This is a genomic window from Flavobacterium sp. TC780, from assembly GCF_056783245.1.
On record NZ_JBXBAV010000165.1, the window covers coordinates 1 to 43,398 of the forward strand.

Sequence of the window (43,398 nt, forward strand, 5' to 3'; positions counted from 1 at the left end):
TCAGGCTTTTGCCCAATTTATTTATAATTACCATGATAGTTTAGAAGGTAAAGTAGATTCTGCGGAAAGAAATGTATTGAGTTTGACAAATTATGTTTTTGATATTTTTGGATTGGAATATGCTCTTCCTTTAATTTTCGGAAGCAAGATCACATTATCTTCTATTCATGAAGTAAAAGAAGAAAATCTTTTAGATCATCAAATTATACAGCAAACGCCAAGTGCTTTACTTCATTTGGTTAATCAATATCCTGACAAGTTATCAAATAGTGTCTGCCTTGTAGGAGGGGAAGCATTGCCTTCGTCGATTGCTGAAAAACTAATTCATGCTTTTGGAAAAGTAATTAACGTTTATGGCCCTGCAGAAACTGTTATTTGGAGTTCATCGTTTGAAGTGAAAGATTCAAGCAAACCATATATCGGAACACCATTATTCAACGAACAATTGTATGTGCTTGATTCTGGAAATAATCCGGTTCCTATTGGTGTAATGGGAGAATTGTACATTGGAGGAGCTGGTTTATCCAGAGGATATCTGAACCGTTCGGAGTTAACAGCGGAGCGTTTCGTTGTAAATCCTTTTGCTACCGAAGCAGATAAAGCTAAGGGCTACACCAGATTATACAAAACAGGTGATTTAGTGAGATGGCGAGCAGATGGGAATATAGAATATCTTGGTAGAAACGACGACCAAGTCAAAATTCGAGGATATCGCATCGAGTTGGGAGAAATTGAACATGCTATTTCTCAAATTGAAGGAATCAATCAGGTGTGTGTGTTAGCTAAAGAAAGAAATACTGAAACAGCTGCCACTAAATACTTGGTCGGTTATTATGTCTCAGATTACGATATGACTTCGGTTGCTATTCAAAATAGATTATTAGAAGTCTTGCCGGATTATATGGTTCCTACGGCTTTGGTTGCCATGGAATCTTTTCCATTAACGATCAATGGTAAATTAGATAAACGCGCTTTACCTGATCCGGAATTTACTTCTTCTGAAGCAGATTATGTTGCACCAACTACTGAAATAGAAATAGCCGTTTGTGAGATTTGGAAGACTCTATTGGGATTAGATCAAGTGGGAATCACGGATGATTTTTTCAAAATAGGAGGTAATTCTATTTTGGCTTTACAAGCTTCACATCGTATGAGTCAGTTTTTGAAATGTAATGTAAAAGTCGCTGATATTTTTAAATATAAAGTGATTAAAACTTTATTAGAAAGTTTTGCTTTAGCAGAAGCAGGAATTGAAGGTGATGAGTGGGAATTTTAAAAATTTTACTACTTAAGCCTAAAATCAAATTATTTTATCAAGAAAAACAATATCTTTATTTTATTTAAAAGTCAGAAAAACTCTTAATAAATGAACAGGTTGATTTAGTTTTTCATAAGTTTTTTAATTATCAGTAATTAACCCAATTTAATTTAAAAATAATAATGTATAATATTAATTTATTTTTTAACAAACTAAAACTTAATTCCGGAGCTATTTGGCTAGAGAATGAAACGATAAAGATTTTTGTCACCGAAAAATTAAAAAACCAAGAAACAAAAGATTTTATTTTAAATAATAAAAGCCAATTGATATCGGTTCTGAAAGAGAATAAAATTTTTTCAAAGGAAAATTTTTCAAACGTATTTATATTCAGAAATAAAGAAACAATAAATTATCCGTTAAGTCCAGCTCAAGAGCGCTTGTGGTTTGTAGAGCAATATGAAGAAGGTAGTAATGCCTATCATTTGCCAAATGTTCTGGAACTTGATATTGACACTGACAAAGAGGGGATAAAATATGCTTTGCAGCAGATTGTTTCGAGACATGAAATATTAAGAAGTACTATTGAACAAAGAGAAAATCAAGAAAATGGTACTCAAAAAGTGCATTCAGCGCCTCTTTTTATAGAAGAAATAACATTAACCGATACAATAGATTATAAATCATTAATAAAAGAGGATATTAATCGTCCTTTTAATTTAAATGCAAATACCCGATTCGTATTAAGTTTTATACCATTGAATCATCTTCTTCTGACGCATTAAATAAAACGTTATTATTAATTAATATGCACCACATTGCCAGTGATGGCTGGTCGATGGGATTATTCCAAAAAGAATTGTATCAATTTTATGAAGGATACATTAATAATGATGAGAACTTTAGTTTACCTGAATTAGAAATTCAATATAAAGATTATGCTTTATGGCAAAAATCGTACTTAGTAGGAGAAATTCTAGACAACCAATTGAATTATTGGAAGAATAAATTATCAGGATTTCAGCTTTTGGAATTTCCAATTGATTATGCAAGACCTTCTGAAATCAATTATAAAGGTGCCAGTCAAAGGTTTAAAATAAACAATGAAGTTGGCAAAAAACTACGTCAGTTAGGGCAACAATATGGTGTATCGCTCAATAGTGTCATGTTAAGCAGTATAAATATTCTGTTAAATAAATATACAGGACAAGACGATATTGTTATTGGTACTGCAATAGCAAATGGCCATCATAAACAAACGGAAGAACTTATTGGTTTTTTTGTAAATGCACAGGCAAATAGAACGATATTAAACAATACTCAAACTTTTGAACAACTTATCCAACTGGTTCATCAAGATCAAATTGATGCACAATTGCATCAGGATTTGCCTTTCGAAAAGTTAGTGGATGAATTAGGTATTGAGCGTGATTCGTCAAGACATCCAATTTACCAGATAAAGTTTATCATGGAGAGTTTTGGTAGCCAAAATGAAAGTTCAAAGCTCCAAAAAGATTACTTTAAACCATATTTAGAAGAAGAAGTTTACGAAGTAGCAAAATTCGATTTATTAGTCACAATAAGTGATAATCAAGAAGAACTAATAGGAGAAATTAGTTATGCTACAAGTTTATTCCATAAAAATACGATTGCTAGATTAGTAAATCATTATATGCATCTTTTAGAGCAATTAACTCAAACTCCAACAGAAGCGTATAGTCAAATAAGCTTGCTTAATTCTGAAGAATATGAGCGAATAGTTTACAAGTTAAATGCTTTCGACAAAGAATATTCATTTGAGAGTACAATTCATGAACTGTTTCAAGATCAGGCAATAAAAATACCGAATAATATTGCGTTAGTATATGAAGGAAAGCAACTTACGTATAATGAATTAAACGAAAAGAGCAATCAGTTAGCACGCCACATCAGAGCACAATATGAAGAAAGGGTAAAACAACCACTTCCAGCAGAGACATTAATAGCGATATGTTTAGACAGAAGTTTAGAAATGGTTGTTGGAATACTCGCTATATTAAAAGCTGGTGGCGCTTATGTGCCTATTGATCCAAGTTATCCACAAGAAAGAATAGACTATATCTTAGAAGACACTGGAGCAGAATTAATCCTTACTCAAAAACATTTAAAAGAAAATAACCATATTCAATTCCCACAAAATAAGGTTGTTTGCATTGATCTAACTGAAGAATGCTACACAATAGAAGATAACAGTAATCTTCCATCATATAATAAAAGTAAGAACCTTGCTTATGTTATATACACTTCAGGGACAACAGGCAAACCCAAAGGAGTAATGGTGGAGCATGATTCAGTTATCTATTATTTGCTTAGCTTCAAGAAACTAATTCAAAAAGAACATATAAATATGTTTTCTGTATTGAATTATTGTTTTGATGCTGCTTTACCAACTTTATTGTCTGGAGCAATTGGAAACGTAACAACACATATATCAACTAAAGACATTTTCTTAAATCAGGGCATTGAGCATTATATTCAAGAAAATAAAATTGATACAATGAGATTAACACCTTCCATGCTTGAATCTCTTAACCTTAGCTATATTAATCAGGAATTAAATATTGTAATGGGAGGTGAGATGATTTCTTATAAGTGTGTTAATGATGTTATCTCAAACAAAAATATTACTCTTTTTAATCAATACGGTCCTACAGAGTCAACTGTTGGAACTACGGTATACAAGATAGATAACAAAATTGAGCAGCAAGTTATTGGGAAGCCATATGCAGGTAAAAGAATTTTTGTACTAGACAAAAACAACAAACCTCTTCCTGTAGGTGTGGTTGGTGAATTGTATATCGGTGGAGCGGCTTTATCAAGAGGATATTTAAATCGTCCTGAGTTAACAGCAGAGCGTTTTATTAATAATCCATTTGCAACAGAATCTGATAAAATCAAAGGCTATGACAGATTATACAAAACCGGTGATTTAGTCAAATGGTTATCGAATGGTAATTTGGAATATATTGGAAGAAACGATGATCAGATTAAGTTTAACGGTTACAGAATTGAGTTAGGAGAGATAGAACATGCTCTAAAACAAATTGAAGGGATTAAACAATCATGCGTTTTAATTAAAAATAGAGAAACCGAAACAGGTTCAGCTAAATATCTAGTTGGATACTACGTATTCGAAGATAATAATGTTACAGTTAGTCAAACGGTTATCTTAGAAAAGTTATCTCATATACTGCCAGAATATATGATTCCTAGTGCATTGGTAGCAATGGAGTTATTTCCGTTAACAATCAATGGTAAATTAGATAAACGTGCCTTACCAGATCCAGATTTCACTTCATCTGAAGATTTATACGCTGCTCCTAAAAATGAAATAGAAGCCCAATTATGTGAAATTTGGCAGCTGGCCTTTGGTATTGAAAGAGTAGGTGTTACTGATGATTTTTTTAAAATAGGAGGAAACTCGATTTTGGCTATTAAAGTATCACATCGTATGAGTAAGTTTTTGGGATATAGTGTAAAAGTGGCAGATGTATTTAAGCACAAAACTATAGCTCAAATACTAATTCATACTGCAGACCAAATGCAAATAAACATTCCTAAAATAAAATCTAATCAAGCCCCGCTTTCTTTTGCACAAGAGCGTTTATGGTTTATTGAACAGTATGAAGAAGGAACGAATGCGTATCATATGCCAGTGGTATTAGAACTTGATGCCGATACTGATAAGGAGGGTTTAAAATATGCCTTGCAACAAATAGTATTAAGACACGAAGTTTTACGAAGTACTATAAAACAAGAAGAGAATCAGGAATTTAGCACTCAAACGGTACATGATGATCCACTTTCAATAGAAGAGGTTTATTTAAAGGATACAGAAGATTATGATTTAGTAATAGAAAAAGACATTAATAAGCCTTTCAATTTTGCTGCAGAATATCCTATACGAGCAAAATTTTATGTTATCGAATCATCTGCCAATAAATCCTCTAGTAAAATATTACTACTTATCAATAGACATCACATTGCTTCTGATGGCTGGTCAATAGGTATATTTCAAAAAGAATTGCTTGCTTTTTATGAAGCCTATGTCAATAAGGATCTAACATTTAGTATTCCTGCATTAGAGATACAATATAAAGATTATTCGCAATGGCAAAGATCTTATTTAGTTGGAAATGTATTAGAAAAACAATTAAATCATTGGAAGAATAAATTATCGGGTTATCAAACGTTAGAATTTCCAACAGATTATCCTAGACCAATTAAAACAGATTATAGAGGGGCTGACCAATGGTTTAAAATTGACAAAGAAATTAGTCAAAAATTACACGTATTAACACAACGTTGTGGTGTTACATTAAATAGTGTACTACTTAGTGGAATCAATATTCTATTAAATAAATATACTGGACAAGATGATATTACAATAGGTAGTCCAATAGCAAATCGACATCATAAGCAAACAGAAGAACTAATAGGCTTCTTTGTAAATACACAAGTAAGCAGAGCGCAACTGAATTCAACTCAAAGTTTCGAAGAATTAATATTGGCGACTCACAAAGACCAAATAGAGGCTCAATTGCATCAGGATATTTCTTTTGAAAAGTTAGTTGCCGAATTAGGTATTGAACGTGATGCGTCAAGACATCCAATCTTTCAAATTATGTTTAGTGTTCGAAGTTTTGATGACCATGAAAAAAAATCAGGACTTCAAAAATTATTTTCAAACCTTATCAGATAAATGAAGCTTACCAAAATGCTAGATTTGATTTAAGCATTACAATAGATGATAGCGGTGAAGAACTTTTGGGATTAATAAACTATGCTACTAGTTTGTTTCATGAAGAGACTATTACAAAATTTAATCAACGCTACTTGCATCTTCTGGAACAATTAATAGAAAATCCGAGTAAACCATACAGTGAAATTAGTTTGCTTAGTTCTGATGAATATAATCAAGTTGTTTATGATTGGAACGCTACGAGTAAGGTATACTCTAAGAATAAAACGGTCATAGATATATTTGAAGAACAGGTTATTAATACTCCAAATAATATTGCAATCGTTTTTGGAGATAAAGAGCTAACCTACAAACAACTCGATGAGGAATCTAGTAAATTGGCGGGATACCTAATTGAAAACTATAAGGTACAGGAAAATGATTTTATAGGCATCATGCTTGATAGATCAGAAAAGATGATTATAGCTATTTTAGGTATAATGAAAGCAGGAGCTGCATACGTATGTATCGATTCAGAATACCCAATAGCAAGGAAAGAATATATTATACAAGATACTTCACTGAACATATTAATTACACAAACAGATTATATTTTTGACCTTGATTTTTATTCAGGAAATCTATTTGCAATAGATGTACAATTAGATTCTATTGAACCTTCAATGCAGTCAATTAAGAAGAATACTAATCCAAGTGATTTAGCTTATATAATTTATACTTCAGGAACGACAGGTCAGCCTAAAGGAGTAATGGTTGAACATTGTCAAATAGTATCATTTGTGCTTGATAATAATTTTATAAATTATGAAAAAACAAATGTTATTGCCGGAGTCTCAAATTATTCCTTTGATGGTAGTGTCTTTGATTTGTTTTTCTCATTACTGAATGGAAAAAAACTGGTCATTATTGATAAAGATACCCTATTGGATTTATCTAAATTAGACGATCACTTTATCAAATTTAAAATAGATACTGTCTTTATTACAACGGCATTGTTTAATTCTTTAGTGCAGAATAAGTCTAAATGTTTTGAAAGCTTGCAACAAGTATTATTTGGTGGAGAACGTTGTAATTTAGAGATTGTTAATAAATTTAAGAGTCAGTATAAAACGTCTTCTTTAATACACGTATATGGGCCTACAGAGAATATAGTTTATTCTACTTATTGTGAATTAAATGACTGTAATACGGATAAAATAGTACCAATAGGCAAACAGTTATCAGATAAAAAATTATACGTTTTAAGTTCTAACAATATGCCAGTTCCTATCGGGATTGTTGGCGAACTTTACATAGGAGGAGCAGGATTATCAAGAGGTTATTTAAATCGTCCTGAATTAACTGCAGAACGTTTTGTAGCTAATCCTTTTGCAACAGAATCAGATAAAGAAAATGGCTATACCCAATTGTATAAAACAGGAGATTTGGTTCGCTGGTTACCCGATGGTAATATTGAATACATTGGTAGAAATGATGATCAAGTCAAGATCCGAGGGTATCGTATTGAGTTGGGAGAAATAGAATATGCCATGTCTCAAATCGAAGGAATTAAACAAGTTTGTGTTTTTGCTAAAAAAGAGAAAATCAGAAATTGACGGTTCAGAATATTTAGCTGCATACTATGTTGTTGATAGTGGTGAAGAGATAATTAATCAAACCGTAATTTTAGAAAAACTAGCCCTGGTATTGCCTGATTATATGATTCCTGCAGCATTAGTTGCAATAGAATCTTTCCCATTAAACAGTAGTGGAAAAATCAATAAGAATGCTTTGCCAAATCCTGAGTTTACTTCATTATCAAACGATTATATAGAGCCTAAAACGCAAGTTGAAAAAGAAATATCTGAAATTTGGCAAGAAGTATTAGGATTAGAAAAAGTAAGTATTATAGATGATTTTTTTAGAATAGGAGGAGATTCTATATTAAGTATTCAGATAACAAACCGTATAAAACAAGCAGGATTTAGTTGCCAGGTAAAAGATATTTTTGAGTACAAAACAATTGGCAAACTTGCGGAATACTTAAGTACAAAAAAATCAGAAATTGATATTATTGCAGAGCAAGGACTCCTAACAGGAGAATTGAATTTTCTACCAGTTCAGCAATGGTTTGTAGATAAAGTTGAAAATGGAGAATTAGCTAAATCAAACCACTGGAATCAAAGTTTTTTAATTAGAGTACCTGAGTTAGAAGCTAAAAAATTAGAGGAGATAGTTGAGCAACTCATTTCTTATCATGATGTGTTACGTATTCGATATAATAAAGAACAAGATTCTAAAACAGGAAAGATTCACTGGAAACAGATATATCAATCAAATATCCCATTACACAAAATTAAGACTTTAGATGTAAGTCAACATTCAGAAACAGAAGTTCATGAAATTCTTACCAATTGGCAAAGTGGTTTTGATCTAGAGCAAGGTGTTTTATTTCAAATAGGATATTTACACGGATATACGGATAATAGTGCCAGAATTTATTTTGCATTGCATCATATGATTGTTGATGGGGTAAGCTGGCGTATTTTGGCTGAAGATGTTAAAGATTTGTTTCAAGGAAAAGCTTTACCATCAAAATCCAGCAGTTATCGTCAATGGATTACAAGCGTAGAAAATTACTCAGCTCAACATCCTTCAGAAGGAGCATATTGGGAAGAGCAATTGAGAGATATGCCTAATTATCAATTGGATTGTGAAATAAAAGAAATAAGTTCAAAAACGATTGAGTTAGATACTGTATTGACCAAATCATTTTTACAGGAAGCTTCAAAAGCATACCATACAGAAGTAAATGATTTATTATTAACAGCCTTAGCTTATGCACTTAAAGAGATTAATAATCACAATGTTCAAGGAATAACATTAGAAGGACATGGTAGAGTGGATATAGATCCAACAATTGATCATAGCCGAACAGTAGGTTGGTTTACAACAATGTTTCCAGTTAGGTTAGAAATACAAAATAACTACAAAGAAAGTATCCCTTTTATTAAGGAGAGCTTACGAAATATACCTAACAAAGGAATAGGATTTGGTGCATTTGCAGTAACCGAAGAGGCAAATTATTCACAAAAAGATTTAATTCCTATTGGTTTTAATTATTTAGGGCAATTCGAAACTCAGCACAAAGAGTGGCAATTTGCTTCAGAGAGCAGCGGTTATAGCATGCACCCAGATAATATTGGGCATAACCTTATAAACATCAACGGAATAGTTAGTGATAGTAAAATGCATTTTGATGTTGTCACAAAATTAGGAGAGGAAACTACAGCACTTTTAAGTGACAGCTTTAAAACGAACCTCACAAAGATTATTAACCATTGCATTGATAAGTTAGAAGAAGAAGGAGCAACTCATACTCCTACTGATTTTGCTGAATTTAATCCTTATGAAATTTTTAATGAACACTTAGAAGAAGATCCAATATTCATATTTCCTCCAGGAGGTAGTGGAGCCGAATCATATTATAACAGTTTAGTTCCAAGACTTAATAATAGAAAACTAGTCCTGTTTAATAATTTTTTCGCATTTATGAAGACGCAGGCAGATAATTATGCTTCAACAGTAAAAATGGAAGATTTGGCGGATTTTTATAGAATTTGGATTCAAAAATTGCAGACAAAAGGGAAATATACATTTGTAGGCTGGAGTTTTGGAGGAGTTTTGGCATTTGAAATTTTTAATAAATTATTAGGGAACAGAGTAGAAAAAAGTGACTTAATCTTACTTGATAGCTATTTTGATTTTAGAAGTATTGAAAATTATTTGCCACAAAGTTGTATCGAAGAGTTCAAAAAAATAATTCATTATAGATACAATCCTAGATATAATGCGCAAAATCTGAATATCGTTTTGTTTAAAGCTTCTAAGATGAACATGTCGGAAGAAGAAAATAACAGTGAGATTTTACCAACAATATTTCGCAATTCTCAAAAATTTTATGTTGAATCAATGTATAATGGTTTGGATAAAGTATTAGAAAGTGATGATTGTTTAGTAACAGAAAAAATTCAATTAATTGATCTTGATTGTCATCATGATAATATTTTGGAGACAAGTAGCGATGTTATTTGCGATTTTATTTTAACCCGATCAAACAAAGTTGACATAAAAATAAGCGAGTTAGAAAATCTTGAAAAGATATAAATACCCTTATAAGTTTAAAAATAAATACAAAGATTAAATACAAAATAATAATTAAGAAACAAACATTAACAAAAACTAACAAACACTATGAAAAAGAGAAAACGTTCTTCCTGAAGCCTAATGTAGTTATAGAACCTTTAATTGACCGCTGGTATGCTTGGTCACACCTTATATCACCCGCTACTGCTGCTATGAATATTGTAGGGAGACATTTAAAAATAATGAACTCTTATCTTCAAGCTCCTCAGATACATGCCGCTGCTGTCAAAAATCCAAAAATGCTGGGAGGCCCATTTATCGATTACAACGGAGGCAGAATTGAAGAAGTAAAAGAACTAAGACAAAATACAATAGAGCGTCGAGCTAAATCTATAGAGCTTCAGGCGGCTATAGTCGAATTGGATAAAATGTTAAAGAGTAATGCGAAAGGTTTTCTCTAGAACCTTTATATGAAAAAGTTCCAGATTTACTTAAAGGATATGTGGAGCTGGTTTATGATTTAAATAATAATCCTTCTTTCCGTCTTTTTGAATCACTATTATATAAAAGTGAATTCAATGATATTTCTGCTCAAAGTATAGCATTGTGGATTACTGACAATGATTCAAGACCTTTTTGTTTGAGTACTCCAAAACTTAATGATCCTAATGTTTTACATTTAGACATTCCCTTAAATCATAAAGGTATTGATGCCTTAAGTAAAATGAAGCGTAATCCGGGATGCATAGATGAAATAGCAGCTATTTTAGGGGTATCTCCTGATGATAGAGCTCTATTTGATACTTTTTTCACAGAAGAACAAAGCCCTAGATACAAGAAATATGATGGAGATAAAGCACGTATGCGTTATTTTGGACACGCTTGTATTTTGATTGAAACGAAAGAAGTAAGTGTTTTATTAGATCCGGTAATTAGTTATTATGGCTATGAATCAACCGTATCCCATTACTCAGATTATGATTTGCCAGATGAAATTGATTATGTAATAATAACACATAACCATCAAGATCATGTCTTATTGGAAACATTATTACCATTGAGACATAAAATTAAAAATATTGTTGTTCCTATAACTACAAGTGGTGCATTGCAAGATCCTAGTTTGAAACTAGCATTTAAAAGCATGGGCTTCCAAAATGTTATTGAAATGGATGAAATGGATGAAAACGTATTCGGTAATGTCTCTATCACAGCTATACCATTTACAGGAGAACATAGTGATTTAAATGTAAGAGCAAAAGCTTGTTTTCATGTAGCTATTAAACAGTTTTCTTCTTGTTTGTAGCTGATTCTAGAGTAATGGAACCATTATTATATAAACATGTTCAGCGAGCTGTAGGTGATGTTGACGTTGTATTTTTAGGAATGGAATGTGACGGTGCACCTTTGTCATGGTTGTATGGACCATTACTTACTGAAGAAGTTTAGCTAGAGATAAAGATCAATCAAGAAGACTTTCAGGATCTGATTATTCAAAAGGAATGCCTCTAGTTGAAATTTTTAACCCAAAAGAAGTATATGTATATGCAATGGGACAAGAACCTTGGTTAGAATTTATTAGCAGTATCAAATATACAGATGAATCTAATCCAATTGTTCAATCCAACCGTCTTATTGAAGAGTGTCAGAAAAGAAATATTGTAGCTGAAAGACTTTTTGGTGAAAAAGAACTGTTTTATGACTACGTAACTGAAGAAGTAGCGGGTTTTAATTAAAATAGTGAAGTTCTTTTAAGATAATTAATCAATCAAATATGCTATTTAAAAAAGATGAATTAAAGCATTTATGGCCCTTTTACTTGTATTTACTTGTATCAGGGCTATCAACAATGATAACACCATTTTACCTGCTTTATTTTTTGCATTTGGGGTACTCTTTTTTCGAAATTTCTGTTATTATGTCGTGTGCCGGGGTAACTGCATTTTTATTTGAAATTCCAACAGGAGCCTTTGCTGACGGATTTAGTAGAAAATATTCCGTGGTAGTAGGAGCTTTAATTATTGCAATTGCTGTAATGTTTATTCCAATTGTAAAAAACTATTATGTTATTCTGCTTTTATATATAATGACAGGTATTGGAGATACTTTTATGTCAGGCGCTCAGGAAGCTTTCGTTATTGATAATCTAAATAGTAAAAAAAGAAAAGACCTCCATCAGGAGTATTTTATTAAGAGTAGTAGTTTTTTGGCTTTGGGGGCCGTTTTTGCGCCATTATTAGGAGCTTTATTGGTTAAAGTATATTCAATAGAAATTCTTTGGTATATATATGGTTTCGGTTTCTTCTTTACTGCTATCATAATAACTTTTTTCACTAAAGAGAACTTTAAGCCGAAAAAATTAAAACTATTGGATCTTTTTAAAGAATCATTTCAAACCAGTAAAATTGGTATTGCTTTTTCAATACGTCAGAAAACATTGTTTTTCTCTATAGTGGCGGGTATATTTATGTGTATAATAAAAGCAGGAGCAATAGGAACGCAACCATTTTTAATAAGCTTAGGACTAAAAGAATACCAAATGGGGTATGTTTTTTCAATCATATCCGTTGTTTGTATCGCTTCTTCGTTCGCTTCACGTCTTTTTACAAGGTTTAAATCTAAAAATGTATTGTCGGTTGTCATTCTAATAGTTATAGGATTACTTTTTTCATTACTATTTATTTATCCACCGTTTTTTATTCTTGGTACAATAATTATTATTACGAAAAGTGGAATGTTAAATCTGGGTGGACCATTAATTCAATCGTATTTACATCAAGTCATTCCAGGAAGATTTAGAGCAACAATAATATCGACGATGAGTATGGCAAATCAATTGGCAAGTACATTAGCAGGATTATTGGCAGGTTTTTGTGTTGATTTGTTTGGGCCACAAAGAGTGATCGCATTTAGCGGTATGTTTGGGTTTGTAGCAATATTTTTTTACCAAAAAATGAAAGATTAATGATAAATGCGATTCAAATTATAATTTAAAATATTAAATCCTTTAAAGTAATAAACATGTCAAAACCACAATTATTTATGTTGCATTTTGCCGGAGGAAACAGTGACTCTTTTAATTTCATGAATCCTTATTTGGGAGATTTTAAATTAGAAACACTTGAGCTTCCAGGAAGAGGGGCAAGTTCGGATGAGATTTTGATCAAAGATTTTTCTACAGCAGCAAATTATATTTATACACAAATAAAAAAAAGATTAACCTCTAGGAATTTTCTAATATACGGACATAGTATGGGAGCTTCGCTTGCTTTCAAAGTGACAAGAATGCTTGAAGAAGATAGTATAACGCCTCTATGTTTAATCGTATCAGGAAATGCTGGGCCAAAAATAAAAGAGAATAAAAAAGATATTTACTTGAAGATAAAGAGTTTATCGCAGAAGTAACAAAATTAGGAGGATTGCCTTTAGAGTTTTTAGAAAGCCAGGAATTATTAGATTATTTTATACCTATTCTAAAAGCAGATTTTGAAATTTCTGAAGAAAACAATTTAGGCAGTGAGTCTATTATTAAAATTCCAATTTATGCTATAATGGGAGATGTTGAAAAACATGTTGAAGACATAACGAATTGGTCTAAATACACAACATCATCTTTTGATTATGAAATACTTACCGGAAACCACTTTTTTATATTCAATAACGCAGAAAGAGTATGCAGTGTAATAAAAGAATGTTATAAAAAGAATGTAGCTAAAAAAGCTTTAGACTTATTAACAGAAAAGATGCATTAGTATGGGTAAAGTAAATAGAGAATAATGATTTTAATAAATTACATAAATATTGATCTTATTGATGATTACAAAAAAATCATACCTAATGTTCCTGATTTTATTCAAAAACAAGTAAACAGTTATGTCCAAGAGATTGACCAAAAAAGATGTTTGTTTGGAAAATTGGTTTTAAGAAAATTATTAATAGAAAGTGGATTTTCAAAAAGAATATTAGAAGAAATTAAAATTGATGAAAATAACCGCCCTTACATAAATCAAGATGTTGATTTTAATATTTCGCATTCAGGTAATTATGTGATATGTGCGGTTTCAATCGAATCGAAAATAGGTATTGATATTGAAGAAATTAAAAATATTGATATAAATGAAATAAAAGAAATTGTTTTTAATGACGTGGATGATAAAAGATTTAAAAACACTCAAACGCCATTAGAGTTTTTTTATGATACATGGACATTAAAGGAAGCTGCTTTAAAAGCAGATGGGATAGGACTTATGATTCCATTGAAAGATATTGAAGTATACAATGAAAAGTTACTATGCTGTAATCATCAGTTATGGAGTTTTGAAAAATTAAATATAGATGAAAGGTATAGCGCTTATGTTGTATATAATGGCGAGCATATGGTTACAATGAATGAAATTAATATTTATTCAATGGTTTAAATATTAATTACCAACAAATAAATAAAACAAAATAAATTATGGAAAATGTTCTAGTAACTCCTCAAACGGAAACAAAACCTGAAGTAATTATTGACGATTTATTTTCAATGATTCCAGGAATAGAAAATGCGACTCAGGTACAAGTTGTTATGTCTAATGACCTAAGTGAAAAAAAGTTTAATAAAGATTGGGTTGCACCTAATAAGCCATGTCTAATTAAAGGTGCAGTGAAACATTGGCCAGCTATTCAGCATTTTAAAAGTGAAGAATATTGGTTAAAAGCTTGTGATGATTTTAAAATTACAATTTATCCACACATGAATCACGCTAGTTGGGATAGACATAAGGTTAATAGTGAAGAACTTACATTTCATAAAGCAATAAAAAGGTTATTCAACAATGAAGATCCTATTTTGAGCATGCCAGCTGAAAAAATTACCGATGATAATCGTTTCTCGAAATTAATAAACGAGATGCCTGGATTCACTTTTCATAACAGTTCGATAAAACCGAGACTTTATGAGCAAAAAAGGTTTTTTTTGTATCGTAGAGCATCCACAGCTTGGCATCATCACATTACAGATGAAACTTTAATGTGTCAGGTTAGTGGAGCGAAAAAAGTGGCTTTATTATCACCAGAAATACCTAATGCAAGAGAAATTGTAGAGTTTTTCCGAAATGATTCTTATTTAGATGGAAAAGTTTTAGACAGTTCTATTGATTTGAAACCAGTCATTGCCTATGTAGAAGAAGGAGATGCCTTATATATTCCACCATACTGGTTACATGCTGTTATGCCAGATGATGATGTGGTTGGATTTACTTACGCACATTGTTGGAAAACCCCAATCCATAAATTTGGAAATTTTTCAAATTATTTTGTTGGTCAATTTTACAAAGGTGGATTACAGCCTTTTAGAAAGATATCTCTTGTAATGCCTTTTTTAGCTGTCTTTTCAGGACTTTCGTACGGATTCAAGAAAATGATTGGACGTATTTAATAAATTAAAAAAGACAACTTAAATCAAAAAAATCATCAATAAATTAATCATTAAAAATATGGTACTGAATCTAAATGAAATCCAGACAATCTCTGGAAAAAAGATGTTATTAAATGTTGAAAATTATCAAGGAGAGGAACTATTAAATTGGGCTGAGGCTAATAAAAAAGAATTCGAAGATTTTATTTCCCAAGAAGGGGCACTTTTAATCCGTGGCTTAAACATTAATGGTGCAGATGACTTTGGATCAATATTAAAAATAGTATTTGGTGAAGACTTAGATAACTACGCATACAGATCGACTCCTCGAACTGAATTAAAAAATAAAATATACACAGCTACAGAATATCATGCTTCTGAAGTGATTCCTCAGCATAACGAAAATGCTTATTTTAACTCTTGGCCGATGAGAATTGGTTTTTTATGTGAAACACCAGCAAGTAAAATGGGGAATACACCAATTTCAGATAGCCGTATTGCTTATCAGGAAATCCCTAAAGAAATTAGAGAAGAGTTTGAGCGAAAAAAAATAATGTATGTAAGAAACTATTCTAATATTGATTTGCCTTGGCAAGAAGTTTTTCAAACAAGCAATAAAAATGAAGTAGAACAATTTTGTAAAGAAAATAAATTAGATTTTGAATGGACATCTGAAGGACTTAAAACTAGACAGGTAAATCAGGCTTCTATTATTCATCCAACAACTAAAGAAAAACTATGGTTTAATCAAGCTCATTTATTTCATGTTAGTAGCTTGGAAGAAGAATTGCAAGAAGCCTTAGTAGAACTTTTGGGAGAAGATAATCTACCTAGAAATACTTTTTTTGGTGATGGAACTCCAATCGATCCAGCAGCCCTTGATATTATTAGAGACGTTTACGAAAAAACAAAATTTTCTTTTCAATGGGAAAAAAATGATCTTTTACTATTAGATAACATGCTATTTACACATGGAAGAGAGCGTTATGAAGGGCCACGAAAAGTTTTGGTAGGCATGGCAAGAAACTTTAGAGTATAAATTCATAAGTTGAAGTTTTTTATTAAATCATTCTAAAATATTATTTACAGGAAAAGGAGCTATCTTAAAGTTAATTTTAAGGTAGCTTTTTCTTTATTTATAAATACAGTCTATTGTTATAAATCATATTAACTAAGATAGGTTTTGTCGTAACTATATAGATAACTTTCTACCTTTAGAGATTTGAAAAGCCATTAAATAAAATACCAAAGGCATTGTGTCCAAAGCTATTATTCTTCAAGTAATTTATTTCAAATTAAGATTTAGTTTTGTGTATTATTCTTACATGTTAAAAATATTTCATTATAATTGTTGATGAAAAATAGTACAAAATAATTTGTTTATTTCATTTGTAGTCATATATTCGTATAAAATTGATTACGAATACCCCTTCATCTTCCTATAAGAAGCAAATCAAAAAAGTACTTTAAGTACAAAAAGAGGTATTCTAAAATCAGTTAGAATACCTCTTTTTTGTTTATACTAGTCAGACAGAATGAGAGAGGATTCTAAAAAACAATTTTTAACAATTTAATTATTTTTATTATGGCATTTAAAGCAATTTTAGAATTCGAAGGAAACGAGTACCAAGTATTATTTTCAAAAGTAGATATGATAAGACATACTGATGGTAAAGGAGCCGTTTCATCTGAAATCAAAGGAGGTAGATTAAACGTAAGAGTAAAATCTACAGACAACACTACAGTTATTGAGCAGGCAGTAAACAGTCAGCACAAACCAGTAAGTGGAAAAGTGAAGTATTTTAAAGCTGATTCTGAGCAAGTAATGAAAGAACTTTCTTTTGAAAATGCTTTTATTGTTTTCTTCAGTGAGCAATTAGATGCTTTGGCTGAAACTCCAATGGTACTGAAATTACTTTCTCAGCAGAGAAAATTACATTAGGTAATGCAACATTAGATAACAATTGGGCTAAAATTTAATTTTTCTTATTGAACAAGAAGCGGTATAATGCATCGCTTCTTGTTTTTTTACTATACACTTTCTTCAAAAACATTGAATAAGTATCACTTCTATTTTCAGAACATGGTATTTTTAGCTTAAAATTGAATTCTCCATAGAGAACTTTAGAAACAAGAGCTTAAGACTATAGATCTATTTAAGTTAAAATTTTAAAAATCAAACTTATAACTATACATATTATGGTCATTTCTAAAATTATATTTGGTATTGATAGAAAAGAAATTTCACATTTCACTACTATCGAGCTACATCAAACCATCAATAACCACCACATTTTCAATCAGTGTCCCGCATTCGGTGATCGAAAAGCCAAGAGCATATACAATGGAAAGTGCTCAGAATTGGCTGGGCAAAGTGGTGCATATTGCTTAAGAGAGGCAAAACAACTTTCTAGGAATAGTAACAAATATTCAATAGCCACAAGAATTAGGACATGTGGGAAGCCAAATCATTATTTCAGGATATTCCAAAACCATTCTTCTTGAATCGGGAGCAAAATTAAATTCCTGGGAAGATACCAATTTACAAGATATCATTGAGGAAGTAATAAAAACAGCAACAGGCGAACAATTGCAAAACGATATAAAACCTGAGTTCAGCAGTAATATAGGCTATCAAACCCAATATCTCGAATCGGATTTTCAATTCATACAACGCTTAGCCAAACAATACAACGAATGGTTGTATTATGATGGAGAAAAAATATTTTTTGGCAAACCAAATGCAGTATGAATTTTACAAAATTAGTTTACAACAAAGATCTTTATAATCTAAATATTTCTGTTCAGGCAATTCCTAATCAATTTGAAGCATTTACATATAACGAAGATATCGACAAACTGTACCAAGCCAAGACCAGAGACCAAATAGAAGGATTTCCAAAGTTGGGTACTGATGCTATAACTGCTTCTCAGAAACTATATGCTACATCCTCATTAGAATATGGCAGAATAGCCACTGGTGACGATATGTATTTGCAAACCATACTGCAAAACCGTCAACAAAGTGCCGCAGCCGAATCTAATTTTATAACCGCCACTAGTCGAAACAGAAGCTTACGAATAGGCATGAGCATTAGCATAGATGCCATGCAGGTAAAAGACAAATTAACGGCATTTACCAGTGGACAAGATATTAATAAAATTAACTACGAAACTAATCGAAGTAGGGATCTATATTATAACCGAAATAACACATAAAGCCAGCGACATAGGCGAGTACGAAAACACCTTTAAAGCACTACCTGCCAAAATACGCAAATTACCAGAGCCAAACATCAGCTTTCCTATAGCTCAGATGCAACAAGCTGAAGTAGTAGCCAATAACGATCCAAAAGGGCAGGGCAGAATACGTGTAAAGATGCTATGGCAAGCCACCAAACAACAACGTACACCATGGTTACGGTAATGACACCCGATGCAGGAACCAGTGGTGAAGTCAGCACCAATCGAGGAATGGTTTTTATTCCCGAAGTAGGAGATCATGTGATGCTTGGTTTTCGCTACAACGACCCCAACAGACCATTTGTAATAGGAAGTTTGTTTAATGGAAAAATTGGTGCTGGTGGACAAGCAGACAATAATATTAAAAGTATTTATACCAGAACCGGAAGTACCATAACCTTTGATGAGGGTGCAAGTAGCATATTGGTAAAAGATCCCTCAGGCAATACTTGGTTTATGGATGGGAAAGGAAATATCAATGTTACTGCACCAAAGAATATTACAATGCAGGCAGGAGAAGATTTTATTGTCAACGCAGGTAAAAATGTAAAAATTGATGCAGGAGAAAATATGGATTGTGACGCAGGAGAAAATATTTCTCAAATAGCGGGTAACGATTTAACCCAAACAGCAAATGGTGATATTACTGAAAGTTCCGATAATAGAAAAGAAATGGTTGATAAAGATTTTATGCGTCAGGCGAATATCTCTAATGTAGTAGCTTCTGGTGTTACTATTTTTAGTAATAAAGATAATCTAACCCTGCAAAGCGGTAAGACAGTGGAGGTTAATAGTGTAGAAAAATCTAAAATGTTTTAAATTATGGCAATCTACAAAATTTCTAAAAACAGAAAAGTGATGGTTAAAAACAACTATAATTTAGTAGTTGGTGGTAAATTAACAAAAATCACAAATCAATTTAATATCGAAGCTACAACAGGGAACCTTACTTTAATTTCGAATAAAAAGATAATCTCCCAAAGCAAAAAGCAGTAGTTTTTTATAACATAGATTATCAAAATTTAAAATTTTTTCTGATGGCAAATAAAATTTAGACCAATAATGATAAAAAAGACAATGCTTTTATTGCTTTTAGCAATAACAATAAATTGATGTATGGAAAAAAAGTATGAGTGGTCAGCAAGTATTTCTGCACCAAGAGAATATCCTGTAGAAGTTTATACAGGAGCAGCAGGAGGTTACTTTTTTAGCCAAATGGGAGGATTTAGCAACACTGGTTGGGGAGGTGGAGGCAGTGTAGATTTTATAAAAGCGCCCTTGCCAGTAGGCTTGATATGACATGGTTGTCGTATGTCGATGATAAATTTTATACAGGCGAATGGGAACTCCCTACCGAAAAAATACAACAGCTATTTGATGAGGGTTTTTATGCTAAAAGAGGAGAAGAAGCAGTAACAGTGCCTTATAAATATATAAAAATTGGCTTTGCTCCAAAAGGAATGGTAGTAGTTTGGGTTGCCGGAAATGGAAGGCAAGTAGAAGTAGCTCGATTTCAGGCTCATGAAACTATTATAGACCCGAAACTTATTAGCAAAGACGAGAAGTATATGTTTGAAAAGGACTATACTAAAGATATGTTGACTTACGACAGTACTATATCTAAAGATGTTCGAGAACAGATTAAGGAATATGGTTATCCTGCGCCAGAGGTTTATGAGGACTATCGAGAAAAATACAACTGGAAACCCAGAGTAATTTTACCTGAAGGCAGTAAAATAACTTCAATGTATATTAAAATGTGTAACGGAGAAATTGAAAATCCGTATGATAGACCAATAGAGCTAAAAAATAGAGCAATTCCTTTTTCTTTTGAAATATTCTGGTCTGTAGGCAGTGGCAAACAAGAACAAGAGTTTGTTTCTAGAATAGCTTTTACCCACGATAAAGAATATTGGGCAAAGTATCTTGAAGGTGGAGAGGATGAAATTCCAGTAGATTTTGATAAAAATCAAATCAGAAAATTATTTAAAGAAGATCTTGATAAGAATAAGGCTGTCGAGTTGGTTATAAAAATTGATCCGAATGTTGAAATAAAATCAGAGCGAGTTACTGATTTATATTTAGAACAAGATGGAAAACGATATGAGATAAAAGAAAAGGTAACAAGAACAGGAAAATACGAATAATTATGAGTGTTATATTCGGGCATTAAACGCCACCTAAAAAGAAGATGAAGTTACAGAACTAACCATCGGTCTGTTTTTTTTGCCAATAAAATATAGAACAATAATGATAAAAAAAACAATGCTTTTATTGCTTTTAGCAATAACAATAAATTCATGTATGGAAAAAAAGTATGAGTGGTCAGCAGATATTTCTGCACCAAGAGAATATCCTGTAGAAGTTTACACAGGAGCAGTAGGAGGTTATTTTTTTAGCCAAATGGGAGGATTTAGCAACTCTGGCTGGGGTGGTGGAGTAGGCGACAACAACATAAAGGCTGCTTTACCCGAGAATCTCGATATGACATGGTTGTCGTATGTAGATAATAAATTTTATACTGGCGAGTGGAAACTACCTACAGAAAAAATAAAAAAACTCTTTGACGAGGGTTTTAATTCTAAGAAGGGATCTGAGTCAGAAATAGATAATTATAGTATCATAAAAATAGGCCTTGCCCCAAAAGGAATGGTGGTAGTATGGGTTATGGGAGCAGGACATCAGTTGAAGTAGCTCGATTTCAGGCTCATGAAACAATTATTGACCCCAAACTTATTAGCAAAGATGAAAAGTATATGTTTAAAGAAGATTATGCGAAAAGAGCTTTAACATACGACGGTACTATATCTAAAGACGTTCGAGAACAGATTAAGGAATATGGTTACCCACCACCAGAGGTTTATGAGGACTATCGTGAAAAATACAACTGGAAACGAAAAGTTATTTTACCCAAAGGCAGTAAAATAACTTCAATGTATATTAAAATGTGTAATGGAGAAATGGAAGATCCTTATGATTTGCCCATAGATCAAAAAAACAGGGCAATTCCTTTTTCTTTTCAAATTTTCTGGTCAATAGGAAGCGGGAAAGAAGAACAGCGATTTGTATCAAGAATAGCCTTCACAGAAGATAGTGAATATTGGGCAAAATATCTTGAAGGTGGAGAAAATGAAATTCCAGTAGATTTTGATAAAAATCAAATTAGAAAATTGTTTAAAGAAGTTATTGAGAAAAACAAGACTGTAGAATTGGTGATAAAAATTGATCCTAATGCTGAGATAAAATCAGAGCGAGTTACTGATTTATATTTAGAACAAGATGGAAAACGATATGAAATAAAAGAAAAGGTAACACGAACAGGTAAACGAAATTAAAATGAGTGTGATATTTGGAAACTACACGCCACCTAAAAAAAAAGACGAAGATACGAAACTAGCTATCGGTATTTTTTTTGATGGCACCAATAATAATAAAAATAACACCAATGCCAAAGAATATTATGATAAAAGGTCTAGGGGTGAAAAATTAACACCTGAAGAAACCATTTCTGCAGAGGCGTATAGAAAAAACAGCAAAAACTCCCCAAGCAGCAGTTATCATAATGCTTGGTATAATGTAGCACGACTCCATGATGCTTATCCTTCAAAATTTGCTGTATATATTGATGGTATTGATACGGAGGCTGAAAAAGGAGATTCAATGTTAGGAGCTGGTTTTGGAACAGGATTTATTATTGCAGGTACAGGTATATTAGGAAAAGTACAAGAAGGATGTAAAAATCTAGCTGTAAATTTAAAAACGAATGGTATAATCGAAATAAAAACACTTAATTTAGATGTTTTTGGTTTCAGTCGAGGTGCAGCAGCAGCCCGAGTTTTTCGGATGAAATTGAGAAAAAATCAGATCTATGGGCTGTTAAATTTAAAAATAAAAGAGGTTATTTTGGGTATTATTTAGCCAAAAATAATATCACGGTTGATGTGGTAAGAGTTCGTTTTTTAGGTCTCTTTGATACTGTGTCTTCTTACTCGCCAGGAATAAGTGTTAATCCAGACTTTAATAATGATGAAACCGAAATAGAACTAAACAATTTATCTCGGGTAAAAACAGTCATGCACTTTACCGCTACTGATGAGCGTCAAGAGCCAATTTTTCGCTTACAAAACAAGAGTTGGAAAAGAAAGAGAATTTCAAGGTGTGCATTCTGATGTTCGGCGGAAGTTACAATGATGGCGTTGAACTAGTAAAGGTTATTAGAAAAAATTTTAAGGACGAACTAAAAGAATTTTCAAAGAAACTGATAGCAGAGTCTTGGGTATTTAAACAACCAATTAGAGGTTTCTTTTTCTGGACCAAAACATGAACTAAAGGCGCACGAGAGTTAAGCAAAAACTACAGTTACATCCCTTTGCATTTTATGGCAGAATCAGCCATGACAACACAAAAAGTTCCGTTTTTTAAATAGAAAAAATAGAAATTGATAAATATAGCATTACTAACAATGCCTTGCTTATATGCGGGTAAAGAACGTTTGCGAATTATGTTTTAGCTGATGGTGAGCCATATGCATTTAAATGGTTTGGAGCAATTCATGAAAAGTATAAAAGGGATTAAAGCTTGGTGATAAAACAGTTTGTAGCTTACCAGCAGGAGTTACAACAAAAAGATTTGCGAAAACTCCGTAATGAATATTTACACTGGTCTGCAGACAATGGTTCTCTGGGTATGGAAGCAGCAAAAGATAGGAAACGTAGTAAGTTTTAAATTATAGCAACAAATATTAGTTATCTCAATCAAAAGCTTTTATCTCTCATAGAGCCATTTAATTTATAATGTTTAATACTATTTAAAATATATCATGCAAACCAAAGTAAGCTAATAATCCTGAAAGATATAAATACTATAACAAAAAAATGAAACTAATCTATCTTACAAAATATCCTATACGAGAAGGAGACACCTTAGAGAGTGTTGCCGAAAAATTAAAAATTCAGACAGAATACTTAAAAGAGGTACACAATGCTAAGGCTGGATTCTGGGATAAAATAAGAAGAAATAGGTTTCCTAAACACTTAACTGAAATTTATGTTTATTCAGATGTATTAGAAGAACAATCGTCAGAAAAATTGGTGCAAAGAGAAACAGGACGCAATCTGTTTCCTGTTAGGTTTTATACCCCAAAAACCTATGGTTATACTCTTGAAAATTATGAGGGAGACCATCTAAAAAATAAAATTCATTATGAAGTAGATGCCGTTTATAAAAAAAATGATTTCAATTTTAAAATAATAGAAATAAATCGCAGACAAGTTTATGTAAATCATAAAATGCCTGACGTTGCAGTAGAACAACTCTTAGATAAAATTGCACAAGAATATTTTTTCCTATCGCGTTGCGAGTTAGCGATACTGGAGAAATAAAAGCAATTGCAAACCATAGCGATATCAAAAAACGCTGGGACTGCTAATAAAGAGGAACTTATACATTATTATAAAAAAGAACAGTCGGATACTATTATAAAAAAAGCGGATCAGTACTTTAATAACGAAAAAGTATTACTGAAAATGCTGTCAAAAAATTGGTTTTTCAATCTGTTTTTTAAACCTATATATGGTAATTATCCTGAAAAAAAAGAAATTCAATATACTACCAAAGTACCTTTCTTGTCGAAGAGATTACTAGAATATGAAATAACACAAATCCTAAAAGATCTTTATACAAAGAGCGGTAAAATGATAATGGATTCATATAGCAAAAACAACAGATGAAAGAACTATCGATGAAGTTTTGCAAAACAAAACGGTATTAGAAAAAGACCGTCCTAACATTCAAACCATACAATCTGAGGGAAATGTTCAATATAAACTCAATAGTAGTGATAATAGCATATTTTCAATAATAGGAACTTTTTACACCAAAATGAGCGATGAAAAAATCAACAAGATTCAGGTAAAAATATATCAACAATAAATTTTATTTGAACCTATAAAATAAAAAATTATGGCAGAAAAACACGTAGTTGTTCATGGAGCTACTTGCCTGTGCAAGTTTAGCGAAACTCCTCAAACCGATGTTTTACAGGTAAAAACACACTCCAGACATTTTTGGCAATGACAAAGATGGAGCAGAAAACTCATTGTTACCACCAAAGAAATTGGGCAGACTCTAGAGGCAAATACCTTTGGTAAATGCAAAAAGCAACCTACAGCTTTTGGTTACAAGACTTGCAAGGCTGTAATTACAGAATGGAGCAGTTTTTATGAAGAAGTTACTCTCTCAAACCAAGGAAAAATCTTACTTGAAGGCAGTAAAGCCACCTGCCCCATAGGAGGACCAGATTGCATAAGCATAAAAAAACACGGACAAGTTGCTGAACTAAGCCAGCAAAATATAAAAATTACTAATCCTGAAGTTGTAACTGAGTTATTTCCCGGTTTCGATTTAGATGATTCGAGAAAGTGGTATTTTAAAACTACCTTTAATGATTTATAATCAAATTAGATGGAAAAGCAAGTACACATCATACCCGAAAAAGGTCGAAGAAGACAAAATTACGATCCTGACTTAAATAGTTTAGTATTAAAAAAAGCAGAACCTTTTACTATAACAATAAAAGAAATAGAGGAGCTAAAAAAACAAAAGCCCATAGCCCCAAGACCCGTAACCGAATTATCTAAGGAGGAATATAGCAAGCTAAACAAGACGGGAAGATGGAATTATGATGTTGATGTAAAGCAATATAATACTGATGTAAAAAAATACAATGAAAAAGTAAAGCTATATAATGAAAATTTAAAAAAATTTGATGATTTAAACTGGACTTGGCAATTAGTTTATAATGGATTAGATCCCAGTAAAATAACACCTAATATTGCTTTTAAAAAAGGTATTCATGAACGTATCTCATTTCCTGAGTTATTAGAAGGAGGTGGTATTGCATGGCTTGAGGCTTGGCATGAACAAGAAAAACCAAAAGGAATAGCTCCCTTCGGGATGTATGTGCAGGCAGAAGGAGTTTCAGAAATTGTTCGTACTGAATGGACAGATTGTAGGTACAACACAATTAATGAGACTACAGCAGTAGCTTTTGGATCTAAGATTATATTACATATTTATACTGCAGGACTTTATGGTCAGGAAGTCGAGGTACATTTGGTAGATAGGAATATATTTACTCCTAATGATAAACTAAGCATATCTGGGGAAGATTTTTTTACTCGTGAGGTGAAGGTTCATAAACTAAAGCCTAACGATAGTAATAAAAAAGGGATATCAGGTGTTTTAACAATAGATAACACCCAAATAAATTATGCACAAAAAATAGAAATAGAGGTAGTACTTGATAGCGCTTGGAGAAAAACAGCTGGAGAAAATCTAAAAATATTTCCTATCGTAAAATCTATAAAAACAGGAGCTTTTTTTACTGATTTTGGCAGGAGTTATTTACAAGTGAGTACAGATAAAAAAAGCATAGCATTAGATAAGCAGCCAATTCCTGCTACCAATATGCCCTTGATTGTAGGGAATGTTGAAACTAATGTAGGTGCTTTTGATCATTGTAACTATACTGCAATTGAGCTAGAATATGAAAAAGCGAAAAAAACAGAAACTGTAGAAATATTTAAGGAAAATCCTAGTGTACTCTACAATCCCAATGTTGAAATAGGATTAATTTTAGGATCAATGCCTAAAAAATTCTCAATCAAAGTAGATAAGGATAGCGATACTGATGAATGCATTCATGCAGATGAACCTGGTGATCACCAAGGAAAAAATATTTTTACTTTCGATAAAGCAAAACTGCCTAAGAACATAAGTATTACCAAGCAGGAGCCTAAAAGTATCTCGAAGGGACTGCCTATTTTGATTATGATCTTGTCGATTTACCCAAGTATTTTTGGTTATCTGAAAATAATTCTAAGGCGATATCCAAATTGCCTATCACTGCAGCTACTTGTAGGCACAAACACAATATTTTATTAAAAGTGGTACCAGAAATAGAATGGACAATTAATTTCATGTATAACACAACAGATCCTATTTGGTACGGACGATCTGAACCTAATTATAATATTTATAGTACAGAAACGACAGCCGTAAGAGATAATATATCTGTTTCTGATATTAAAAGTACAGGTGATGTCGTAGCATTGGCTGATCTTAAAAGAGAAGAAAATATAAACAATAAAAACACAAAAGACGGAAGGGTTAAAATAGCAACAAATGCCAATAGATATTTTGGCAATGCAAAATCAAACTTTGGGCTAACTGTAAGAGCGGTTTATGACGGTGGTAAAAGTCAGGAATTGAGTTTTAAATTTGCCGAAGAGTATCGCAAAACATTGTCTATTATAAAATCTATTTATGATCTGGTCGATAAAGTAGCAGGTGCAAAAGAAGCAAGAAAAGCTTCTGAAAGTTTACCTCCTTCTTTATTAGGAAGAAAAAACATGATGAGCCTTTCGCTTTTACCGCCTGCTCCGTCTGTAGGTGTTGGCTGGAAATATACTAACACAAACAATCGATTAGGTATAGAACTAGCAGCAAGAGCAAAAATAGTCCCTTTGATAGGTGGAGAACTAAGAATTGATGTACTGGCTCTGGCAGATAAAATACCATACTTTGGTAAATTAATAACAGCACTGGATCTAGCAACTTGGCTAGCAGAAAAAATATCTATGGATGCTCTAAGCATAAATTACAGAATAGACCTTACTTTTTATGCTAATCTTGCCTTAGAAGAAGCTTTTATAAAATATAGTGAAGCTCAGGAAAAAGGAAAACGTTTGGACGCCGACCTAAAAATATCTGGGACATTGGGCGGGAAATTGGAATTAGAGATGGGGTTGAAATTAAGTACAATACAGATAAATAAATTTCCTGAATTTGAATTCCAAGCGGGAGTGAAGGGGGATTGTTATTTTAAAATAACAGCAAGTCCAAATGCTGATTATGATAACATGATAGATTGGACAACCAAATTTTCGGGACTAATTGTAACTGTGTATTATAAAATTTCGATGAAAAGAAATTCAAAAAATGAGCCACCAAAAACTACAGATCCAATAAAATTAATTCCAAGTTATACAGGTACTCCAATTAGTTTGAAATTCGGAGAAGGAGAACATAAGAAATACTAATTAAATGCTATGATATTAATGAAAAACATGCTTTTGATAAGCTTTATAATATTTAATTTATCAAGTTGTCATGGAAAAAATGATACTAATGCTGTCACAGAAAATAAATTTACAAAAGAAAATAAAATGATATCTAATAATACAATAATCTATGCATTAAGTATAGATGCTACAGCAGATTTTAAAGTTTATATTAATGATGTTTTAGTTACATCTTATTATGGAAAAGGAGCAACTAGTTTAACAATACCGATAAATATAGAGAGATATTATTCTCAGGCGAACAAGTTATAAAAGTTGTTTTGAATTCAATAAATAAATTAGATAAAAACGAACTTAAATATTATAAGTTTCAGATTAAAAAATATGTCAGTTTTTCATCTCCTGATTATCAAACAGTTTTGGATTGCCAATTTGATCATAATTTAAGTGAAAATCTATATAGTCATACACAAAGCTGGATTTTTAAAACAGAGGTGCCATATAAAGTCGAAGGTTGGACTGAGTCTTCAATCTTATTAAAAGAAGATAAAGGTCAATTATTAAGAGAAGTCATATCAATCTATGAGAGTTTTAGGAAATTATTAGAAGATAGGGATAGTAAAAGTTTTTTAGCTAAAACTATTAAAAGAGATACAGAAATTAATGAAGTATTGTATTTGAATAAAGAACAAATTACAGAGGATGAAAATCAAACTCTACAAACAATTAATAGCATAACAAATGTATTACCATTGGAGAATTATAAATTAGTATTTTATGGGAATGGTAGAATGGTAGCGTTGATTAGAATGGATGGTAAAAAAAAGGATCAATCCGCATTACAAGCACAACTAGAAGATAACAGTATAGAAATATATGAGTTATTACTCCATCGTCCAAAATCAGGATCACCATTAGAAGTTATTAGATAAAAAGTGATGATATTAAGGTGTTTATATTATTCGTTATTAATTTTTTCTATTTTGTATAATGCATATTTGGAAAAATATCATGGTAATTAATCAAGGCACTGAAAAGCCCTTCAAATGAGTAAAATTAAAAAAGAGCAAAAGATAATGTTTTCACCCTTTTTTAACTGTTATAAACTCTCTGTAATTACCTCAAAAAGATCAAAAAGTGATAGGGGCTACACAAAAAACATTAAATCTATTCATTTTAATTCCTAGCTATAACAGGTACACCAATTAGTATGAAATTTGGAGAAGGACAAGAACATAAATATTGATATAATTAAAAAGAATATGAATAAATTAATTTTAATTGGCTTGCTTGTATTTAATATAGCAAGTTGTCAGAAGAAAGAAAATACTAATACTATAATTAAAAAAAACAATATAATGAATGATCAACCCATATATACTCTTAAAATATCTGTAGCAAATCCTTATGAAACGTATGTAAATGACATGCCTGTTGAAAAAGATTATGAAAAAGGAAGTACTAATACGGAGATTCCAGTAAATGATTTTATCTTGAAGAGTGGTGTACAATTTGTAAAAATAGTTCTGCTACCCGAAAAAGGAAAATCAGAAGTAGACAAATCAGGAATAGATTATGTAAATGTTAAAATTTATCAATATCCTCATGGTTTGTCAAATATGTCTTCTGAAGATAAGGTATTAATAAAAGAATTTAATTTAAGTGAGTTTAGAGAATCTCCTGTTATTTCCAAAGAAATACAATTTGAAGCTCGAGTTCATTATGAAGTAAAGGGATGGTCTGAATCTGCTGATTTATCTAAAGAGAATTTGAATGTTTTAAAAGACGAAGTATTAGATAAGTATTCAGAAATTAAACAAACATTGAATGAAGGAGATACCATAGGTTTGTCAAAAAAATATCAGAAAAGAAATGAAGAAATTTATACCTCTTTTTATAATGATATTATATCTATTACAGAGGACAAAAAGTGGATGAATGAAAGGATACTAAAAAGTAAAGGAAAGATGATTCCGTTTGAAAACTTAAAAGTTGTTTTCTATGCTAAAGGAAAAATTGTTTCATTAGAAAACTTGAATCATGAATCTCCTTTAATTGCAAACATTGACGATAAGGAAGAAGTTTATAATATACTACTTCATCGTCCAAAATCAGGATCACCATTAGAAGTTATTAGATAAAAAGTGATGATATTAAGGTGCTTATATGATAACTTTGTATCTACTTTATTTAATGGTTATTTATTATATCTGTATTTACATTGATGGTTTAGTATAAACCCAGACCCATAATCGTAGAAACTTTAGCTGTTTTAATTTTTTTTGAATTTATCATGGTTCATTCAGCAGTTTTTATGGCTGTTTTTCAGAAAAAGCTTTCAATATTGTTTTTTATACTAGCATATGCACTTTTTACCTATGAGTTTAATAAAATGCTTCGCTTGCAAGATAACAAGATAATGATTGCTTATTTTACTGTTGTTCTTCATAGAATGCGTTTTGCATTCTATAATATAAGCAAAAAGCAGCAAGATAAATTATTAGGATTTTCGGGATTGGCAGCTATAATATATATATTATCGATTGGTTTTTGCATTGTGTTTTCAAATTATCTACCGAAATTAATTTACACAAATGCATTTTTGAATGAAAATAATTTTCATCACAATGGTTTTGATCTTTCAAAACATTCTACTCTTATAGCAACAGGTAGTATTTATTATTCGTTATTAATTTTTTCTATTTTGTATAATGCATATTTGGAAAAACATCATGGTAATTAATCAGGGCACTGAAAAGCCCTTCAAATGAGTAAAATTAAAAAAGAGCAAAATATAATGTTTTCACCCTTTTTTAACTGTTATAAACTCTCTGTAATTATCTCAAAAAGATCAAAAAGAGATAGGGGCTACACAAAAAACATTAAATCCATTCGTTTTAATTCCTAGCTATACAGGTACACCAATTAGTATGAAATTTGGAGAAGGACAAGAACAAGAACATAAATATTGATATAATTAAAAAGAATATGAATAAATTAATTTTAATTGGCTTGCTTGTATTTAATATAGCAAGTTGTCAGAAGAAAGAAAATACTAATACTATAATTAAAAAAAGCAATATAATGAATGATCGACCCATATATACTCTTAAAATATCTGTAGCAAATCCACACGAACTTTATTTAAATGATATGCCTCTAATCAAAGATTATAATAAAGGGAGCTCAAATTTTGAGATTCCATTAAATGATTTTATTCTAAAAAGTGGTATTCAAAATTTAAAAATTATCTTATTACCCGAAGAAGGAAAAACAATAGTAGATAAATCTGGTATTGATTATGTAGATGTTAAAATATACAGATACTCTAATGGTTTGTCAGATATGAATCCTGAAAAAAGAACTTTAATAAAATCAATAAACTTAAAAGAATTTAAAGAAATACCTATTGTTGTAAAAGAAGTTGAATTTAATGTAATTGTCCCTTATGAATTGTTAGGCTGGACTAAATCGGCAGATTTATCAAAAGAAAATCAAGAAGTCTTAAAAAAAGAAGTGGTGACGAAATATGAAGAGTTAAGAGCAATACTAAACAACGGAAATTATGAAGGTTTTCTAAAAGAAAATAAAAAAAGAGATTCAGAAGTGGATAATTGTTTCTATAATGACTTAGAAGCACAAAATGAAGATGAAGAATTCTTGAAAGATAGAATTAGTAAGAGCAAAAATAACATGCTGGAATTAAAAGAATATAAATTAGTTTTTTATGGAAATAAAAAATTAATAGCATTGGAAAATAAAAGAGGTAAAAGTTCACTATGTGGAGACAATGGGAAAACAATATTTACTTATTTCATACTTCTTCATCGTCCCTCACCAAACGCTCCACTTGAAGTAATAAGGTAGAAAAAAGTTGCTTATTTCTGCTTTTTTTTGGTTGAAAAATAAGCAGGAATAAAAGGTGATTGTTATTTTAAAATAACTGCAAGTCCAAACGCTAATTATGATAACATGATAGATTGGACGACTAAATTTTCTGGTTTAATTGTAACGGGATATGTTAAGCTTTCTTTTAAAAGATAAACTAGTAAAGATAAGTCAAAAACATTAAATCCAATAACATTGATTCCGAGCTATACTGGAACTCCTCTCAGTATGAAATTTGGAGAAGGAGAAGAAAAAAATATTAAGAAATGAAAAATATAGTTTTATTATGTCTTGCTGTAATTAGTACTACAAACTGTCAAGAAAAAAAAGAAATCAATTTAAATAATATGATAACAATAAAAAAATCAGCTATAATATATGGTATAGATTATGATATTCAAAACCATTTTCAAATTTTAGTTAATGATAACCTTGTAGCTCAAAATTTTGAAGATGTAAAATCTAGTGCTTATTTGCCTATAAATGAATATTTATTATCAGATAAAAAATCAATTTTAAAATTGAAACTCTATAAATCTTTTAATGAGCAATATATTACCAAAGATTTATATAAAAATTTTAGTCTAAAATTAATGTTTTGTAATAATAATTTATTTGAAGATCTTAAGCTAGTCCAAGAAATGAATATTCCTCAAGAAATAATGGGAAAAAGTTATATTGAGTATACGTATATTTTAAACGTAGATTTTGATAAATTAAATGTTATTTCTGGATGGTATTCTTCCGAAAATTTAATTGAAAACAAAAGCGATTTATTGAAACAAGTTCAAGACAGTTATATTAAAGTTTTTAATATTTTGAATTCAGGCTCTTATCAAGATTATTATAAAATTGTTAGAAAGAGAGAAGAAGAGGTTTTGTTTGCTTATTTTAATGCACCTGAGATATTAGAAGAGCAAAGAATAGAAAAAGAAAAAGTGGAACAGGCAAAAGGAGTAATGAATTCTATTGATTTTAATAAATATTCTTTAAAGTTCTATGGTGATGGAAAATTAATCACTTTAGAAGATGAGAACGGAGATTCACCTCTTTATTATGAAGATGAAAATTATAAAAGAATTTTTGGAATACTACTCCATCGTCCAAAATCAGGATCACCATTAGAAGTTATTAGATAAAAAGTGATGATATTAAGGTGCTTATATGATAATTTTGTATCTACTTTATTTAATGGTTATTTATTATATCAGTATTTACATTTATGGTTTAGTATAAACCCAGACCCATAATCGTAGAAATTTTAGCTGTTTTAATTTGCTTTGAATTTATTATGGTTCATTCTGGAGTTCTTATGGCTATTTTTCAGAAAAAGCTTTCAATATTGTTTTTTATACTAGCATATGCACTTTTTACCTATGAGTTTAATAAAATGCTTCCCTTGCAAGATAACAAGATAATGATTGCTTATTTTACCGTTGTTCTTCATAGAATGCGTTTTGCATTCTATAATATAAGCGAAAAACAGTATGATAAATTATTAGGATTTTCGGGATTGGCAGCTATAATATATATATATTATCGATTGGTTTTTGCATTGTGTTTTCAAATTATCTACCGAAATTAATTTACACAAATGCATTTTTGAATGAAAATAATTTTCATCACAATGGTTTTGATCTTTCAAAACATTCTACTCTTATAGCAACAGGTAGTATTTATTATTCGTTATTAATTTTTTCTATTTTGTATAATGCATATTTGGAAAAATATCATGGTAATTAATCAAGGTACTTAAAAGCCCTTCAAATGAGTAAAATTAAAAAAGAGCAAAATATAATGTTTTCACCCTTTTTTAACTGTTATAAACTCTCTGTAATTACCTCAAAAAGATCAAAAAGTGATAATGAAGAAAAAAGAATCCGACAGAGTAAATATCTCAATAATATTGTTGAACAAGATCATCGATTTATAAAATGGAGCATACAAAATGGCTTAGGCTTTAAAAACCTTGAATCTGGAAAGAGAACTCTTAGTGGAATTGAGGTTGTGCAGATGCTCAGAAAACAAATCAGTAATCCAGGGATAACTATGTTTAAATCATTTTTTACTTTGATTATAGAAATGGGGTTTCAAAATGAGAACCGTACTGCTATAATAAAAGTAATAGGACTTTGTAATTTTCTAGAAGTAACATTTCCGCTCCCATCTTCATCATACATATTTGTAAATTAACAACATACTGAGAGTCCTCCTAAAAATTGGGCTCTTTTTTTGTTGCAATAGTTTCTGTAATTAAACAATAGAGTAATTCAGTATAAACCTATAAAACAGACATAACGTAATATTAATAAATTATTAAATGACTAAATCATAAAAATATTGATAAAGGTTTAATCTTACTTTTGTAAGGGTCTTCTTTAACGATTTAAAATTACAATATGAGTTCTAATTTAGTAATAAGGTTAAGAGAGGGAGATGATTCCTGCTTCAAAGAAATTTATGATCTATATCATTATAAAGTATTTTGTTTTATAAAAAAATATACGTCGCAGCTCGCAGATTCTGAAGATGTGACACAAAACGTATTCATACATCTTTGGAAATATAGAACCAAACTAGATCCAAATGTAAGTATGGAAGCTATCTTGTTTAAAAGCTCAAAACAAGAAATCTCGAAATGGTATAAAAAACAAAACAGAATCTTTTCTGTAGAAAATGACCAGTTAATTAAAGAACTTGATAGCGCATCTGAAACAGAAGATGATATAAGCTCCAAGCTAGAAAAAATAGAATATCTCCTGAATAAAATTCCTCCTAAAAGAAGGAAAATCTTCAATCTCCATAAATTTGAAGACCTTAGTTATAAAGAAATTGCCGTAGAGATGGATATGTCGCCAAGCGCCGTTGCAAATCAAATTTCTAAGACCTTACAATTTCTTAAAAAGAATTCTGTACACAATCATGAACTGTACTGGTTTGCTTTATTCTTTATAAGTCAACCAAGTTTGATGATATAATACTATTTCCGATTTTCTCCCTTTACAATACTTGTTGCCAGCTCTTTTTTTCTTTTGTTTTTTAATTTTTCTGTTTTTTTACCATCAAATAAATACCCCTCAAATGGTTACTTAGATTAAGAAAACGTTAATAGTAGTATCACCCCATGATATTTACCCGACTAGGAATCTAATGTAATTGAATTGATAAAATTCATGTATAATTTTCAATAGTAAATTTAATTGTAATGAAATCTAAAAGATTAAAAGAAGAATGGAACGCAATACCAAATAGAGGTATTCTTCCTGACCAAATTACATCCCGAATGTGGGATAATATTCAGAGCGTTACAATTAATAAATACAAAAGCTTTTATAATTGGGTTGCAGCAGCGTGTGCAGTAATAATCATGTCTTTTACCGGATATCAGTTTTTTACTCCATCGCATAATAACACAATCGCGATTACTTCTACAAAAACATTTAGCAAAGATATACGCCTGATATGTTTACCAGACGGAACTCGCGTATGGCTAAATCAAAACACTTTAATAGAATATCCAACTGAATTTGCCGAAAATGAAAGAGCTGTAAAATTAACTGGTGAAGCATTCTTTGAAGTAAAAAGAGATGTATCTCGCCCTTTTGTAATTACTTCGGGAGCTATAAAAACAACTGTTTTAGGTACATCTTTTAATATTAGTTCTTATGCTAACAAGGAACCACAAGTAAATGTAAGAACAGGAAAGGTGAAAGTAGAAAGTAACGAAAATGTTGTTTTCCTGATAAGAGGAGATAAGGCGATTTATAATAATGCTGACGCAAAAATTGAAAAGCAAAAAACTACGTTGCTTGAGCCAGAATGGAAAAAAGTTTTAATTTATGTAGATTGGGTTAACCCTCGCACAAGTTATAAGAAACTAAAACTTGACCATGATTTTTCGGTAAATTATCTAGATGATAATGCTAAAAAACCTCAAAATACAAGGAACTCTCGATACCCAACAAGGATTTTACGAAATGCTTCAAACTATTGCTTTTGCTCTGGAAATTAAAATCAGGTCAACTGACACAAACACCTATCTCATTAGTAGGTAATAGCGCTATAGATTTTTAACAATACATTTTGATAGAAAGAATACAGCAGCATTAAATCAAAAAAAGATGATTTAATGGCTATTGCTAGGGAACTATTGAAATTTTATAAAATTATTAACCCATAATTTCATATTAAATAAAGTACCAATAACAAACTAACAATTATCAATTATGAACAATGATTACTCCAGGCAATTGCCATTTGGATTTTGTTTTTCGGATTATTCTTCGGAACAAACATTATTTACTCACAAACCGGAACAGTTTCGGTTGATTTAAAAACTCTTCACCACAAAAAATTATTGATAATTTAAAATCCAGAACACCATATCAATTTATTTATCAAAAAGATTTGGATCTAAGTTTACCACTAGTTACACTAAAAAAAGAAAATGTTACAATTGATGAAATTTTAAATGATTTACAAAATCTGACAAATCTAAATTTTAGAAGAAATGAAAACAATATAGCCGTAAACAGGAAAGACGCGAGCAAAAAAAAAAGAAGGGGAAAATCACAGGTAAAGTTGTTGATGTAAATGGCCTTCCATTTACACCCGGAGTAAATATAAAAGTAATTCAACTAAGTTTAGGAGCACAATCGGACATAGATGGTAATTATGTTTTAGAATTGGAACCTGGTGAATATACTGTTGAGGTTAGTGCCATTTCGTTTCAAACACAAAAAATTACTGGTATAAAAGTGCTTGAAGGTGGTGAAACACCATTAGTAATTTCTTTAAAAGAAGATGCACAATCGCTTAATGAAGTAATTATTATTCAGAATTACAAGCAAGCAACTGCATCAGTACAAGGAATGTTATTGCAGCAGAAAAAAGCAGCACAATTCTCTGATGGTATTTCAGCAGAACAAATAGCAAGAACACCAGACAAAGATGTTGGTAGTGCGCTTAAGCGTATCACGGGTGTAACAACAATTGATAATAAATATGTTGTAGTTCGCTCTATGGGAGAACGTTGGAATCAAGCTGTAATGGACGGAATTACGTTGCCAAGTACAGATGCATACCAGCAAAACTTCTCTTTTGATATTATCCCGACTGCTATGGTAGAAAGTATCGTAGTTAGTAAGTCGGCAACGCCAGATATGTACGCTAATTTTGCAGGAGGATATGTTGAGATAAAAACAAAGGATATTCCTAAAGAAGATTTTACAAGTTTTTCGGTAAGTACATCGTATAACAGCCGAAGTGCTTTTAAAGAAAGACTTACCAAACAAGAAGGAGATTACGATTACCTAGGTTTTGATGACGGAAGACGTGATTATCCTGATATGTTACCTCTAGAGCCACCAACTAGTGAAGCAACCTCCGGCCCATTTATAGAACAGTCTAAAAAGTTTACCGAGGATAATTTTTCTACGTATAAAACGTATGGTGCACCAGGAACTACATTACAATTTGCATTGGGGCGATCATATAATTTAAAAAACAACAATAAATGGGGATTTGTGGGATCCATACTTTTCAAGAATACACAAGAAAAAATAGACATCGAACATACACAAAGAGGAAGATTTATTGAAAACTCAAGATTTGCCCAAGAAGGAGAAGGAGGAAGAGCATATTCTATTTTTGAAAAATATGGATTTAATAACTCAGGTGCAAATTATAATTATAATTCTACTTTGGGGGGAATGTTTAATGCTGCTATTCAGCTAGGTAAACATAAAATTACTACTCGTAACACCGCAATGCATATCTATAACAATCAATTGACTCAAATTACGGGTTGGGAAAAAGGGAATACTATTACCGGAATTATAGACGGTAGTGATCTTCCAACAACAATTGAAACTAATTATCCTATTTATACAACTTTTATTCAAAATAAAATTGAGGGAAATCATCATTTTGATCAACTTGAGATTAATTGGTATACTAGTTATAGTAATATCACAAAAGATACAAAAGATGCTACTTTTCTACAAACCTCATATAAAAAAGTAGGAGACGATGTATTAGCTTATAATACAGTCTACAATAGCGGAAATAGATTACCATTTAGCAGGGACAATTATTCCAATGATGAAACGGATTATAACTGGGCTATTAATTTCCGCTATTGTAGACTGTATTATAAGCTAATACATCGTCTCCTACTTTTATATGAGGTTTGTAGAAAAGTAGCATCTTTTGTATCTTTTGTGATATTACTATAACTAGTATACCAATTAATCTGCGAGTTGATCAAAATGATGATTTCCCTCAATTTTATTTTGCAATAAAAGTTGTATAAATAGGATAATTAGTTTTCAATTGTTGTTGGAAGATCACTACCGTCTATAATTCCGGTAATAGTATTCCCTTTTTTCCCAACCATAATTTGAGTCAATTGATTGTTATAGATATGCATTGCGGTGTTACGAGTAGTAATTTTATGTTTCTAGCTGAATAGCAGCATTAAACATTGCCCCTATAATTATAATTTTGGCCTAGTTATTAAAATCCATATTTTTTAAAAATGGATGTCTCTTCCTATTTCTCCTTCTTGGGCAAATCTTGAGTTTTCAATAAATCTTCCTCTTTGTGTATGTTCAATGTGCTTATTTTTTCTTGTGTATTCTTGAAAAGTACAAATCCCCATTTATTGTTGTTTTTTAAATTATATAATAGCCCCAATGCAAAGTGTAATGTATATTCCTAATACCTTGGTGGTACGTTCAAGATTATCTGCCACTAGTAAGAACTGTTCCTATAAAATGAGCAGAGGTACCTAGCTTGAGTTAGAATCCCTACGTATATCAAGGTGACATTAGCATCAGGATGATCCGCGTCTTCCGTAAATGTACAAAACCTAGGTAATCGTAATATCCTCTCTGTTTGGTAAGTCTTTCTTTGAACGGCCGCTTCAGCTGTCTATACGATGTACTTACCGAAAAAGACTTGATGACCTTTAGGAATATCCTTTGTTTTTACTAGAACATAAATCCTAAGCGCAAAATTAGCAACACCGTTAACTCCAACAGTCTTACCGACTAACTTACGATACTCTAGGTGGCATCAGGATAATATCAAAAGAGGAAGTTTTGCTGGCTGTAAGCCATCTGTCCTTGGCAACGTAATTGCCAAATTGCATTACAGGCTTGAGTCCCAACGTTCTCCCATAAGAGCGAACCTCACAACATCTATTATCAATTGTTGTTACACCCGTGATACGCTTAAGGACAAGTACCAACGGTAACTTCTTGCTGCTGGTGTTCTTGTTGTCTTCTGCTGAAATACCATCAGAAGAATTGTGTTGCTTTTTCTGCTGCAATAACAGTTCTATAAATCAGGTGCTTGCTTGTGAGGTTCTAACTTCATTAAGCGATTGTCGTATTTCTCTTAAAGAAATTACTAATGTGTGTTTCACCACCTTCAAGCACTTTTATACCGTAATTTTTTGTGTTTGAAACGAAATGGCACTAACCTCAACAGTATATTCACCAGGTTCCAATTCTTAAAACATAGTATCCATTTGTACTCCTAACTTTCAGTTGAATTACTTTTATATTTACTCCGGGTAATGAAAGGCCACGCATACAACAACTTTACCTGTAGGTGTTCTTTTTCTTTTACTCATTTATGTTCTTACGGCTATATTGACATTTCTCTCTGAACATTTAGATTATCAGTGTAAAATAATTTAAAATTTCATCGATTGTAAGCATTACTTTTTTAGTGTAACTAAGATGGTAAACTTAATCCAATAACTTTTTTGATAAATAAATTGATATAGTGTTCTGGACTTTAAATTATCAATAATTTTTTGTGGTGTAGAAGTTTCTAAAAACAATTTGTCCAGTTTTATGAGTAAATAATGTTTGCTCCGAAGATAATGCAAAAACAAAATCCAAATGGCAAGTCCTCGAGTCTAATGATTGCACCTCTCATGAATAATATTATTGTACTGGTACTTTGCCGTATTTTAATATGAAATTATGGGTTAATAATTTTATAAAATTTCAAATAAGTTTCCTAGCAGCTAGCACCATTAAATCAGTCTTTTTTTGATTTTAATGCTGCTGTATTCTTTCCTATCAAAATGTTAAGTCTAAAAATCTATAGCGCTATTACCTACTAATGAGATAGGCCTTGTGTCAGTTGACCTGATTTTAATTTCCAGAGCAAAAGCAATAGTTTGAAGCATTTCGTAAAATCCTTGTCGGGTATCGAGAGTTCCTTGTATTTTGAGGTTTTTTGATTTATCATCTAGATAATTTACCGAAAAATCATGGTCAAGTTTTAGTTTCTTTATAACTTGTGCGAGGGTTCACTCATCTACATAAATTAAAGCTTTTTCATTCTGGCTCAAGCAACGTAGTTTTTGCTTCCAATTTTTTTTAGTCACATTATTATAAATCGCCTTATATTATTCTTTTATCAGGAAAACAACATTTTCGTTTCTTTCTACTTTTAACTTTCTTGTTCTTTTACATTTATTTGTGATTCTGCTTGTTAGCATAAGAACTAATATTAAAAGATGTACTAAAACTCAGGGTTCCTTTTATAGCTGCAAAATAATTACAAAAGGGCGAGATACATCTCTTTCTCTTAAAGAATACTTCACCAGTTAATTTTACAGCTCTTTCATTTTGGGCAACCTAGTTGGATATTCTATTAAAGTGTTTTGATTTAGCCATACGCGAGTTCCGCTGTAATTCAGGCGTATATCTTTGCTAAATGTTTTTGTAAAAAGCTGTGTTATTATGCGATGGAGTAAAAAACTGATATCCGGTAAAAGACATGATTATTACTGCACACGCTGCAACCCAACTATAAAAGCTTTTGTATTTATTAATTCTAACGCTCTAAATATATCCGCATTTGGGATGTAATTTGGTCAGGAAGAATCCTCTATTTGGTATTGCGTTCCATTCTTCTTTTAATCTTTTAGATTTCATTACAATTAAATTTACTATTGAAAATTTATTACATAGAATTTTATATGATTCCGATGAGTTGCACTTCAAGAATTGCTAGTGCATAATGTCATGATAATGTTTTACTATTAACATTTTCTTAATCTAGTAACCATTTGAGGGGTATTTATTTGATGGTAAAAAAACAGAAAATTAAAAAACAAAAGAAAAAAAGAGCTGGCAACAAGTATTGTAAAGGGAGAAAATCGGAAATAACTGTATATCATCAAAGCTGGTTGACTTATAAAGGATGAAGACAAACCAGTACAGTTCATGATTGTGTACAGGAATTTCTTAAGAAATTGTAAGGTCTTAGAAATTTGATTTGCAACGGCGGCTTGGCGACATCATCTCTACGGCAATTTCTTTATAACTAAGGTCTTCAAATTTATGGAGATTGAAGATTTTCCTTCTTTTAGAAAAGAAGCTGAGGAGACTTGTGTCAACTCTTATTCCTTTTTCAGATGCGCTATCAAGCTACTTAATTAACTGGTCATTTTCTACCAGAAAAGATTCTGTTTGTTTTTTATACCATTTCGAGATTTTCTTGTTTTGAGCTTTTAAAGCGGATGGCTTCATACTTACATTTCGGATCTAGTTTGGTTCTATACTTGGAGTATGAATACGTTTTGTGTCACATCTTCAGAATCTGCGAGTCAACAGTATATTTTTTTATAAAACAAAATACTTTATAATGATATAGATCATAAATTTCCTTTTGAAGCAGGAATCAGTCTCCCTGTCTTAACCTTATTACTAAATTAGAACTCATATTGTAATTTTAAATCGTTAAAAAAAGTCTTACAAAAGTTAAATTAAAAATCTTTATCAATATTTTTATGATTCTAAGAATGATTTAATAATTTATTGACTGTACGTTATCTTTTTATCGGTTATACTGAATTACTCTATCCTTTAATTACCAGAGAACTTATTGTGCAACAAAAAAAAGAGCCCAAATTTTAGGGAGAAAACTTTTTCTCGGTATCCTGTTAATTTACAAATATATTTATGATAGTGGGAAGCGGAAATGTTACTTCTAGAAAATTACAAAGTCCTATTCTATTTATAGAGCGGTACAGTTGTCCCATTTTGAAACCCCATTTTCTATAATAGAAGTAAAAAATGATTTAAACATAGTTAAATCCCTGGATTACTGATTGTGTTTTCTGAGCATCTGCACGACCTCATTCCACTAGTCTTCAGAACTCAGAAGGTTTTTAAAGCCTAAGCCATTTTGTATGCTCCGTTATAAATGAATGATCTTGTTCAACAATATTATTGAGATATTTACTCTGTGGGATTTTCTTTTTCTTCATTATCACTTTTTGATCTTTTTGAGGTAAGTACAGAGAGTTTATAACGCAAAAAAGGGTGAAAACGTAGTATTTTCCTCTTTTTTAATTTTACTCATTGGAAGGGCTTTTAAGCTGTTTGAACGTCATTTAATATTTTTCCGAATATAGATACAAAAATAGAAAAAATTAATTAACAAATAATAATACTACCTGTTGCTATAAGAGTAGAATGTTTTTGAAGATAGAAATTCCCGTTGTGAGATGAAAGTTATTTTCATTCAAAAATGCATTTGTGTAAATTAATTTCGGTGAGATAATTTGAAAACACAATGCAAAAACCAATCGATAATATATATATATTATAGCTGCCAATCCCGAGAAAATCCCTAATAATTTATCATTGCCTGTTTTTCGCTTATACTGAGAATACAAAACGCATTCTATGAAGAACAACGGTAAAATAAGCAATCATTATCTTGTTATCTTGCAAGGGAAGCATTTTATTAAACTCATAGGTAAAAATTGCATATGCTAGTCAGAAAAAACAATATTGAAAGCTTTTTGAAAAATAGCCATCAGAGCCCAGAATGAACCATAATAAATTCAAAGCAAATTAAAACAGCTAAAATTTCTACAATTATGGGTCTGGGTTTATACTAAACCATAAATGTAAATACTGATATAATAAATAACCATTAAATAAAATAGATACAAAATTATCATATAAGCACCTTAATATCATCACTTTTTATCTAATAACTTCTAATGGTGATCCTGATTTTGGACGATGGAGTATGTATTCAAAAATTCTTCTATAATTTTCATCTTCATAATAAAGAGGTGAATCTCCGTTCTCATCTTCTAAAGTGATTAATTTTGCCCCATCACCATGAACTTTTAAAGAATATTTATTGAAAATCAATAGAATTCATTACTCCTTTTGCCTGTTGCACTTTCTTATTTCTATTCTTTGCTATTATAATATCTCAAGTTCATTAAAATAAGCGAACAACCTCTTCTTCTCTCTTTCTAACAATTTTATAATCATCTTAGATAAGAGCCTGAATTCAAAATATTAAAAACTTTAATATAACTGTCTTGAACTTGTTTCAATAAATCACTTTGTTTTCAATTAAATTTTCGGAAGAATACCATCCGGAGATAACATAATTATCAAAGTGTACATTTTAAATATAGGTATGTCAATATAACTTTTTCCCATTATTTATTTTTAGGGAATATTCATTTCTTTGGACTAGCTTAAGATCTTCGAATGAATTATTATTACAAAACATTAATTTTAGACTAAAATTTTTATATAAATCTTTGGTAATATATTGTTCATTTAAAAGATTTATAAGAAGTTTCAATTTTAAAATTAATTTT

Annotated in this window: 46 protein-coding genes; 42 read left to right on the forward strand and 4 right to left on the reverse strand. The window is 31.0% G+C overall.

What is annotated here, in order from left to right; genetic code table 11:
- The 42 genes from AC1RYN_RS18360 to AC1RYN_RS18565 all read left to right on the forward strand — a co-directional run.
- Positions 1–1,276, forward strand: a 1,276-nt coding sequence (locus AC1RYN_RS18360; protein WP_481808111.1) for a non-ribosomal peptide synthetase, incomplete at its 5' end; no start/stop codon positions are given.
- A gap of 164 nt (positions 1,277–1,440) precedes the next feature.
- The gene (locus AC1RYN_RS18365) at positions 1,441–2,043 is read left to right on the forward strand and encodes a condensation domain-containing protein (RefSeq protein WP_481808112.1); all 603 of its coding nucleotides are present in this window, start codon (positions 1,441–1,443) and stop codon (positions 2,041–2,043) included.
- Positions 2,016–5,999 (forward strand): amino acid adenylation domain-containing protein, encoded by a 3,984-nt coding sequence (locus AC1RYN_RS18370; RefSeq protein WP_481808150.1) that lies wholly within the window; start codon positions 2,016–2,018, stop codon positions 5,997–5,999. The genes AC1RYN_RS18365 and AC1RYN_RS18370 overlap by 28 nt, the downstream gene beginning before the upstream one ends.
- Positions 5,996–7,594 carry a non-ribosomal peptide synthetase gene (locus AC1RYN_RS18375; protein ID WP_481808151.1) on the forward strand — a complete coding sequence of 533 codons (1,599 nt, stop codon included), beginning with the start codon at positions 5,996–5,998 and terminating at the stop codon, positions 7,592–7,594. Before AC1RYN_RS18370 ends, AC1RYN_RS18375 begins: the two co-directional genes overlap by 4 nt.
- The gene (locus AC1RYN_RS18380) at positions 7,566–10,145 is read left to right on the forward strand and encodes a condensation domain-containing protein (RefSeq protein ID WP_481808113.1); all 2,580 of its coding nucleotides are present in this window, start codon (positions 7,566–7,568) and stop codon (positions 10,143–10,145) included. Before AC1RYN_RS18375 ends, AC1RYN_RS18380 begins: the two co-directional genes overlap by 29 nt.
- 110 nt (positions 10,146–10,255) lie before the next feature.
- Entirely contained in the window at positions 10,256–10,585 is a 330-nt protein-coding gene (locus AC1RYN_RS18385; protein ID WP_481808152.1) for a hypothetical protein, read from the forward strand.
- Between the two features lie 41 nt (positions 10,586–10,626).
- Complete coding sequence (locus tag AC1RYN_RS18390) at positions 10,627–11,430, forward strand: MBL fold metallo-hydrolase (protein WP_481808114.1); 804 nt, start codon at positions 10,627–10,629, stop codon at positions 11,428–11,430.
- Positions 11,431–11,444: 14 nt separating this feature from the next.
- Complete coding sequence (locus AC1RYN_RS18395; RefSeq protein ID WP_481808115.1) at positions 11,445–11,573, forward strand: hypothetical protein; 129 nt, start codon at positions 11,445–11,447, stop codon at positions 11,571–11,573.
- Positions 11,574–11,626: 53 nt separating this feature from the next.
- The gene (locus AC1RYN_RS18400) at positions 11,627–11,860 is read left to right on the forward strand and encodes a hypothetical protein (RefSeq protein WP_481808116.1); all 234 of its coding nucleotides are present in this window, start codon (positions 11,627–11,629) and stop codon (positions 11,858–11,860) included.
- A gap of 38 nt (positions 11,861–11,898) precedes the next feature.
- A complete protein-coding gene (locus tag AC1RYN_RS18405; protein WP_481808117.1) occupies positions 11,899–13,089 on the forward strand; it encodes an MFS transporter in 1,191 nt (396 codons plus the stop codon).
- 56 nt (positions 13,090–13,145) lie between these two features.
- Complete coding sequence (locus AC1RYN_RS18410; RefSeq protein WP_481808118.1) at positions 13,146–13,529, forward strand: thioesterase II family protein; 384 nt, start codon at positions 13,146–13,148, stop codon at positions 13,527–13,529.
- Positions 13,530–13,543: 14 nt separating this feature from the next.
- Positions 13,544–13,876, forward strand: coding sequence for a thioesterase II family protein (locus AC1RYN_RS18415; RefSeq protein WP_481808119.1), 333 nt, complete (start codon positions 13,544–13,546; stop codon positions 13,874–13,876).
- A gap of 24 nt (positions 13,877–13,900) precedes the next feature.
- Positions 13,901–14,542 carry a 4'-phosphopantetheinyl transferase family protein gene (locus AC1RYN_RS18420; protein ID WP_481808120.1) on the forward strand — a complete coding sequence of 214 codons (642 nt, stop codon included), beginning with the start codon at positions 13,901–13,903 and terminating at the stop codon, positions 14,540–14,542.
- A gap of 38 nt (positions 14,543–14,580) precedes the next feature.
- Positions 14,581–15,543: a cupin-like domain-containing protein gene (locus AC1RYN_RS18425; protein WP_481808121.1), complete on the forward strand. Its 963-nt coding sequence runs from the start codon at positions 14,581–14,583 to the stop codon at positions 15,541–15,543.
- Positions 15,544–15,601: 58 nt separating this feature from the next.
- Entirely contained in the window at positions 15,602–16,561 is a 960-nt protein-coding gene (locus AC1RYN_RS18430; RefSeq protein ID WP_481808122.1) for a TauD/TfdA family dioxygenase, read from the forward strand.
- 546 nt (positions 16,562–17,107) lie between these two features.
- Positions 17,108–17,464 (forward strand): type VI secretion system tube protein TssD, encoded by a 357-nt coding sequence (tssD, locus tag AC1RYN_RS18435; protein WP_481808123.1) that lies wholly within the window; start codon positions 17,108–17,110, stop codon positions 17,462–17,464.
- A 513-nt stretch (positions 17,465–17,977) separates the two neighbouring features.
- Positions 17,978–18,274, forward strand: a complete 297-nt coding sequence (locus AC1RYN_RS18440) for a contractile injection system protein, VgrG/Pvc8 family (protein ID WP_481808124.1) — start codon at positions 17,978–17,980, stop codon at positions 18,272–18,274.
- Positions 18,271–18,741 (forward strand): hypothetical protein, encoded by a 471-nt coding sequence (locus AC1RYN_RS18445; protein WP_481808125.1) that lies wholly within the window; start codon positions 18,271–18,273, stop codon positions 18,739–18,741. Before AC1RYN_RS18440 ends, AC1RYN_RS18445 begins: the two co-directional genes overlap by 4 nt.
- 165 nt (positions 18,742–18,906) lie before the next feature.
- The gene (locus tag AC1RYN_RS18450; protein WP_481808126.1) at positions 18,907–19,584 is read left to right on the forward strand and encodes a DUF2345 domain-containing protein; all 678 of its coding nucleotides are present in this window, start codon (positions 18,907–18,909) and stop codon (positions 19,582–19,584) included.
- A gap of 3 nt (positions 19,585–19,587) precedes the next feature.
- Positions 19,588–19,761 carry a hypothetical protein gene (locus AC1RYN_RS18455; protein ID WP_481808127.1) on the forward strand — a complete coding sequence of 58 codons (174 nt, stop codon included), beginning with the start codon at positions 19,588–19,590 and terminating at the stop codon, positions 19,759–19,761.
- A 120-nt stretch (positions 19,762–19,881) separates the two neighbouring features.
- Positions 19,882–20,064: a hypothetical protein gene (locus AC1RYN_RS18460; RefSeq protein WP_481808128.1), complete on the forward strand. Its 183-nt coding sequence runs from the start codon at positions 19,882–19,884 to the stop codon at positions 20,062–20,064.
- The gene (locus AC1RYN_RS18465) at positions 20,061–20,912 is read left to right on the forward strand and encodes a DUF2931 family protein (protein ID WP_481808129.1); all 852 of its coding nucleotides are present in this window, start codon (positions 20,061–20,063) and stop codon (positions 20,910–20,912) included. Before AC1RYN_RS18460 ends, AC1RYN_RS18465 begins: the two co-directional genes overlap by 4 nt.
- A gap of 103 nt (positions 20,913–21,015) precedes the next feature.
- Entirely contained in the window at positions 21,016–21,459 is a 444-nt protein-coding gene (locus tag AC1RYN_RS18470) for a DUF2931 family protein (RefSeq protein ID WP_481808130.1), read from the forward strand.
- On the forward strand, positions 21,426–22,100 hold the full coding sequence (locus AC1RYN_RS18475; protein WP_481808131.1) for a hypothetical protein: 675 nt from the start codon (positions 21,426–21,428) through the stop codon (positions 22,098–22,100). The genes AC1RYN_RS18470 and AC1RYN_RS18475 overlap by 34 nt, the downstream gene beginning before the upstream one ends.
- A gap of 1 nt (position 22,101) precedes the next feature.
- Positions 22,102–22,683 (forward strand): hypothetical protein, encoded by a 582-nt coding sequence (locus tag AC1RYN_RS18480; RefSeq protein ID WP_481808132.1) that lies wholly within the window; start codon positions 22,102–22,104, stop codon positions 22,681–22,683.
- Positions 22,684–23,639: 956 nt separating this feature from the next.
- Positions 23,640–24,146: a hypothetical protein gene (locus AC1RYN_RS18485; RefSeq protein WP_481808133.1), complete on the forward strand. Its 507-nt coding sequence runs from the start codon at positions 23,640–23,642 to the stop codon at positions 24,144–24,146.
- A 6-nt stretch (positions 24,147–24,152) separates the two neighbouring features.
- Positions 24,153–24,494 (forward strand): hypothetical protein, encoded by a 342-nt coding sequence (locus tag AC1RYN_RS18490; protein ID WP_481808134.1) that lies wholly within the window; start codon positions 24,153–24,155, stop codon positions 24,492–24,494.
- 19 nt (positions 24,495–24,513) lie between these two features.
- Complete coding sequence (locus AC1RYN_RS18495; protein WP_481808135.1) at positions 24,514–24,696, forward strand: hypothetical protein; 183 nt, start codon at positions 24,514–24,516, stop codon at positions 24,694–24,696.
- Between the two features lie 165 nt (positions 24,697–24,861).
- Entirely contained in the window at positions 24,862–25,218 is a 357-nt protein-coding gene (locus AC1RYN_RS18500) for a PAAR-like protein (RefSeq protein WP_481808153.1), read from the forward strand.
- A 9-nt stretch (positions 25,219–25,227) separates the two neighbouring features.
- The gene (locus AC1RYN_RS18505) at positions 25,228–26,709 is read left to right on the forward strand and encodes a hypothetical protein (protein WP_481808136.1); all 1,482 of its coding nucleotides are present in this window, start codon (positions 25,228–25,230) and stop codon (positions 26,707–26,709) included.
- A gap of 2 nt (positions 26,710–26,711) precedes the next feature.
- On the forward strand, positions 26,712–27,866 hold the full coding sequence (locus tag AC1RYN_RS18510; protein ID WP_481808137.1) for a hypothetical protein: 1,155 nt from the start codon (positions 26,712–26,714) through the stop codon (positions 27,864–27,866).
- A 33-nt stretch (positions 27,867–27,899) separates the two neighbouring features.
- Positions 27,900–28,160 carry a hypothetical protein gene (locus AC1RYN_RS18515; RefSeq protein ID WP_481808138.1) on the forward strand — a complete coding sequence of 87 codons (261 nt, stop codon included), beginning with the start codon at positions 27,900–27,902 and terminating at the stop codon, positions 28,158–28,160.
- A gap of 8 nt (positions 28,161–28,168) precedes the next feature.
- Positions 28,169–28,780, forward strand: a complete 612-nt coding sequence (locus AC1RYN_RS18520) for a hypothetical protein (protein ID WP_481808139.1) — start codon at positions 28,169–28,171, stop codon at positions 28,778–28,780.
- Between the two features lie 330 nt (positions 28,781–29,110).
- Positions 29,111–29,989 carry a hypothetical protein gene (locus AC1RYN_RS18525; protein WP_481808140.1) on the forward strand — a complete coding sequence of 293 codons (879 nt, stop codon included), beginning with the start codon at positions 29,111–29,113 and terminating at the stop codon, positions 29,987–29,989.
- A gap of 152 nt (positions 29,990–30,141) precedes the next feature.
- Positions 30,142–30,591 carry a hypothetical protein gene (locus tag AC1RYN_RS18530; protein WP_481808141.1) on the forward strand — a complete coding sequence of 150 codons (450 nt, stop codon included), beginning with the start codon at positions 30,142–30,144 and terminating at the stop codon, positions 30,589–30,591.
- 245 nt (positions 30,592–30,836) lie between these two features.
- A complete protein-coding gene (locus AC1RYN_RS18535; protein ID WP_481808142.1) occupies positions 30,837–31,715 on the forward strand; it encodes a hypothetical protein in 879 nt (292 codons plus the stop codon).
- Positions 31,716–32,002: 287 nt separating this feature from the next.
- Positions 32,003–32,875: a hypothetical protein gene (locus AC1RYN_RS18540; protein ID WP_481808143.1), complete on the forward strand. Its 873-nt coding sequence runs from the start codon at positions 32,003–32,005 to the stop codon at positions 32,873–32,875.
- Positions 32,876–33,027: 152 nt separating this feature from the next.
- Positions 33,028–33,321, forward strand: a complete 294-nt coding sequence (locus tag AC1RYN_RS18545; protein ID WP_481808144.1) for a hypothetical protein — start codon at positions 33,028–33,030, stop codon at positions 33,319–33,321.
- A 182-nt stretch (positions 33,322–33,503) separates the two neighbouring features.
- A complete protein-coding gene (locus tag AC1RYN_RS18550) occupies positions 33,504–33,929 on the forward strand; it encodes a DDE-type integrase/transposase/recombinase (RefSeq protein WP_481808145.1) in 426 nt (141 codons plus the stop codon).
- Positions 33,930–34,135: 206 nt separating this feature from the next.
- Positions 34,136–34,714 carry an RNA polymerase sigma factor gene (locus AC1RYN_RS18555; protein WP_481808146.1) on the forward strand — a complete coding sequence of 193 codons (579 nt, stop codon included), beginning with the start codon at positions 34,136–34,138 and terminating at the stop codon, positions 34,712–34,714.
- A 227-nt stretch (positions 34,715–34,941) separates the two neighbouring features.
- The gene (locus AC1RYN_RS18560) at positions 34,942–35,748 is read left to right on the forward strand and encodes a FecR family protein (protein WP_481808147.1); all 807 of its coding nucleotides are present in this window, start codon (positions 34,942–34,944) and stop codon (positions 35,746–35,748) included.
- A gap of 556 nt (positions 35,749–36,304) precedes the next feature.
- The gene (locus AC1RYN_RS18565) at positions 36,305–37,972 is read left to right on the forward strand and encodes a carboxypeptidase-like regulatory domain-containing protein (RefSeq protein ID WP_481808154.1); all 1,668 of its coding nucleotides are present in this window, start codon (positions 36,305–36,307) and stop codon (positions 37,970–37,972) included.
- Positions 37,973–39,846: 1,874 nt separating this feature from the next.
- On the opposite strand, the gene AC1RYN_RS18570 is transcribed toward AC1RYN_RS18565, so the two are convergent.
- The 4 genes from AC1RYN_RS18570 to AC1RYN_RS18585 form a co-directional block, all read right to left on the reverse strand.
- Positions 39,847–40,050 carry a hypothetical protein gene (locus tag AC1RYN_RS18570; RefSeq protein WP_481808155.1) on the reverse strand — a complete coding sequence of 68 codons (204 nt, stop codon included), beginning with the start codon at positions 40,048–40,050 and terminating at the stop codon, positions 39,847–39,849.
- 976 nt (positions 40,051–41,026) lie between these two features.
- Positions 41,027–41,167: a sigma factor-like helix-turn-helix DNA-binding protein gene (locus AC1RYN_RS18575; protein WP_481808156.1), complete on the reverse strand. Its 141-nt coding sequence runs from the start codon at positions 41,165–41,167 to the stop codon at positions 41,027–41,029.
- Between the two features lie 1,593 nt (positions 41,168–42,760).
- Positions 42,761–42,934 (reverse strand): hypothetical protein, encoded by a 174-nt coding sequence (locus AC1RYN_RS18580; RefSeq protein WP_481808148.1) that lies wholly within the window; start codon positions 42,932–42,934, stop codon positions 42,761–42,763.
- A 280-nt stretch (positions 42,935–43,214) separates the two neighbouring features.
- On the reverse strand, positions 43,215–43,398 hold a 184-nt coding region (locus AC1RYN_RS18585), incomplete at its 5' end, for a hypothetical protein (protein ID WP_481808149.1).

What these genes read in the sequence shown, in the direction of transcription:
- AC1RYN_RS18365 (WP_481808112.1), top strand. Translation starts at nt 1,441, where the DNA reads ATGTATAATATTAATTTATTTTTTAACAAACTAAAACTTAATTCCGGA.
- tssD (WP_481808123.1), top strand. Translation starts at nt 17,108, where the DNA reads ATGGCATTTAAAGCAATTTTAGAATTCGAAGGAAACGAGTACCAAGTA.
- AC1RYN_RS18475 (WP_481808131.1), top strand. Translation starts at nt 21,426, where the DNA reads ATGGGTTATGGGAGCAGGACATCAGTTGAAGTAGCTCGATTTCAGGCT.
- AC1RYN_RS18405 (WP_481808117.1), top strand. Translation starts at nt 11,899, where the DNA reads ATGCTATTTAAAAAAGATGAATTAAAGCATTTATGGCCCTTTTACTTG.
- AC1RYN_RS18445 (WP_481808125.1), top strand. Translation starts at nt 18,271, where the DNA reads ATGAATTTTACAAAATTAGTTTACAACAAAGATCTTTATAATCTAAAT.
- AC1RYN_RS18530 (WP_481808141.1), top strand. Translation starts at nt 30,142, where the DNA reads ATGGTTCATTCAGCAGTTTTTATGGCTGTTTTTCAGAAAAAGCTTTCA.
- AC1RYN_RS18420 (WP_481808120.1), top strand. Translation starts at nt 13,901, where the DNA reads ATGATTTTAATAAATTACATAAATATTGATCTTATTGATGATTACAAA.
- AC1RYN_RS18485 (WP_481808133.1), top strand. Translation starts at nt 23,640, where the DNA reads ATGAAACTAATCTATCTTACAAAATATCCTATACGAGAAGGAGACACC.
- AC1RYN_RS18460 (WP_481808128.1), top strand. Translation starts at nt 19,882, where the DNA reads ATGGAAAAAAAGTATGAGTGGTCAGCAAGTATTTCTGCACCAAGAGAA.
- AC1RYN_RS18560 (WP_481808147.1), top strand. Translation starts at nt 34,942, where the DNA reads ATGAAATCTAAAAGATTAAAAGAAGAATGGAACGCAATACCAAATAGA.
- AC1RYN_RS18545 (WP_481808144.1), top strand. Translation starts at nt 33,028, where the DNA reads ATGGTTCATTCTGGAGTTCTTATGGCTATTTTTCAGAAAAAGCTTTCA.
- AC1RYN_RS18470 (WP_481808130.1), top strand. Translation starts at nt 21,016, where the DNA reads ATGATAAAAAAAACAATGCTTTTATTGCTTTTAGCAATAACAATAAAT.
- AC1RYN_RS18455 (WP_481808127.1), top strand. Translation starts at nt 19,588, where the DNA reads ATGGCAATCTACAAAATTTCTAAAAACAGAAAAGTGATGGTTAAAAAC.
- AC1RYN_RS18430 (WP_481808122.1), top strand. Translation starts at nt 15,602, where the DNA reads ATGGTACTGAATCTAAATGAAATCCAGACAATCTCTGGAAAAAAGATG.
- AC1RYN_RS18535 (WP_481808142.1), top strand. Translation starts at nt 30,837, where the DNA reads ATGAATAAATTAATTTTAATTGGCTTGCTTGTATTTAATATAGCAAGT.
- AC1RYN_RS18505 (WP_481808136.1), top strand. Translation starts at nt 25,228, where the DNA reads ATGGAAAAGCAAGTACACATCATACCCGAAAAAGGTCGAAGAAGACAA.
- AC1RYN_RS18465 (WP_481808129.1), top strand. Translation starts at nt 20,061, where the DNA reads ATGACATGGTTGTCGTATGTCGATGATAAATTTTATACAGGCGAATGG.
- AC1RYN_RS18540 (WP_481808143.1), top strand. Translation starts at nt 32,003, where the DNA reads ATGAAAAATATAGTTTTATTATGTCTTGCTGTAATTAGTACTACAAAC.
- AC1RYN_RS18425 (WP_481808121.1), top strand. Translation starts at nt 14,581, where the DNA reads ATGGAAAATGTTCTAGTAACTCCTCAAACGGAAACAAAACCTGAAGTA.
- AC1RYN_RS18410 (WP_481808118.1), top strand. Translation starts at nt 13,146, where the DNA reads ATGTCAAAACCACAATTATTTATGTTGCATTTTGCCGGAGGAAACAGT.
- AC1RYN_RS18555 (WP_481808146.1), top strand. Translation starts at nt 34,136, where the DNA reads ATGAGTTCTAATTTAGTAATAAGGTTAAGAGAGGGAGATGATTCCTGC.
- AC1RYN_RS18395 (WP_481808115.1), top strand. Translation starts at nt 11,445, where the DNA reads ATGGAACCATTATTATATAAACATGTTCAGCGAGCTGTAGGTGATGTT.
- AC1RYN_RS18550 (WP_481808145.1), top strand. Translation starts at nt 33,504, where the DNA reads ATGAGTAAAATTAAAAAAGAGCAAAATATAATGTTTTCACCCTTTTTT.
- AC1RYN_RS18450 (WP_481808126.1), top strand. Translation starts at nt 18,907, where the DNA reads ATGGCAAGCCACCAAACAACAACGTACACCATGGTTACGGTAATGACA.
- AC1RYN_RS18480 (WP_481808132.1), top strand. Translation starts at nt 22,102, where the DNA reads ATGAGTGTGATATTTGGAAACTACACGCCACCTAAAAAAAAAGACGAA.
- AC1RYN_RS18400 (WP_481808116.1), top strand. Translation starts at nt 11,627, where the DNA reads ATGCCTCTAGTTGAAATTTTTAACCCAAAAGAAGTATATGTATATGCA.
- AC1RYN_RS18525 (WP_481808140.1), top strand. Translation starts at nt 29,111, where the DNA reads ATGAATAAATTAATTTTAATTGGCTTGCTTGTATTTAATATAGCAAGT.